The sequence below is a fragment of the Pedobacter sp. PF22-3 genome, from assembly GCF_026239555.1.
In the GTDB taxonomy this organism is placed as follows: Bacteria; Bacteroidota; Bacteroidia; order Sphingobacteriales; family Sphingobacteriaceae; genus Pedobacter.
This window is the reverse complement of sequence record NZ_JAPIVP010000006.1, coordinates 57,672-115,342: the sequence shown is the minus strand read 5'-3', so window position 1 is coordinate 115,342 and position 57,671 is coordinate 57,672. Positions and strand designations below refer to the sequence as shown.

Annotated in this window: 50 protein-coding genes (1 of these 50 only partly in view); 19 read left to right on the top strand and 31 right to left on the bottom strand. The window is 37.6% G+C overall.

Features of this window, described 5'->3' with window-relative positions; all coding sequences use genetic code 11:
• Positions 1-21: 21 nt before the first annotated feature.
• The 3 genes from OQX63_RS10085 to OQX63_RS10075 all read left to right on the top strand — a co-directional run bounded on the left by OQX63_RS10085 (position 22) and on the right by OQX63_RS10075 (position 2,114).
• Positions 22-438 (top strand): hypothetical protein, encoded by a 417-nt coding sequence (locus tag OQX63_RS10085; protein WP_265850747.1) that lies wholly within the window; start codon positions 22-24, stop codon positions 436-438.
• A gap of 139 nt (positions 439-577) precedes the next feature.
• Positions 578-1,021, top strand: coding sequence for a hypothetical protein (locus tag OQX63_RS10080; RefSeq protein ID WP_265850746.1), 444 nt, complete (start codon positions 578-580; stop codon positions 1,019-1,021).
• 1 nt (position 1,022) lies between these two features.
• Positions 1,023-2,114 (top strand): hypothetical protein, encoded by a 1,092-nt coding sequence (locus OQX63_RS10075; protein WP_265850745.1) that lies wholly within the window; start codon positions 1,023-1,025, stop codon positions 2,112-2,114.
• A 153-nt stretch (positions 2,115-2,267) separates the two neighbouring features.
• Here OQX63_RS10075 and OQX63_RS10070 read toward each other — a convergent pair whose 3' ends face one another.
• Positions 2,268-3,260 carry an ABC transporter ATP-binding protein gene (locus OQX63_RS10070; protein WP_265850744.1) on the bottom strand — a complete coding sequence of 331 codons (993 nt, stop codon included), beginning with the start codon at positions 3,258-3,260 and terminating at the stop codon, positions 2,268-2,270.
• A gap of 123 nt (positions 3,261-3,383) precedes the next feature.
• Here OQX63_RS10070 and OQX63_RS10065 point away from each other — a divergent pair, with 123 nt between their 5' ends.
• Together OQX63_RS10065 and OQX63_RS10060 are read left to right on the top strand one after the other, a co-directional pair.
• A complete protein-coding gene (locus tag OQX63_RS10065; protein WP_265850743.1) occupies positions 3,384-3,668 on the top strand; it encodes a DUF6364 family protein in 285 nt (94 codons plus the stop codon).
• Complete coding sequence (locus OQX63_RS10060) at positions 3,658-4,074, top strand: PIN domain-containing protein (protein WP_265850742.1); 417 nt, start codon at positions 3,658-3,660, stop codon at positions 4,072-4,074. The genes OQX63_RS10065 and OQX63_RS10060 overlap by 11 nt, the downstream gene beginning before the upstream one ends.
• Positions 4,075-4,130: 56 nt before the next feature.
• On the opposite strand, the gene OQX63_RS10055 is transcribed toward OQX63_RS10060, so the two are convergent.
• The 16 genes from OQX63_RS10055 to hemA all read right to left on the bottom strand — a co-directional run bounded on the left by OQX63_RS10055 (position 4,131) and on the right by hemA (position 20,191).
• Positions 4,131-5,420 carry an alpha/beta fold hydrolase gene (locus OQX63_RS10055; protein WP_265850741.1) on the bottom strand — a complete coding sequence of 430 codons (1,290 nt, stop codon included), beginning with the start codon at positions 5,418-5,420 and terminating at the stop codon, positions 4,131-4,133.
• Positions 5,421-5,516: 96 nt separating this feature from the next.
• Entirely contained in the window at positions 5,517-6,314 is a 798-nt protein-coding gene (locus OQX63_RS10050) for an outer membrane beta-barrel protein (RefSeq protein ID WP_265850740.1), read from the bottom strand.
• Positions 6,315-6,405: 91 nt separating this feature from the next.
• Positions 6,406-7,158 (bottom strand): hypothetical protein, encoded by a 753-nt coding sequence (locus OQX63_RS10045; RefSeq protein ID WP_265850739.1) that lies wholly within the window; start codon positions 7,156-7,158, stop codon positions 6,406-6,408.
• Positions 7,139-7,708, bottom strand: coding sequence for an RNA polymerase sigma factor (locus tag OQX63_RS10040; RefSeq protein WP_265850738.1), 570 nt, complete (start codon positions 7,706-7,708; stop codon positions 7,139-7,141). Before OQX63_RS10040 ends, OQX63_RS10045 begins: the two co-directional genes overlap by 20 nt.
• Positions 7,709-8,054: 346 nt before the next feature.
• A complete protein-coding gene (locus OQX63_RS10035; protein ID WP_265850737.1) occupies positions 8,055-9,212 on the bottom strand; it encodes a hypothetical protein in 1,158 nt (385 codons plus the stop codon).
• A 153-nt stretch (positions 9,213-9,365) separates the two neighbouring features.
• Positions 9,366-9,920: a CopD family protein gene (locus OQX63_RS10030; RefSeq protein ID WP_265850736.1), complete on the bottom strand. Its 555-nt coding sequence runs from the start codon at positions 9,918-9,920 to the stop codon at positions 9,366-9,368.
• On the bottom strand, positions 9,917-10,642 hold the full coding sequence (locus OQX63_RS10025; protein WP_265850735.1) for a hypothetical protein: 726 nt from the start codon (positions 10,640-10,642) through the stop codon (positions 9,917-9,919). Before OQX63_RS10025 ends, OQX63_RS10030 begins: the two co-directional genes overlap by 4 nt.
• A 17-nt stretch (positions 10,643-10,659) precedes the next feature.
• The gene (locus tag OQX63_RS10020; protein ID WP_265850734.1) at positions 10,660-10,893 is read right to left on the bottom strand and encodes a hypothetical protein; all 234 of its coding nucleotides are present in this window, start codon (positions 10,891-10,893) and stop codon (positions 10,660-10,662) included.
• Between the two features lie 45 nt (positions 10,894-10,938).
• The gene (hemE, locus tag OQX63_RS10015) at positions 10,939-11,964 is read right to left on the bottom strand and encodes a uroporphyrinogen decarboxylase (RefSeq protein ID WP_265850733.1); all 1,026 of its coding nucleotides are present in this window, start codon (positions 11,962-11,964) and stop codon (positions 10,939-10,941) included.
• 211 nt (positions 11,965-12,175) lie between these two features.
• The gene (locus tag OQX63_RS10010; protein ID WP_265850732.1) at positions 12,176-12,691 is read right to left on the bottom strand and encodes a hypothetical protein; all 516 of its coding nucleotides are present in this window, start codon (positions 12,689-12,691) and stop codon (positions 12,176-12,178) included.
• The gene (locus tag OQX63_RS10005) at positions 12,691-13,395 is read right to left on the bottom strand and encodes a response regulator transcription factor (RefSeq protein ID WP_025146905.1); all 705 of its coding nucleotides are present in this window, start codon (positions 13,393-13,395) and stop codon (positions 12,691-12,693) included. The genes OQX63_RS10010 and OQX63_RS10005 overlap by 1 nt, the downstream gene beginning before the upstream one ends.
• 8 nt (positions 13,396-13,403) lie before the next feature.
• Entirely contained in the window at positions 13,404-14,270 is an 867-nt protein-coding gene (locus tag OQX63_RS10000) for a sensor histidine kinase (RefSeq protein WP_265850731.1), read from the bottom strand.
• Between the two features lie 123 nt (positions 14,271-14,393).
• Positions 14,394-15,764, bottom strand: coding sequence for a glutamate-1-semialdehyde 2,1-aminomutase (gene hemL / locus OQX63_RS09995; RefSeq protein ID WP_265850730.1), 1,371 nt, complete (start codon positions 15,762-15,764; stop codon positions 14,394-14,396).
• A gap of 167 nt (positions 15,765-15,931) precedes the next feature.
• On the bottom strand, positions 15,932-16,900 hold the full coding sequence (gene hemB / locus OQX63_RS09990; RefSeq protein ID WP_265850729.1) for a porphobilinogen synthase: 969 nt from the start codon (positions 16,898-16,900) through the stop codon (positions 15,932-15,934).
• 196 nt (positions 16,901-17,096) lie between these two features.
• A complete protein-coding gene (gene hemC, locus OQX63_RS09985; RefSeq protein ID WP_265850728.1) occupies positions 17,097-18,677 on the bottom strand; it encodes a hydroxymethylbilane synthase in 1,581 nt (526 codons plus the stop codon).
• A gap of 287 nt (positions 18,678-18,964) precedes the next feature.
• The gene (hemA, locus tag OQX63_RS09980) at positions 18,965-20,191 is read right to left on the bottom strand and encodes a glutamyl-tRNA reductase (RefSeq protein ID WP_265850727.1); all 1,227 of its coding nucleotides are present in this window, start codon (positions 20,189-20,191) and stop codon (positions 18,965-18,967) included.
• A gap of 135 nt (positions 20,192-20,326) precedes the next feature.
• On the opposite strand from hemA, the gene OQX63_RS09975 reads away from it, so the two are divergent.
• Together OQX63_RS09975 and OQX63_RS09970 are read left to right on the top strand one after the other, a co-directional pair.
• A complete protein-coding gene (locus OQX63_RS09975) occupies positions 20,327-20,713 on the top strand; it encodes a DoxX family protein (protein ID WP_265850726.1) in 387 nt (128 codons plus the stop codon).
• 339 nt (positions 20,714-21,052) lie between these two features.
• Positions 21,053-21,877: an alpha/beta hydrolase family protein gene (locus OQX63_RS09970; RefSeq protein WP_265850725.1), complete on the top strand. Its 825-nt coding sequence runs from the start codon at positions 21,053-21,055 to the stop codon at positions 21,875-21,877.
• A 224-nt stretch (positions 21,878-22,101) separates the two neighbouring features.
• Here OQX63_RS09970 and OQX63_RS09965 read toward each other — a convergent pair whose 3' ends face one another.
• From OQX63_RS09965 to OQX63_RS09940, 6 genes are all read right to left on the bottom strand, one after another.
• On the bottom strand, positions 22,102-23,376 hold the full coding sequence (locus OQX63_RS09965) for a mechanosensitive ion channel family protein (protein WP_265850724.1): 1,275 nt from the start codon (positions 23,374-23,376) through the stop codon (positions 22,102-22,104).
• Positions 23,377-23,603: 227 nt separating this feature from the next.
• Positions 23,604-25,583, bottom strand: a complete 1,980-nt coding sequence (ispG, locus tag OQX63_RS09960) for a (E)-4-hydroxy-3-methylbut-2-enyl-diphosphate synthase (protein WP_265850723.1) — start codon at positions 25,581-25,583, stop codon at positions 23,604-23,606.
• Between the two features lie 176 nt (positions 25,584-25,759).
• Positions 25,760-26,371 (bottom strand): RDD family protein, encoded by a 612-nt coding sequence (locus OQX63_RS09955; RefSeq protein ID WP_265850722.1) that lies wholly within the window; start codon positions 26,369-26,371, stop codon positions 25,760-25,762.
• A 110-nt stretch (positions 26,372-26,481) separates the two neighbouring features.
• Positions 26,482-27,465 (bottom strand): LiaF transmembrane domain-containing protein, encoded by a 984-nt coding sequence (locus OQX63_RS09950; RefSeq protein WP_265850721.1) that lies wholly within the window; start codon positions 27,463-27,465, stop codon positions 26,482-26,484.
• Between the two features lie 5 nt (positions 27,466-27,470).
• A complete protein-coding gene (locus tag OQX63_RS09945; RefSeq protein ID WP_265850720.1) occupies positions 27,471-28,166 on the bottom strand; it encodes a PspC domain-containing protein in 696 nt (231 codons plus the stop codon).
• A gap of 19 nt (positions 28,167-28,185) precedes the next feature.
• A complete protein-coding gene (locus tag OQX63_RS09940; RefSeq protein WP_265850719.1) occupies positions 28,186-28,875 on the bottom strand; it encodes an SDR family oxidoreductase in 690 nt (229 codons plus the stop codon).
• Positions 28,876-29,022: 147 nt separating this feature from the next.
• Between OQX63_RS09940 and OQX63_RS09935 the strand changes: the two genes are divergently transcribed.
• From OQX63_RS09935 to msrA, 7 genes are all read left to right on the top strand, one after another.
• Positions 29,023-29,757 (top strand): MlaE family ABC transporter permease, encoded by a 735-nt coding sequence (locus tag OQX63_RS09935; protein WP_010602507.1) that lies wholly within the window; start codon positions 29,023-29,025, stop codon positions 29,755-29,757.
• A complete protein-coding gene (locus OQX63_RS09930) occupies positions 29,757-30,509 on the top strand; it encodes an ABC transporter ATP-binding protein (protein ID WP_265850718.1) in 753 nt (250 codons plus the stop codon). The genes OQX63_RS09935 and OQX63_RS09930 overlap by 1 nt, the downstream gene beginning before the upstream one ends.
• A 20-nt stretch (positions 30,510-30,529) precedes the next feature.
• Positions 30,530-30,772: a DUF2281 domain-containing protein gene (locus OQX63_RS09925; protein ID WP_265850717.1), complete on the top strand. Its 243-nt coding sequence runs from the start codon at positions 30,530-30,532 to the stop codon at positions 30,770-30,772.
• Positions 30,772-31,155, top strand: coding sequence for a type II toxin-antitoxin system VapC family toxin (locus OQX63_RS09920; RefSeq protein WP_265850716.1), 384 nt, complete (start codon positions 30,772-30,774; stop codon positions 31,153-31,155). The genes OQX63_RS09925 and OQX63_RS09920 overlap by 1 nt, the downstream gene beginning before the upstream one ends.
• Positions 31,156-31,158: 3 nt before the next feature.
• Positions 31,159-32,040: a class I SAM-dependent methyltransferase gene (locus OQX63_RS09915; protein ID WP_265850715.1), complete on the top strand. Its 882-nt coding sequence runs from the start codon at positions 31,159-31,161 to the stop codon at positions 32,038-32,040.
• An 87-nt stretch (positions 32,041-32,127) separates the two neighbouring features.
• Positions 32,128-33,177 carry a hypothetical protein gene (locus tag OQX63_RS09910; protein WP_265850714.1) on the top strand — a complete coding sequence of 350 codons (1,050 nt, stop codon included), beginning with the start codon at positions 32,128-32,130 and terminating at the stop codon, positions 33,175-33,177.
• Positions 33,178-33,378: 201 nt separating this feature from the next.
• The gene (msrA, locus tag OQX63_RS09905; protein ID WP_265850713.1) at positions 33,379-33,915 is read left to right on the top strand and encodes a peptide-methionine (S)-S-oxide reductase MsrA; all 537 of its coding nucleotides are present in this window, start codon (positions 33,379-33,381) and stop codon (positions 33,913-33,915) included.
• A gap of 6 nt (positions 33,916-33,921) precedes the next feature.
• Here the strand turns inward: msrA and OQX63_RS09900 are convergent, their stop codons facing one another.
• From OQX63_RS09900 to OQX63_RS09880, 5 genes are all read right to left on the bottom strand, one after another.
• The gene (locus tag OQX63_RS09900; RefSeq protein WP_265850712.1) at positions 33,922-35,010 is read right to left on the bottom strand and encodes an acyl-CoA dehydrogenase family protein; all 1,089 of its coding nucleotides are present in this window, start codon (positions 35,008-35,010) and stop codon (positions 33,922-33,924) included.
• A 21-nt stretch (positions 35,011-35,031) separates the two neighbouring features.
• Positions 35,032-35,691, bottom strand: a complete 660-nt coding sequence (gene pnuC, locus OQX63_RS09895) for a nicotinamide riboside transporter PnuC (protein WP_265850711.1) — start codon at positions 35,689-35,691, stop codon at positions 35,032-35,034.
• Positions 35,692-35,996: 305 nt separating this feature from the next.
• The gene (locus OQX63_RS09890; protein WP_265850710.1) at positions 35,997-36,398 is read right to left on the bottom strand and encodes a hypothetical protein; all 402 of its coding nucleotides are present in this window, start codon (positions 36,396-36,398) and stop codon (positions 35,997-35,999) included.
• Between the two features lie 12 nt (positions 36,399-36,410).
• Positions 36,411-39,311: a DNA gyrase/topoisomerase IV subunit A gene (locus OQX63_RS09885; RefSeq protein ID WP_265850709.1), complete on the bottom strand. Its 2,901-nt coding sequence runs from the start codon at positions 39,309-39,311 to the stop codon at positions 36,411-36,413.
• A gap of 1,217 nt (positions 39,312-40,528) precedes the next feature.
• Positions 40,529-41,017 carry a cytidine deaminase gene (locus OQX63_RS09880; RefSeq protein ID WP_265850708.1) on the bottom strand — a complete coding sequence of 163 codons (489 nt, stop codon included), beginning with the start codon at positions 41,015-41,017 and terminating at the stop codon, positions 40,529-40,531.
• Positions 41,018-41,165: 148 nt separating this feature from the next.
• Between OQX63_RS09880 and OQX63_RS09875 the strand changes: the two genes are divergently transcribed.
• The 3 genes from OQX63_RS09875 to OQX63_RS09865 are packed head-to-tail and all read left to right on the top strand — an operon-like array spanning position 41,166 to position 49,483.
• Positions 41,166-46,154: a translocation/assembly module TamB domain-containing protein gene (locus OQX63_RS09875; protein ID WP_265850707.1), complete on the top strand. Its 4,989-nt coding sequence runs from the start codon at positions 41,166-41,168 to the stop codon at positions 46,152-46,154.
• A complete protein-coding gene (locus tag OQX63_RS09870; protein WP_265850706.1) occupies positions 46,138-48,453 on the top strand; it encodes a BamA/TamA family outer membrane protein in 2,316 nt (771 codons plus the stop codon). Before OQX63_RS09875 ends, OQX63_RS09870 begins: the two co-directional genes overlap by 17 nt.
• Positions 48,454-48,460: 7 nt before the next feature.
• Complete coding sequence (locus OQX63_RS09865) at positions 48,461-49,483, top strand: YihY/virulence factor BrkB family protein (protein WP_265850705.1); 1,023 nt, start codon at positions 48,461-48,463, stop codon at positions 49,481-49,483.
• 320 nt (positions 49,484-49,803) lie between these two features.
• Here OQX63_RS09865 and OQX63_RS09860 read toward each other — a convergent pair whose 3' ends face one another.
• Positions 49,804-51,675 (bottom strand): DNA topoisomerase IV subunit B, encoded by a 1,872-nt coding sequence (locus tag OQX63_RS09860; protein ID WP_265850704.1) that lies wholly within the window; start codon positions 51,673-51,675, stop codon positions 49,804-49,806.
• 422 nt (positions 51,676-52,097) lie between these two features.
• Between OQX63_RS09860 and OQX63_RS09855 the strand changes: the two genes are divergently transcribed.
• Both OQX63_RS09855 and OQX63_RS09850 read left to right on the top strand, forming a co-directional pair.
• Entirely contained in the window at positions 52,098-53,435 is a 1,338-nt protein-coding gene (locus tag OQX63_RS09855) for an APC family permease (protein ID WP_265850703.1), read from the top strand.
• A 274-nt stretch (positions 53,436-53,709) separates the two neighbouring features.
• A complete protein-coding gene (locus tag OQX63_RS09850) occupies positions 53,710-55,044 on the top strand; it encodes an MFS transporter (protein ID WP_265850702.1) in 1,335 nt (444 codons plus the stop codon).
• A gap of 216 nt (positions 55,045-55,260) precedes the next feature.
• Here the strand turns inward: OQX63_RS09850 and OQX63_RS09845 are convergent, their stop codons facing one another.
• A complete protein-coding gene (locus OQX63_RS09845) occupies positions 55,261-56,973 on the bottom strand; it encodes a RagB/SusD family nutrient uptake outer membrane protein (protein ID WP_265850701.1) in 1,713 nt (570 codons plus the stop codon).
• A gap of 14 nt (positions 56,974-56,987) precedes the next feature.
• Positions 56,988-57,671, bottom strand: partial view of a SusC/RagA family TonB-linked outer membrane protein gene (locus OQX63_RS09840; RefSeq protein ID WP_265850700.1) — the 3' portion only. 2,547 nt of this gene lie beyond the right edge of the window; the window shows 684 of its 3,231 coding nt (coding positions 2,548-3,231); its start codon lies beyond the right edge, outside the window; its stop codon occupies positions 56,988-56,990.

Sequence of the window (57,671 nt, the reverse complement as noted above, 5' to 3'; positions counted from 1 at the left end):
ACACAAATAACACTAATCAAAATGAAAAAATTTACCATCTTAATGCTTTGCATTGCCACACTAGGTCTGGCTTCGTGCAAGAAAGAAGTTCTTGTTCCTGATACTGGCCTTCCAAATCAGACAATTGAAACTGTTATTAATGCTAATCAATGGACTTATTCTGAAAACAATACAAGATTATCTACAACAATTAACTTCCCAGAAATAGATGACGCAACTTTTAAGAATGATGGTATATTAGTTTATATCTATCCAGATAATTCTGTTGCTGAATACAAACAATTGCCAATGGTATTTGATGCTCAAGCTTATAGCTACATAGTAAGAAGAGGTTCAATAACTATTGACATTCAAACTTCCGGAGATAATGTACTTACTCCTACAAAACCTACAGCTCCAATAGGATTAAGAGTAGTTATCGTGACTTCTTCGCAATAACAAAAATTTATAATTCATTATTAAAAGCGACTAAGTTAAATCATACTTAGTCGCTTTTTTATTACAAAATATTTAGGTATAAATTGCAAGAAATGCATTATTACTAACAATTTAGTTACATTTGCAAAAAACATCTTATATGAAAAACAAATACTTAACTGTGTGGATAATCCCCATACTACTATTGGGGGCTTCTTGTAAAAAGCAGGAAAAATTGAGCCAAGTAGAGCTTGCCAAAAAAATACAAAAGACGGATCTTGTTGGTAATTGGGTTCCAACCAAAATTGAAACCTTGTTTATTGATAAAAAAAATCAAAAAACATCAAGAGTTGACAGTTCTGATTATGTAAAATTTTATACACCTGCATATAAATTTACATCTGATCAAGTTAATGAAGATCACAAAAGCTGGGATTATAGCGTTGTTATTTCTGATAAATCTTATATATTAGAATATTTAAAATTTGGTGTTTTACAACATTATGAAATTTTAAAATTAAATAGTGACCAATTAATTTTAAAAAGCATAAACAAGGAAGAATCAGGAATAAGGACCGAAGTTATTTATTTTAAAAAGAATTAAAATGAAAAAAATTATAACTTTCATAATATTCCTATCATTAGTAATTTCAAAACTAGCTTATTCACAAGCTACGATTGACTTTAGTACAATTACCTATGATCCTGATTTTTTCAATAATAGTGGCTGCCCCACTTACCATAGGTTTGGTCCTAATCCTATTTCTGTGAATGGGTATAACATAAGGACAGTAGGCAGCACTTCATATACCTGGAACGCGCCAAAAGATTTAAGTTTATACGCTTGGGGAAATACTGAAACAGGGCAGCGTTGTAATGCTATAGTCGCGGTAGATTACCCATTCATAGCGAATAAAACATATATTGTTGAGTTATATGGAATGAATGATCATAATTGGAATAATTGGGTCGTACCTAAAGATCACTATAATGGTGTATTTTGGATAAAATTAGATAGTAGCCCAGAAATTACAACCAATGTAGCAAACAAGTGTAAAGAATCATTAAGTCCAGTAGAAAGAACAGTTGGAAGATATTCAAAATTAGTTGCAGATAGATCCATTGCATTTGAGATGAAAACTTATAGCGTAAAGTTTTCTCCATTAGAAAATAAAAGTTCAGTAAAGATTATTTTTGACTCTTCACCTATTGACCCAAAAGTAATTATCGACAATATTTTCAGATTAAAGACTATAAAAATAACAGAAATACCTTATGAAGAAGAATCTGGCAGATACAACTCAACTTACTTAAATGTACCATTTCCTCCTCGTGGCACTCCTGGTTACGACATACCCATTATCTTGGATAATCCTTCAAATCAACCTGGAAGGCTTGTGGCAAGTGTTACTGCTAATCCAAATCAATGGTCTCAAAATAATAGCAGCACGGGCTATTCAATCAAATTAAGTCAATTAATTCAAAATCTGAAAATCACAGAGCTAGTAAACATTTCATTAATGACTGATAGACCTGTTAGAGGTAATTCGGGATCACCAAACTTGCCATGCACATATCTTGATAACTATTATAGTATTACATATGCAAGCGATGACGCTGTTATTAATTTTACAAATCCAACAAACACAGCACCTAGCGCTGATATAAATTTTAATATCACATATAACAATCCTTAGTAATACTAATAACAGAAAATAGAATTAAAATTGCAAAAAACGACCAATGTTCAGAGCTGAACATTGGTCGTTTTTTTATACCTTAGTCCTGATACCTAAAAGGTATAACTGTATTTATAACTTTTACAATAAAATCAAAAATTATAATTACGATTAAAACTCTAAATACTTAACAATACTTAATTGAACACAGTCGTTTTTTTTATGCTCGCCTCTGTTCAGTTGTAAGGCACGGATATTCACGCCATTTCTTTCTAAAAGCAATTCGTCATAAAAACCTTTGTAGTACACATCTTTTACCTCGAACCGCCTGCTGCTCCAATTGCTATTGATTTCTGCCCATTCCGGATAAAAGACCACATGATCTTTTTGTGTTTTCAAACCTATTTTTTCCGCATCATCGCGGTTTAAAACTACAGCATTGCCCAAAATCTGCGCGGTGTAAATATGCTTTGGCTGCTGGTAAATTTCAGCTGGTTTTCCTGTTTGCAAAAGTTCGCCATTTCGAAGAATCAATAACTGATCGGCTAAAAATAAACCATCGGCAGGGTCGTGCGATACCAGTATCACCGTTACTCCGGTTTCGGCAGCAATGCGCTTAATATCGGCACGCAGCTGGTTTTTAAGTAAAGCATCAACCTGGCTAAAAGGCTCATCCAAAAGTAAAACCTGCGTATCCGAAACCATGGCTTTAGCAATAGCCACACGCTGCTGCTCACCCCCGCTCAGTTCTATGATTTTCTTATGCTGGAGCGGTGAAATCCGTAAATGTTCCATCATGGCCAAAGTTTTTTCAGCTTTGGTTTTCAGATCGGTATTGGATAATTGTGAGGCAATATTATCATAAACTTTCGCATAAATATTCAGCGAAAAATCCTGTGTGACCATTTTCATCTGCTTATGGCCTGGAATCAGTTGTTCATCGGGTCCTTTAACCCTTTGGTTTTCGAAAAAGATTTCACCCGAATCGGTTTTTAACAAACCATAGATGGATTTTAACAAAGTTGATTTTCCACTTCCGCTTTCACCAATAATGGCAACCACATCACCGCTGTTGATGTCGAAACTTATATTTTTAATTCCACCGGCCTGTTCTGCCTGATATTGCTTGGTTAAGTTTTTAACACTAATTATGGTATTGCTCACGTGGTAAAGATACTGAATAAGCTTAAAGTAGAAAGACTAAAGCTTAAAGCATAACACACGTGTATTTTTTTAAAACTTTGCACGTATAACATTATTTATTTAACTTTAGATAAATAAAAGATTATGAATGCAAAATTAACCCTGACAATAGATGAATCTGTTATAAAACGGGCAAAAATATATGCACAGAATCAAGGTAAGAGCTTGTCATCAGTAATAGAAAATTTACTAAAATCAGTGACTCAAAAAGAAGAAACTGTAAGTAAGGATATCGAGCTTTCTCCGCTGATAAAATCTTTAATGCTTCGCCCTAAAGTAGACTTACCTGAAGATTACGACTATAAAAAAGAACTGGAAAAAATCAGAGATGAGAAGTATCAAAAGTATTTAAATAATAATGAAAAATAACATATTCATTGATTCAGATATTTTACTCGATTTTTTCCTAAAAAGAGAACCTCATCTTGATCATTCAGCCAAAATTCTAAATTTATGCGCAAATAGGGTAATTAATGGTTTTGTTACAGGCTTAATTATAGCAAACATATACTATTTGTTGAGAAAACACTTTCAACATAAAGACATTTTGGCCGACTTCAAGATTCTATTTACGTTTTTAGATATTTTAATTATTGACAAAAATGTTATTATGGAATCCATCGATTCAGAATTTTCTGATTTTGAAGATGCACTCCAAAATTTCTCTGCGGAAAACAATGGTTTAATTAACACTATAGTTACCCGGAATATTAAGGATTATAAAAAGAGTAAATTGAGTGTTTTAACTCCTGAAATGTTTCTTAAAACATTATAACAAAAAAAATCCTGTCTCGACTAAACGAAACAGGATCTGTTTTATTTGTGTGTGTATTATTTGCCCTGATCGAAAAATGTAAAAACAGTTTGATTAAATAACTGTGGAATTTTTTCGGTTGCTTCATGATCTGCACCTTTAAATATAACCAATTTGCTATTGGGGATTTTTTCTGCAATTAACCTGGTATGTTTCTCCTTAACTACATCGAATTGGCCTGCCATTACCAAGGTTGGCGATAGTATTTTGTTTAATGCATTTGGATCAATATTTGGCTCCGTTAACAAAAGCATTTTCAACCGATAATCCATATTATTTTTTGGCACACCTTTTTTCTCCATGTCCTTTACCTGCATGCGGATGATTTTATTTGTTTCAGCAGTAACAGAAGTTTCATTATTGTAAAGTACGGTCCCCATAATTGCCAGCTTACCTACTTTATCAGGGTGTTGCATGGCCAGGATTAAAGCAATGTTTCCACCATCACTCCAGCCCAATATATTTACATTTTTCACCTTGATTTGAGATAAGAAAACATTTACATCTTCGGCCATTAATTCGTAGCTGAGCTTCGTACTATCTGAACTGGATTTTCCTTGTCCCCGGCTATCCAATCCGATTACCATATACTTTTTACTCAAAGAATCGAACTGATTATGAAAACTGCCCATAGAAGAATTATTTCCATGAAGCAATAAAACCGGTTCACCCTTACCATATATTTCATAATAAAGTTTTACCCCATTAACATCCATAAATTTTCCTGTGGCTGCATTGTTTCCCAGTGTTGAGACAATCTGCAAAGCTGAATTATCTATAAATAATGACTGTTTACCCGAGAAAACTTTATCTTTTGATACTGACAACTTGGTTTGCTGACTTACATTGTAGAATTGCCAGTTTATTAGTGAATCATTTTCAAAACCTGAATTTTTCAATGGAACTTCGATCTTTTCCTTTCCCTCCTTTACAAAAAGCTTAATCTCATCTAAATAATAGCTACCACTACCCGCAACCGCAATGCTCACAGCCAAATACTTTGCATTTTTATCAATTTTTCCGCTGAGTTCATAAGGGCTCCAGTCATCTTTTTTATAATAATCGCCTGCATTGTCATTATATAAAGGTGCTTTCAGTTGTTTTCCGTTATTATCCAAAAACACAGTTCCTAATACAGCCCAAGAGCTGCTGGTTATTTTATCTTGATAGAAAATTTTCCCTTCCAGCGTATAACTTTTGCCATGAAGCTTTTCAACATTTATTGCCTGATATATTGCAAACTCCTGTCCGTAGGATTCCAGATAAAGCAGGCTAAAGAAGATGATAAGTGAATGGAAATACTTCATTAGGTATAAGTGCTCAGAACCGACTTATACCTGCCTTGTGGAAAGGCGGGTATAAATCGAGTTTGTTTTCGAATGTAAATAATTTAGTTAAGTTGATTAATTCAACCCAAAAGTAACCCCGAAACTCATGTTTTTTAAGCCAGCTTGCTGTGGAGTGGTAAACATATCGTTGAAATAGTATTTAGTAAATAAACCTAAACCTCCGTAACCAAACCGGATTGTACCTCCGTAACGAACCGATTGAAAGTGGTAGCTATCATATTGTTTCTCTTTACCGCGTTCTTCGCTAATCTGTTTAATTTTTCCGTTTAACAAAAAGCTAACCTCCGGACCTAACACGAGATAAAACCTTTTGCCATTTTTGTTTTCTGTTGTGCGGAATTCAAAGTTCAATGGAATGTGTACATAACTGCTCGAGAAACGGTTTTTAGAAAAATGTACCGGTGATTGATCGGTATAAACAAACTCATTTGAGTTTTTAGCAATGGTAATGTCTTTCCTTAAGCGGATCAAAGTCCAGTCAAATCCTCCAGCTACATAAACCTTAAAGTTAGAATTAAAACGGTATCCAAATTGTAACACATCAAAAGAGAATGTACTGGTTTTGCCACCTTTATAATCTAAGAAATCGTTATTTGGAGATAAATTGAAACTGCCATTATCAATCAATCTGGAGAAACCTAAATCTACCCTGGTAAAGGTAATGCCGCCTACAAAACGGCCCTTTTTTGGTTGTTTATTTACGCTATCTTTATCGTCCCTGGTTATTTTTACAATACCATAATCTAAATCTCTTCTATTCCTTTTTGTAGAATCTTGTTGTGCAAAAGCACCTGGAGCCATAACACCGGCAAGTCCGCTTACCAAAAGTGTTGTAAATATTAGACGTTTCATATTTGTGTGTTTTATATTATTAAATGTTGTAAGTTTTAATATTTAAATGTTGATACTACTAACTAAAAACTGCCAACTGTTAACTGGACTATTATTTCTTCCTTTTTCCAAATTTAAAAGGTCCGATATTGATCGATGACAGGGAAGAATCGTCATCATCAGTACGGAACTGAATCAGTTTATCTTTTCTTTTGTCCATTTTGTTAACAATGAGGTTTACCACATCGCCCACATTACGGATGCCTTTATTAATCTGTTCATTATCGTTAACAGGCTCTTCTGTTTTAATCGGTGTTGCAACAGTTGCGGTTACAATGTCCTCTTTTGGTTGCAAAATCGCCTCTTCAATTTTCGTTCTGATATCTTTTTTAGGTTCCTCCACTTTCGCTACAACGGTTTCCTGTTTTAACATTTCAGGTGCCTTAATAATGCTATGCTTTTCCTTTAATGCAATAGGCTTCGTTTCATTTTTAACCTTTGTTTTGGCAATAACGCTAACCGCCTTGGGTTTAACTGGTAAAACTGGTTCTATATTTTCAACTGCTGTAGCTGTTGTATCTTTAACAATTGGTTCCTTTACCTCAGATTTATTTTTTTCTATCGTATTATTTGCCAATTGCTTACCCTCTTTGGTTGTATTTTGTTGTTGATAAAGCAAAATCCCAATGGTGGCAATCAATAAAACCGCTGCAGCAGATAACCAATATATTGGTATGATTCTTTTTTTCTTCGGTGTGATTTCGTTTTCTATATTACGCCACAAATCTCTCGAAGGCATTACTTCCGCATCAGCAAAAGCATCTTTAAATAACTGATCAAAATCCTTATCCCGTATAGGTTGCATAACCAAATCCCTCCATTTTTATAATTTCTTCTTTTAATATTGCTCTTGCTCTCGATAATTGCGATTTGCTCGCCCCTTCTGAGATGCCTAATGTCTCGCCAATTTCCTTATGAGAGTAACCCTCAATTACGTACATGTTAAAAACCATCCGGTAACCATCTGCTAATTTTTGTATCACTTTCATCAGGTCTTGCATGCCCAAGGTACCAAAGTCAAATCCGGTTGATGGTTGCTCGTAAGCTTCATCTATTTCCACTACATTTAAGCTCCGTAAGTTTTTACGGTAACTTTCAATAGCGGTATTTACCATAACCCTCCTAATCCATCCTTCAAAAGAACCCTCACCCCGGTATTCCTTAATTTTCTGAAAAACTTTAATGTAGCCCATCTGTAATACATCTTCAGCCTCCATCCTATCTTTGGCGTATCGCATACAAACGGCCAACATCTTCGATGCTGTTTGCTTGTAAAGCAGCTCTTGCATCTTCCGGTCGCCAGCTTTGCAGCCTTCCATCAAATCGTTTATCGTATAGCTTCGCGTCAATTTCATTGTGTGTTTGTATATAGAAGATGGCAGATTACAAACAATGGTTGCATGGAGAGAGAAAAAATGTTAAATAAAGTTAAAATTAGCGTTATTCTAATTGATTATCAACAAGATACAGTTTAAATAAATTTCAAGAAAGATATAGATTTTTTATTTGAAAATGAACATGCAGTATTTTATCGGGAGCAGCAGTCCCGCTATCCGCTTCAAAACCTCGGTTCGTTCCTCACCTTCGTATTTTCGCTGCTATCGGGTTTATAAACAATGGATAGTGCTTAAAACAATAAACCCCGTAGGTTTATATATCTACGGGGCTTGAATTGGTATGAGTTTAACTACCCTAAACCTTTTACCTTTCAGCTTTCTTCACCTTAAACAATTTAAAATCCTGTTTATAGGTTATGAAAAATGAATGGTTAAACTGAAGCTGTTTATCGGTATGATCTAAATCAATATGTGGTTCGAAACGCACATCAAGGTATAAATGCGGAATCAATTCTTTTTGATAAGCATAACGCAACGAAACAATATTCCGCGAACTCTGTCTTAACCCGGGGCTATATAAATTATCGGAAACTGACTCATACAGCGGCATACCTTTAATCGAAATGAAGTTATTGCCTTTCCAGTAAGAGGCTACCAAACTGCCCCATTTACTTTCTACACCTGCATTTAACCATAAACCAAAACCACCCTGGTAAGCCCTTCTTTTATCAGGAGAAAAATCTTTGTAAACAGCGATATAGTTATCAGTGTATACCTGTTTAATATTGCTATTAATGTCTTTATGCAACTTTATACCCGTTGCACCATTAAACATGGTTGTAATCGGGATTTCTTTTAGCACATCTATCTGCCCGCCTTGATGGAAAGCCAAAAACTGTGCGGGAACGCTCAATTTCCAGTCATCATTTTTGATTAAAAAACTCTCCGTAGATAATCCACCGATGATTTCTTCTTTGGTCGGATCGCCTTTGTAAATCATTTTTTGCCAGGCAATCCATGCATCTAAAGTAAATTTTTTACGCTCTACCAATAATTGTGTTCCATATTCAATCGGCGTAGTTAAAATCCTTTCGAAATCGTATAAAGGCTCGATATACTTATGCTGGATATTCCCTTCTAAACTACCAAAAATTAACGTGAGGTTACGCTTATGGTACTTTACACTAAACAATGGTTTGGCATCAGAAATTCCGTTCCGCCCAAAATCTTTTCTGATAAAAGCACCTGCGGTAATGGCCAGGTTTGGATGTGCATAATACACCAATTGAGGCTGTAACTGCGTTCCATATAAAGTGTAACCATCATGAAAATCGTTGGTATACTCGTAATTACGAACGTAGTTTAAGTTGTAGAAGTTAAAATGAACCTCGTTAGTTAAACTGCTATCAGGACGGATCCTGTTTTCGAAGGCAGATTGATTAAACTGTGCCGAGGCAAAATAAGAACTAAATAGAAAAGTTATCAGTAGTAGGGACTTTTTCAGGTCCGAGGTTGTAAACATGGGCTTGGATTTTATCGCCCAAATTTAGAATAGTTTTTGATTAAATTATCAAGTACTGGGTATCTAGTATCGAGAGCAGCATACAAGTTGACGAAAAGCAAACAATGAAGCCTCTTTGATTTTCGCTTTAGTCTTTGGACTTTCAGCTTTAACCTATTTTCTTAAACGATAGTTTTTATAGAGTTTAACGGCAATCATTATCGCCATCGCAACGCCCATAATGCCTATTAAACCATAAATCCAGTTAATGGCACTTTTAAGGATCACCACAAATACAATGGCAATCATAAAAATAGTGGCCAGCTCACGCCATAATCTTAACTGAAAGCTAGTTAGCTTGTATTGATTATTTTTAAGCTGTTTAACAATATTTTGGCAGATGAAATGATAGATGAGTAAGCCAACCACAAAGCCAAGCTTAACCCACATCCAATCAGCTTGAAGTAAGCCTGAATTTAAAGTCAGCATGGAGGCACCCGCCAAAACCGAAATAATCATGGCCGGGGTAGCAATGATTTTCCATAAAGTAGCTTCCATTTTAACAAACTGTTTTTGGAGGATACTTTTTTCAGGTTCCGGTTTGTCGTTTGCTTCCGTATGGTAGATAAAAAGACTTAAAATATAGAATAATCCAGCCATCCAGCTGATCACAAATACAATATGCACAGCAAGGAAATAATGGTAATATGGCAGTAGGGTTTCTATCATTTTTTGATCTTATCCAAAATATACTTATCAATCCAGTTTGGAATATTGCTAAGTTGCAAATCTAAGGTACCATCACAAATTTCACCAACATAATCCTGCGTTTCAGAATTATCCCAAAGATATGTTTGATAAACCTTTTTAATCATCTCGATTAATAAATCCATTGTTAAAAAGTAGCGATTCTCAATTTTATCCTGGTTAACCAAATGTCCTCCTTTTAAAACCCTGTCCTTTACTCGCTCAACATTCATTTTCGGGGTTTCTGTACCTATAAAATAAAGATAAACCTTATAATTATTTTGATGAGCAAAATCAATAAGATCTAATTTTGAAGGATGAGAAAATACGGTTTCAAAACTAAAGGATTTTTTGCTTTTGATTAAAGAGTATCGTATAAAATCAGCGATAATGGCAAAATGATAAGAATTGTAGATTACTGGTTCTAATGTGCTTCTAACAATTACATTTTCTTTTACTACCAGATTCCAACTGGCAGCATTAAAACCAGCTTTTACAAAAAGTCCACTTTGAAAGCAAAATGATTCAAAATCAGTATTAGTAATGTTAATTTCGAAATCAGATAAGTTTATAAAGTTTTTCCTTTTAAAATCCTCTTCCAGCAAATCTGCATTGATAAATATTCTTGTTGAGAAATAACTTGATTTAATAGAATCAAATAAAGTTGTTTTACCTGAGCCGTTTGGTCCTGCAAAAATTCTCAATTTAGACTTCTGAGGCATTAAAAAAGCTTAATTCTTTTTTCAGAAACTTTTCTTCTTTTAAAATTACCTTCAGCTATTTTAACTGTTTCTCCGTTATTAAATGTCCTGTAGATCCCGTCGGCTTTTACTTCGGTTCTACCCAAATTTAAAGCATCAACAACTCTTAATACATCTTCCATTTTCTTATTAACCGCCTTAATTAATTGCTTAATTGGCAATTCATCCTCGTCTTCTAATAATTTAACAGTCATAATATTTGAGTTATAAAGCTAATATACGAAAATCAAATGATTTGATTAATACCTAAACTCCTTTACTACCTCAATTGCATACTTCACATGATCAAAAGGAATATCGGGCATAATACCATGACCCAAGTTAAAGATAAAGCCTTCTGTACCGCGCATGCGCTCAAATAATTTATGGATCTGAGCTTTAATTACTGCTTTATCGGCATATAAAATATGTGGATCTAAATTTCCCTGAACTGCAATACCAGCTGGCAAAGCATTCTTAATGTTCAATAAATCAGCATTCCAATCAACCGAAATCACATCCGGTTTAGCTTCGGCCATCATTGGGGCAAAAACCGAACTTCCTTTACAGAAAGAAATTACCGGAATATCTTTTCTATTTAAGTTGGCAATGATTTCCTGGATGTAACGGTGCGAAAACTCCTGGTAATCGTTCCATGATAAGGCCAGGGCCCAGCTATCGAAAATTTGAACAGCGTTAACACCAGCAGCAATCTGAAGGTTCAGGTAATCAGCTGTTACTTTCGCAATTTTAGCCAAAAGTTTGTGTGCCAATTCTGGTTGGTTGTGTATAAAGAGCTTGGTTAATTTAAAGTCTTTAGAAGAACCTCCCTCAATTAAATAACTCATTACCGTAAATGGTGCCCCAGCAAAGCCGATTAGAGGAATATTCCCATCTAAACGTTGCTGTATCACTTTAATCGCATCGGCAACATATTGCAATTTGTCTAAACAATCTACATTTAAATTCTCAATGTCCTGGGCAGTACGCACAGGGTTTGCAAATTTAGGGCCAACGCCTTGAGTGAAACTTAAATCGCCACCCATAGCCTCTCCGGTTACCAAAATATCACAGAATAAAATTGCGGCATCAATATCCAATAAATCAACAGGTAACATCGTTACATCGGCTGCAATTTCGGGTGTTTTACACATCTCTAAAAAAGAGTATTTGTTTTTAATTTCCCAATATTGTGGCATAAAACGACCTGCCTGACGCATCATCCATACTGGTGGGCGTTCGGTTTGTTTTGAAAATGCTGCGTCTAAAAATAAATTATTCTTCATGATTTGTATTTGGTATTCCTTAGTCAACGTCACCCTGATTCGATAGCTATCGGATTTAATTCAGGATCTTAATCGCTAAAAGATGCTGAAAAAAGTTCAGCACGACGAACCGACTATAATTTTAATTGCTCAAAGGTATAAATAAAAAAAAAACGAAGTACCTTTTTATTCCTAAACTGGTGCTTCGTTATTCAAAATGACAATATTCGTATTATAACCTGCTTATTTCCTTTTCAATTTTAACAATAATATCTTTCGAACGTTGGGTTTCTGCAAGTTCTTTGGCCTTCTTGGTATAGACTTCTGCTCTTTCTCTATCTTTTTTTCGCAAAGCGAGATTAGCCAGATGGATCAGTACATACGCTTTTTCATTCTTACCTCCTACTGGAAAACGGCTGGCCAGCTGAAAATGATATTCGGCCTTATCATAGTTTTCCTCTTTCAATGCCATATTGCCCTGCATAAATTCGTAATAACCCCTGCGGCTTTTGGCCAAACGCTCTGGCTGTGTTACCTCGGCCAGCAAGGCTTTGGCTTTGCCAAAGTCGTTATTTTTGAAATGTTTCGAAGCCATCAAAACCGAACCATGTTTAAAATGGCTCCAGATCACAAAGGCCATTAATAGCGCCGAAAGTGCTGCTAACTGGTATTGATTGTAAAAAACACAAACTAAGCCAGCAAGCACAAAAACTGCCATTAAAGCATATCTGCCCTTATTATTGTACATTAATGACTATCTGTAAATTTGTAGCCTACACCACGGATAGAGTGGAAATAAACCGGATTTTTCTGATCTGGCTCGAAATACTTACGGAACGTTAAAATAAAATTATCAATTGTTCTGGTTGATGGGTAAACATCATAATTCCAAACCGTTTCTAAAATCTGTTCTCTTGAAACTGCATCGTTTTTACGTTCGATTAATAGTTTCAACAACATGGTTTCTTTTTTAGTCAACGGTGTAATGGTGCCATCATCGTGTTTTAATTCGAAGGAGTTAAAATAAATGGTTTTATCACCTATTTTGTAAGAGTTCAATTCTTTTAAATCATCAGATTTTAAACTGCGTTTAACCAGAATACCCACACGAAGAATTAATTCTTCTAAGTTGAATGGTTTAACCAAATAATCATCAGCGCCTTTTTTCAATCCTAAAACACGGTCTTCAGAAGTGTTTTTAGCGGTTAAAAACATAATTGGAACTTCTGCATTTTCTAAACGTATGGTTTCGCAAACCTGAAAACCATCCATCTCAGGCAACATGACATCTAAGATGATTAGATTAAAGCGTTCTTCCTTAAAAATTTTAAGAGCGGTTTTGCCATCTTTAACGGCATGAACTTTATAACCCTCAAGTTCGAGGTTTAATTTGATAGCATCTAACAAGTGATCCTCGTCTTCTACCAATAGAATTCTTAATTTTTGTGACATAATTGAGATTAACTAAATGTTACTTCAAAAATACTTCCCTGAGGCAAATTGTCTTTTACTGTAATATCTGCATCATGGTATTGTAAAACCTCTTTCACAATAAACAAGCCTAAACCTGTTCCTTTCGCTTTTCTGACATTCTCGTTACCAACACGGTAAAACTTATCAAATATCAACATTTTTTCGGCATCTGAAATACCTGGTCCTTTATCAATTACGCTAAGTTGAATATGTCCATCCACTTTGTTTAAATGCACATTTATCTCATCACACGGACTCGAATATTTAACCGCATTTTCGATTAAGTTAGTTACTACAGACGATAAGGCAAATTTGTCACCCATAACCTGCAAATTTGGCTGAATGTGGGCATTGATCAACTGTTCATTGCCACAGGAATGAACCTGAAGTCTATCAGTAATCTTGTATACCAGTTCTGAAAAATTGAACTCCTCTTTAGGAAAGGTATATGAACGGTTTTCGATCTTGGTGGCCAATAACATATTTTCGACCAGGTCATCCAAACGTTCAATATCTTTTAATGAATTATTTAACAGCGAAATTTGGCGGGCTTTATCCAAATCTCTTTTAACAATGGTTTGGATAGAAAGTTTAATGGCCGCTAAAGGAGATTTTAACTCATGCGTGATCGACATTAAAAAGTTTTGTTGCTGTTCCCGCAGTTTATCTTCACGCTTTAAGGATTGATGGAGAAAGTAGCCACCGATACAAAGTAAGAATAAAAACACCGAACCTTCGCCCATAATCATCGTCATGCGGCTGGGTTGCAAACGCACCACCAGGGTACCCCACGAAATGAGCTGAACCAGTGCATAAAGCAGTAAAGCGTAAAATATGATAATGGACTTCTTCATTTCCTTTGGGTTGATAACATAAGTTTTTAATTAGCAAGTTGTCGTATAAGGCACTTCGACTCCGCTCAGTGTGACAATTGGTTGGTGAATAGATCCATTGTCATGCTGAGCGGAGTCGAAGCATTACTTCTTAAACACCAAATCTAATGCTTCAAAAATAGCTCTCTTTGCTTTCTCTAACTCGATCTTCGTATGAGCTGAAGATACAAAACCAACTTCATATCCCGATGGGCCTAAATAAATTCCTCTATTTAATAATTCACGGTGCATTACCTTAAATTTCTCCATGCTGCCGGCATCAATATCATCAGCCGATTGAATTTTATCCTTATCGGTAAAAGCAAACCAAAAGATAGAACCAATGGTAAATACTTTAAACTTGTAATTACGTGCAGTTGCAAAACGCTGAATGCTGGCTACAAATTCTTGTGCTTTATTATTTAAATCTTTATAAAAGCCAGATTTGCTCAGTTCGGTTAAGGTAGCAATTCCTGCCGCCATGGCTACAGGATTACCCGATAAAGTTCCGGCCTGGTAAACGCCTCCATCAGGAGAAATGTGCGCCATAATTTCAGCACGGGCACCATACATACCAACGGGTAATCCACCGCCAATAATTTTGCCATAAGTAACAATATCTGGTGCAATGCCGTAGTGTGCGGCAGCACCTTCAAAACCAACCCTGAATCCGGTAATTACCTCATCAAAAATTAGAAGTGAACCATTATCGGTACAGATTTTACGCAAGAAATGAATGTATTCTTCATCCTGCATAATTAAACCATTGTTCGCTGGAATACCCTCTATAATTACCGCAGCTATCTGATCTTTAAATTGTGTAAATGCCTGTTCTATAGCCACCTTATCATTCAATGGAACCACAATGGTTTCTTCTGCAAAAGATTTAGGCACACCTGCTGAAGAAGTTTCGCCAAAGGTAACCAGTCCCGAACCTGCTTTAACCAAAAGCGAATCGCTATGCCCATGGTAGCAACCTTCGAACTTTAAAATCTTATCACGACCAGTAAAGCCACGCGCCAAACGTATGGCCGACATTACCGCTTCGGTACCAGAACTCGTAAAACGGATTTTCTCCACAAAACGATTATTCTTGATAATAAGCTCTGCCAATTCATTTTCCAAGGCTGTTGGTGCGCCAAAGCTCATTCCGTTTTGCATCACTTCGGTAACTTTCTCACGGATTTTAGGATTATTATGTCCCAAAATTAGTGGTCCCCAGCTACCGCAGAAATCGATAAACTGATTGCCATCAGCATCCCAGATATAACAACCGTCACCTTTTTCGATAAAAAGCGGTGTACCGTAAACGGATTTAAAAGCCCTTACAGGTGAATTTACGCCACCGGGGAAATACGTTTTTGATTTTTCATACAATTCAGCAGATTTTACCCTCGAAATATCAGGTTTACTGCCTGTATTTACCGGGATATCGGCTTCATTGCCTGAAAACATTTTCTTTAATGAATCTAACATTTTATTAAGGTTGAAGGCTGAAAGGTGGAAGGTAAAAGGCTTTGGGCGTATAACCCATAACCAATAAACCATCAATCTTTTACCTCATTATATTTTGTAGGATTTAGAACGAATTGTTAAGGATCTAGATTGTGGGTATATACCCTCAACCATTAAGTCTTCCGCCTCTAAAGCCAGTTGTTATTTAAAATATCTTTAATATGGTAAGTGGTAATAATACTGGCACCTGCTCTGGCAAAGGCATGCATGGTTTCCATTACTACTTTTTGTTCGTCTATCCAACCGCGCTCGGCTGCTGCTTTTACCATCGAATATTCACCAGATACATTGTAAACTGCAATCGGTAAATTGGTATCTTGTTTTAAACGTTGAATGATGTCGAGATAGGCCAAGCCCGGTTTTACCATTAAAACGTCGGCGCCCTCCTGCTCGTCTAAAGCCGCTTCGCGTAAAGCTTCCAATGGGTTTCTGAAATCCATCTGATAAGCTTTTCGATCACCTTTGCTTGGTGCACAGTCTGCAGCCTCTCTAAAAGGACCATAATAGGCTGAAGCAAATTTTGTGGCATGGCTCATAATGGCTGCATTTACAAAACCATTTTCATCTAATAGGTTACGCATGGCTTCAATGCGCCCATCCATCATATCCGATGGCGCAAACATATCGGCACCAGCTTCAGCGTGGGTTAAAGCCATTTTAGCAATCACTTCAACTGTTTTATCATTTTGAACGTAATCGTTTTCTAAAATACCGCAATGACCGTGGGTGGTGTAAGAACATACACACACATCGGTAATTACATATAAATCATCCCCAAATTCTTTTTTTAATTCACGTACCGCCGTTGGCACTAAAGAATGATCGTGGTAAGCCGATTTGGCATCCGCAGATTTCTCATCACCAACGCCAAAAAGCATTATTTTATTGAGTCCCTTTTTCATTCCGGCTTCCACATCCTTTACCAAAGTATCAACTGAATAATGGTTTACACCTGGCATGGCATCGATAGCATGGGTAAAGTGATTACCCGGCACTACGAAATAAGGGTACACAAACATATCTTTCGATAACCGGGTTTCGGCTACCATCTCTCTCACTAACGGATTTTTCCGTAATCTTCGCGGACGATTTAACATTTTTTTTGTATCAAGTATTTAGTATCAAGATTTGAAGTATCGAGATTTTAGTATCGAGTATCAAAACCTGAATATCTTTTAATTTTTTCCTTCGGGTTTATTTAGTATCAAGATTATAGTATCGGGTATCAAGACTAAATTATCTTAAACCTTAAACTCTAACCCTTCCGCCCTCAACCCTAAACCTTTCTACCCTCTACCTCATTTCAATCCCGAAAACCGCTTCTGCCAACCCAATTTCATCAGGAGAATAAGGCAAAGCATACTTCACGCCCATTTCATCAAATTTCTTACCGGTTGAGTTTCCTATGGCAATTACCTGCTGGCCCGGTTCCAATAAATTATCTGCGAAATACGCATCAACATTGGATGGACTGGTAAAAATGAGTACATCGGCATAACTTTGATCTATATCTTCTTCTATTACCGTCTCATAAATTGGTAAATCGATTACTTTAGCATCAGCCGGTAATGATTTTTGAATAGATTGCAAGGAATCCTGCGCTCTCGGAAACAATATTTGCTGACCACCAACCAATTTTGCAAAATCTTCTGCAACTTCCGTAATATCTCCACTCTCACCAACAAAATCGGCTATATGTCCAAATTTACGAAGGGCATCTTCCGAACCTCTACCAACCACACCAAATTTGGTTTTCTTTGGCAATACTGGTTTTAAGTTGAAAAAATATTCGACACTATTACGGCTGCTGAAGAAAACCCAATCCACATGCTTCAAAATAAACTGATCTAAAACAGTTACGATCGGGAATGTACGGATTAGTGAACGTCCTTCTATTTCGATGTTATTATTTTCTAATGCCCTACGGAAATAACTGTGTTCACCTATTTCGCGCGAGATAAAAACCTTTGCCGGTTTTTTTCTTTCTACATTAAACTTGGCTACAATTTTCTCTGCCAGTCCTTCAGTACTTTCTGCACGTAAAAACAAACGTTCAGGAAAATGATCGGCGGTTTCAGCCTTTGAAGTCCAAATTTCGAATTTTCCATTTTCTTTTTTGCAATAACAGCCTAAAGGCATGTGGCAACCACCTTCAAAAAGATTTAAAACCTTACGTTCTACAGTCACGGTTTCGGCTGTAGCCGGATCGTGCAATTTTTGTAGTGCATCAAAAAGTTCTGTATCATTTTCCCTGATTTGAATAGCTAAAGCACCTTGTGCAGGAGCAGGGATAAATTCAGTAGTTTCCAATTCTTCTACATGTAAATCGGTCACATCAAGGTTTAAACGTTTAACACCAGCTTTAGCAATCAAAATGGCATCATAATCTTCATCACGGAGCTTTTGGATCCGGGTAGGTACGTTTCCACGCAAATCTTCAATCTCTAAGTCGGGACGCAAGCCCAGTAATTGAGCTTTGCGACGGTTAGAGGAAGTGCCTACCATTGCACCCTTTTTTAATGAAAGCTTCTGTGTAACATCTACACAGTCTTTTAAAATCAAAAGATATTCACTGGCTTCCTCTCGAGGAGGTAAAGCAGCGATGGTTAATCCTTCTGGATGCGTAGTAGGTAAATCTTTAAGGCAATGTACAGCCAGATCAATTGTTCCACCTAAAAGTTCTTCTTCCAATTCTTTGGTAAAAAAGCCTTTGCCTTCCAGTTTATCTAATCTTAAATTCAGGATTTTATCGCCCTGAGTTTTAATGATTTTGATTTCTGCATCAATTCCGATGGCTGCCAATTCATCTTTGATATGATTTGCTTGCCATAAAGCCAGGTCGCTACCGCGTGTTCCAATGGTTAATTTCTTCACTATTAAGATTAAATGAGCTACAAATTTAATTTAAATAGTGGTTTATACCATGAATTGTTTAAAAATGAGACAGTGAGGTTACAGAAAGGAGAATTTAAAGGATTTCTGTGACATTAGGTATTATCTATTGTCATTCTATCCGTGGTGTAAGATGTTACCATCTTACACTTGCTAAATTTTGCAAACAAAAAAGTCAGGTGGCAACACCTGACTTCAAAAGTCAATACTATTGATTCCCGGAATGGAAGATCTTTCATTCAAGGATGACAGAAAAAAACACGGTTAAATTAAGGTTGGTTAACCAGAATTTCTTTTGCCATTACCATAGGTACGCTGATGTATTTTTTCTCCATGTAATTCATTACACGTTCTAAAACTTCACGCGAAGCTTCATCCATCTGACTAATTTCCTCAGCAAAAACGCCGTTTATGGCTGTATTTTTGATTTCTTTAATCTTTCTTGGCACTTCCTGCATCGCCAGTTCGATACGGCGTTGTTTTAAAACAGAAAAAAATTCGGTAATGTTATTGCTGATAATTTCTTCGGCATGCACCAGTTCGTTATAACGTTCCTGGATGTTTTTTCGCGCCACCTCTTTCAGTGATTCTACCTCAATATAGTGAACAGGATTATTATGGATCACAGCAGGCATCACATCATTCGGAATGGCCAAATCCACAATCACTTTTTTGCCCTGATCGCCATTTAACAGTTTAGCGTATAGCGCTTCATTAATAATGGCCTCAGTAGAACCTGTACAGGTAATGATTACATCAAATCCTTCATTAAAATCTTCAAGTGCGGCTAAGGGATAAGCTTTACCACCCAGCTCTGCTGCCAAAGATTCGGCTTTAGAGAACGTACGGTTGAAAATGGAGAAATTGGAGTATTTATGTTTATTGAGATATTTTGCAATGTTCTGATTGGTTTCGCCAGCACCTATGATTAAGATACGCGAGTTGCCACACATATTCAGTTCTTTTAGCTTACGGTAAGCCAATGAAACAACAGAAACCGGATTTTTAGAGATGTTTGTGTGCGTATAAACTTCTTTTGCCGTTTTAACCACACGATCCATAATCATACGCATGTAATCGCCGGTAAATCCAGCATCGCGGCAGTTTTCATAAGCTTTACGGATTTGGGCAAGGATTTCCTTTTCGCCAACCACCAAACTCTCTAAAGAACATGATGTTCTCAACAAATGGTTAAAGGCTTCTTCGTTTTCGTATACGGTAACATTATCCAGAAAACGCTCCATAAATTCAGGAGGCAACCCCATGTCTAAAACAGTAAGAAATCTGGTTACGAATTCTTTGTCGGTTTTCTCTTTGGTCAAGAAAACAAATTCTACACGGTTACAGGTTCCGACATAAAAAATTTCGCTAACGGGAAGCTCTGCTTGAACATTCTTCAACCTGCTATCTAAACTCTGGTCACAAATAACTAATTTCCCTAAAGATTTCAGGTCGATGTGGTGATGCGTAAAAGCTATTACTTTTAAATATTCCAAGTGCTTCCGTTATTAACTATTATCGGGATACAAAAGTAACATGGTGAAGGCATGTGACTGTCATTAACCTGTAATTTACATCAATTTAGAACGGTTTTAAATAGCAATCTTCTCAGATCAAACCATATATCAATCATGAAAAACGGATCAATTTATAATTTTTTTCTTTGGTTTTATGCCCTTTTCTACGTTCTGGCCGGATGTAACCACTTTTTATCCACTGCAGTATATTACGAAATTCTGCCAAAATGGTTGCCTGTACCTGGCTTTTTAATTTACTTATCTGGATTATTGGAAATCGTTTTCGGGTTTTTATTGCTGTTTAAAAAGACAAGAAAGCTTGCGTCGGCGCTAATCATACTCATGCTGATCGCTTTTATCCCTGCCCATATTTATATGATTGAGAAGGCACCGTTCATGTTGGGCGAAATGCTGGTTACGCCGCTGATTGCCTGGATGAGATTACCATTTCAGTTGTTGTTTATGGGTTGGGCATGGTATTATTATAAGAAAACAACCTGAAGATGTCTTTTTTGAAAAGCAAAACCTGTATTTCATTTTAGTGTTAGTCCCGCTATTCGTTACAATCTTTTTGTGAATGCCAGTCTGAGTTTGTTGAAGACCTGCATCAAAAAGTATTTTCACGCCTATCGGGTTTAGAGAACATGTCCTCTGGTTCTATGAACGGTTTTTTTTTAGCAGCGTCATTTTGACCGCAGTAGAGAAATCTAAATAATTTACAATTACTGTAAAGCCAGATTTCTCCATTTCGTTGCATTACAGTCGAAAGGACGATCTCTCTTAAAAGCACACAACAAAATTAGATTTTGTAGGTTTATATTTTACATCAATTCTTTAACTATGATTACACAAAGCAATTTTAGCCTTAGCGGTGCGGACGGAAAATTAATTATTGGCGACATCACTTTTGACAAAAAAAATCCTAATACCCCCATCGTACTTTTTGTACATGGTTTTAAAGGTTTTAAAGATTGGGGTGCCCATAACTTAGTAGCCAGGTATTTTGCCAGCAATGGTTACCGTTACGTTAAGTTTAATTTATCGCATAGCGGCGTACCTGTTGATGACCCAAAAGATGTTACCGATATGGAAGCTTTTGCCGGCAATACCGTATCTAAAGAACTCTTAGATGTAAATGCAGTATTGGATTTTATGGAGAAAGCTTATGGTGCAAACACTAAAGTAAATTTAATTGGCCATAGCCGTGGCGGTGGATTATCCATTATAGAAGCAGCAAACGATTTAAGGATCAACAAACTGGTTACCTGGAGTGCTATTGCCGATTTTAATAGTCTTTGGAAAAAGGAACAAGAGGCAGAATGGAAAAAAACCGGAAGGATTTTTGTTACCAATGCCCGTACAAAAGAACAGATGCCATTAAATGTAACGCTATTGGAAGATCTGGAAGAAAATGCGGCAACATTAAATATTATAGATGCAGCAAAACGCATAAATATCCCCTGGTTGATTATCCACGGCGATGATGATATAAATGTCCCTTTCGAAACCGCGCAAACCTTGGCAGAGGCCAATCCAAATAGCAGGTTGGTTAAAATTGAAGGTGCCAACCATGTGTATGGAGCAACACAGCCTTACACCAGCGAAACTTTACCACCACTATTATTTAAAGTTTGCGAAAAGGTTTTGACTTTCTTAGGAGAATAGGCTATTGTCATTCTGAGGAAATGGTCGTCATCTCGACCGGAGCAAGGCGAAGTGGAGAGATCTTTATAGCAGATTATTGAATCAAATTTAGAAGATTTCTCCATTACGCTACCGATGAAAAATCGGTGAGCTTCAGTCGAAATGACGATAATATTCATTTAAATTCTACTGTCAATAATGTTGATTTTTATAAAATAAATTATTCTTCAGAATGACATCAAATGCTAATCATCCCCCCTCTTTACAAAATTACGCATATCGCTACCACTAGGGCTTTGGAAAATTTCGAGATCGAAGTAGGGTACCGCAGCCAACAAGTGGTCAAAAATATCGGCAGCCACTTCTTCAAAACGTTTTAAACCTTTCTCTTTGGAAAATACGTAAATCTCAATAGGCAATCCGTGTTCTGTAGCCTGTAATTGGCGTACCATAAAGGTGAGTTCCTTATTAATATGAGGATTGCTTTCCAGATATTTTTCTGCATACACCCTAAAAGTCCCGATATTGGTCATATGGCGGCCATTAACCAGATTATTGGGATTTACGGTATTTTCGGCATTATAATGTTCAATAAATGCCTGAGTTTCTCTGAGGTAATCTTTAAGAAAATCGATGCTTTGCAACTTACCAATCAGTTCTTCATCGCAGAATTTAATACTCGAAATTTTAATGTTAATGTGGCGCTTAATCCTACGTCCCTCACTTTCTTCCATTGCCCGCCAGTTTTTAAACGATTCACTAACAATGGCATAACTCGGCACGATGGTAACGGTTTTATCCCAGTTACGCACCTTAATGGTGGTTAAGTTGATTTCGGTTACTTCGCCATCAGCACCGTATTTTTCTACGGTAATCCAATCGCCTACCCTAACCAGATCAATGGCACTCATTTGTACCGATGCCACAAAACCTAAAATCGGATCTCTAAAAACCAGAATGAAAACTGCTGTAACTGCACCAAAACCACCGAAAACATAAACTGGCGATTCACCCAGAATAATCGAAAGGATAAGCACGAAACCAACAATATAAAATACAATTTTGGCTACCTGCTTGTAACTTCTAACAGGTTTATCGGCATATTTCTTAGATGATTCCATAATGGAGACCACCGCATTCAAAAATGCATTTACAGCAAACATCACAGCTAAAACCATATAGATTTTAGCAAAAATCAAAGCATAGAAATGCCAGTTTTTAAAGTAGATAAAAAGGTACGGAACAGCATTATAGATAATGTAAGCACCAAAAATTAGTGCGAAAGCCCTAAAAACACGAAATTCGAATAACGCCTTTTGCCAGTCGGACTTAGTTTTGGCACTTTTTACCACACCAATAAATACCTGACGGGTAACAAAAATGGTGACAAAAAGGAATAAAACAACTGCAACAAGCCCAATAAAAAAATAAGAATAAATGAATTCGTTACCCGCAAGGCCTTTACCAGCCAACCAGTTTCTAAGTTCGTTAAAAAGGCATTGAAACTCCGGGATTTTCATCAAGGCAATTTAGGATTTATTGGTTAGAAAATTAAATGATGTTCGATTCTTTATCATTCTGAATGCAATGAGGAATCTGCTCCGAGAATATTAGTGCTGTTAAAACTATGCTAACATTGATAATGGCGCAGTAGCTTGTAATCGGTGCCACCAGGATATAGATTCTTCGCTGCGCTCAGAATGACAGTATAGTGGTCTGTGGGGACACAGACCAGGGGATAATTTGATTAAACCTTTTCTACCCAATTCCCATCATCTTTAATGATATCGATCAACTCATCCAAAGCATACGCAGTAGTTACATTTTTCTTTACCACTTCTTTACCACGGTATAGGGTAATTTTATCAGGACCAGTACCTACATAACCGTAGTCGGCATCGGCCATTTCACCCGGGCCATTAACAATGCATCCCATGATCCCAATTTTGATACCTTTTAAATGATCAGTCCGCGAACGGATCAGCTGTGTAGTTTCCTGCAAATCGAAAAGCGTTCGCCCGCAGCTTGGGCACGAAATATATTCCGTTTTACTGATACGGGTACGTGTGGCCTGTAAAATGCCAAAACTGGTCGAATTGATCAATGAAAGGTTTTGTCCTTCCGCATCAATCCAAACACCATCGCCAAAACCATCGGTAAGTAAGGCACCCAGATCGGTAGCTGCATAAAGCATTAAATGATCAGCATCCGCATCGTGGTAAGTTCTCTTTATAATCACAGGGACCTGTATATTTCTTTCCTGCAATGCCACAAAAAATGCTCTTTGCTCGGCCATCCCATGTATAGCAGAAGTTTTTAAAATCAGGACAACATTAGGTTCAAAGGTTGGAATGTTGGAATGTTGGAATGTTCCCGCATCTACCTCTAAAAAATTTAAAAGTTCATCCTTAAGGGTATTACTGCCAAATTCTTCAAACGTAAATAAAGGGTGACAGTTATTTTTGTCTTTCAGCTTTAACCAAGTGGTATAATTGTAGACCTGCTTTAAATTCCCAGGGAATGAAAAAGATGGCAAATTATCGCCTAAAAAGGCTAAATCACATGCCTGGTCGGCTAGATTATATTTATCTAAACCTGCACTATAGTTATAACCAACCGAACTTAAAAAGTAAGGGTCTTTTAAATTTTCCTTCGAAACATCTATCATCACTACCGGATGGTTATGCCCGCCAATATGTTGTACCGGAGTAGTAACGCGGCGGTTGTATTCGTAAGGAGAGTAAGTTGGGCGTGGAGCGTGGGGCGTGGGGCGTAGAGTAATTGACTCCGGACTTCCGATTTCCGACTTCGGGCTCCTTAAAGCATAGCGGTCTGCCAAAGCTTTAGCAACTGGCGCTTCAAATTCAGGATCTTCGGTTAGAGAAACACGAATGGTATCACCCAATCCATCTTCCAATAAAGTGCCAATGCCAACTGCTGATTTAATGCGCCCATCTTCACCATCGCCTGCTTCGGTAACACCTAAATGCAAAGGATAATTCATACCCTCTTTAGCCATGGTTTCTACCAGCAAACGGTAAGCCTGTACCATTACCTGGGTATTGCTGGCTTTCATCGAGATCACCAGGTTATAGTAATTCTGGTCTTCGCACATGCGGATAAACTCCATTGCAGATTCGACCATACCACGCGGTGTATCTCCATAATGGCTCATAATCCTGTCAGAAAGCGATCCGTGGTTAGTGCCGATGCGCATGGCAGTACCATACTCTTTACAGATTTTTACCAGGGGAATAAACTTTTTGTAAATCCGGCTTAACTCTGCATTGTAGGCATCTTGCGTATATTCTATATTCTCAAATTTCTTTTTATCTGCGTAATTACCTGGATTAACACGTACTTTTTCTACAATCCGCGCAGCCATTTCTGCAGCATTTGGTGTAAAATGAATGTCGGCAATCAATGGAACATTGTAACCACGGAAACGTAGTTCTTTTTTAATATTAGCCAGATTTTCGGCTTCCTTAATGCTTGGAGCAGTAATACGGACATATTCGCAACCAGATTCTACCATGCGGATGGTCTGCTCTACTGTACCCAGTGTGTCCATTGTATCGGTAGTGGTCATGGATTGAATCCTAATTGGATTGTGCCCACCCAACGCAATATCTCCAATATTCACCTCGCGGGTTAAATATCTAGAATAAGCGGTTAAACTGTTGCAATATCCGCCAGCCAGATCATGTTTTGCCAATATATTTTCCATCTGTTTGCAAAGATAAGGATTGTTGGAATTTTTGATGTTGTAATGTTGTAATTAAATCAGTTGGCTTATCAAGAGTTTAATAAACGGGATGGAAGCGGCATACTCCAATTTTACATCGGAGATATAGCGAACAGCCCGCATAATGAAAATAGCAGTATTATCCTTGCTTTTCTAACTTATATTAACCTGTCTTTTATTACTAAAGTATTAGCCGCAATATCATGCCAGCACTGATGTTTCTTATTCAGGAAACTATATAGATAACCAAAGAAAACCGGGATTACAGATAAGATTTTAGAAAAATTCCTCGCTGAGGAAACACCAAGAGAAACCCGGCTACCTTCTAAGTCGGTTACTTTAATATTGAGGAGTTTTTTACCAATAGTTGACTGGCTTTTAGTTGCTTCGGCGATGCTGCCATAAACCAGTTTAACTAAAAATATTATTGGAAAAGGAACTAAAAAAGCCTTAATCCGTTGGTCTTTCCCTTCTATAAAAATATAACTAGTTAAAATAATAATGGTATAGAAACCGAAAATAATAAAATGATCAATCACTGAAGCCAATAATCTTTGATCAAAAGCGGCAAAATATTGAGGTGCGGTTTTTTGATAGGTAAAACCTAAAAGCTCACGCAGTTCGGGCATTGCGTGAGCTTCTTTATAATCGTCCATTCCGGGTTTACGTATAAAAGTATTCGCACTGATGTTTAAATCTTTCAGTTCGTTTAAATTATACGGCCCTTTAGGCTTACCATTTATTACAACTGTATATTGATCAGGATTCATCGGATTAGATCAGGATTATGAGACTTTAGGATTGTAAGATCAGCATTTTATAAAGATTTCGTTAATGAAGTCTTAGCCTTACGCCTTCTACCTTCTAACCTTCAACCTCCCTAGTATCTGCTTACTTCAAAGTTACTCAATCCACCATCTAAATTGATAAAGATTTTTTTGGTTGAGGTTTTATAGTTTGAAGTCTCGTAAACACCATCACTCAATTTTTCAAAACCATCAAAATCTTTAGCCGATAAGCCAGTTTTGGTTTTAATCCGGCAACCTGAATTGGTGGGTACCGCAATTTTGACATCGGCTACGCCAGATTTCACGATTACATCGGTTATTGGCAATAAATCTCCGAATTTAATATCCAAAGCTGCAGCTCCCCCATCAAAGCGGAAAGTACGCACTTTGTAATCGGTAAAATCGAAATTTGCTTCGCCAGCACCCAGTTTCATCAATATATCCCAACTGGCTTCTTTATTCAATTTAAAGTTAACATCGTTACCGCCATCCCCAAAATTCCATTTGTTCTTTTTATCGTCCATCTGGAAAGTAAGTACGGTTGCACTATCGGTAAGGAATTTCTTTAAAGAAAAGTTACCATGTTTCTTCCTTACGTCAGCATTGATCAACTGATCGGTCTCTCCATCGAGATTAAATGAAATGCCACCTCCAGAAATATTTAATACTGTTTTTTTCGTATTATCTGCCGCCACAAATGGCTCAGACAAACTTAAGTGATTATATGATGTGTCGTTATCGTTATCATCATCGTCGTTATCATCATTATTGTGTTCGATATTAATGTCGACATCTTTTTTGAATTGACGCCCCCACCAACTGCCGCGTTCAGGAACCTGTTGACCTTTATAAAAAAGGAAAGAAAGGGCTATCACTAAAACACCAATAGAGATGATACTGCCTGTTTGCGAATTATTTTTATTAAACAGGATATTTAAACCTGCAATAATTAAAAACACTGGCCAAAAGCTCCAAACATTGCGCCAGTAAAAAGTGATTACACCAAAATTTTCGAGTAGAAGTACACCGCCAATAAAAAGCAGGATAATACCCCAAATTAATCTATCTAATTTCATTTTATTTATACTTGAGGGTGAGCAGATGTTGAATGATCATCTTTGTTAACTGACGTTGTAGGTTCACTTTCTACAATTGTTTCAGAAAAATCAGCTGTTTTTTGTTGTTCAGCTTCCTGTTGGTGCTGAAAAGCCGCCCAATCATTTTTTCTTTTTGATTTAGCGATAATACTTATACCTAAAGCAATAAATATTAACGGCCACATGTATCTGAATAAATTACGGATATTAAACCAATCAGGTATAAAATCCATTTCGCGCATCAGGAAAAAACATCCGATTACCAACAATAGCAATCCGCCGATGGTGCGGCCAGTATCGTTAGATTTGTTGAATTTACTAAAATCGGGCTGTGTTTCGAAAGGCGTTTTCTGTGTGCCATCTACAGGTTGTGTCCAATTCTGATTTCCCTGATTAGCAGGTCCGGCAAAAGGATCGGCAGTTCCAAACGGCTGTGCATTTGGATTTTTATTACCAAAGTAATTGTTAAATTTAGAGAACCTTGCTGCCGGATCGTTGTTCACAGGAACAATAATCCACATGATAATATAGGCAATTAAGCCACCTCCTGCCATAAATATGGCGGATAACGCAAACAATAACCTAATTATGGTAACCTCCACCTGCATGTAATCTGCAAGTCCCGAAGCTACACCAGCAATCATCTTATCGTGTTCGTTTCTAAAAAGCTTCTTTTCCATAACGTTGTTCATTTTGTGTTTAAAAATCAAGCGGAGTAATTAAAACCTCGTCTACATTTACCCCTTTACTTAAGTTTAAAATGGTAAATAAAGTTTCCGCAATATCTTCAGGTTGTACAAATTTTTCATCCGGAATTGTTGTGCCTTCCCAGGATGAGGTTTTAGTGGAGCCTGGCAAAAATGCTGTAACTTTAACATTGTGAGGTGCTAACTCTTGCCGCAATACATGATTAAGACTCAACATCGCTGCTTTTGTTACACTATAACTGCCTCCATTTTTTACGGGTGCTTTACTGGCCACCGAACAGATGTTGAATATATGGCCCCGTTTGGCTGAGCGCATTTTTTTTCCAAAGAATTTACTCAAATAATAGGTGGAATTTGTATTTAAGTGCTGCTGTTTTTCGAAGGTTTCGTCATCTTCATCGAGAATACTGCCAGGCAAAAAGGTCCCTACGTTGTTAATTAAAACATCTACATGATCAAAATTTATAGCAGTCGAATTTAAAAAAGCATACACTTCTTCTTTAACCGAAAAATCTGCCACGTGGATAAAAACAACATTCCCATGAGGGGTTAATTCCTCCCGAAGCATATTGAGGTCATCTGCGCCCCTTGCTACTAAAACTAAATCGTACCCATTCTTGGCAAATTTAGTCGCAATAGCTTTTCCGATCCCCTTAGTTGCACCTGTTATTACAGCTTTCATTATTTATGGTTTAATTTTTGTTAACAAAAAACCATAATTATATTCAAAACCACGAATATTTTTGTAATTAGCAAAGCGCTCCAACTTTTTTATCGTTTCTTTGTAGTAGTATAGAATGATCATTTAAATTAAGCAAATACATACGGAATGAATTTTACCAATTTCGGCAGATACATCCTGCTACTCAAGTCTGTATTCAGAAAGCCGGAAAAACTGAAAATTTACCTGAAAGAAATCGCCAAACAAATGGATTATGTTGGTGTGGGCTCTTTAGGTTTAATTGCTATTATTTCTACTTTTATCGGTGCAGTAATGACTTTACAAATTGCTTTCCAGTTGGTTAGTGATTTTATTCCAAAAACAATTATCGGTTCAGTAAACCGCGATTCGAGTATATTGGAATTAAGCCCAACTATTAGTGCGATTGTACTGGCTGGAAAAATCGGCTCGGCCATTTCATCTGAAATCGGCTCTATGCGGGTTACCGAACAGATTGACGCACTGGAAATTATGGGTATCAATGCACCAGGATATTTAATTCTCCCTAAAATTATTTCAGGCATAACCATGGTACCCATGTTGGTTATCATTTCGATGTTTTTGAGTATTTCAGGTGGATATATTGGCGGCTCTATTTCTGGAGCTGTTACGCCTGCAGAATATATTCAGGGTATTACAACTGACTTTAACCCTTATACTATTACTGTTGCTTTGGTAAAAGCATTTGTATTTGGTTTCATTATTACTTCAGTTCCGGCTTACGAAGGCTTTTATGTTCGTGGAGGTGCTTTAGAAGTTTCGCAGGCCAGTACAAGAGCAGTTGTAATTAGCTGTATCTCAATCCTTGTTTGCGATTATTTGGTTACTCAACTTTTATTGTAATGATCGAAATTAAAGATATTTATAAATCATTCTCCGGAAATGATGTATTGCAAGGTATTTCCGGAAAGTTTGAAGAAGGTGTAACCAATTTAATTATTGGTGGCTCGGGATCAGGAAAAACAACTTTACTGAAATGTATGGTAGGTTTGCATCAGCCAGATTCTGGCTCGGTACTGTATGACGGACGCGATTTTACACCGATGACCTATGAGCAGCGTATTGAGGTGCGTAAAGAAATAGGTATGTTATTTCAGGGCTCTGCCCTGTTTGACAGTATGACGGTTGAAGAAAACATCATGTTTCCTTTAAATATGTTTACTGATCAAAGCCGAAAAGAAAAACTTGAGCGGGTTGATTTTTGTTTAGAAAGGGTAAACCTGGCGGGTAAAAACAAATTATTCCCGGCTGAGTTATCTGGGGGTATGAAAAAACGTGTAGGTATTGCACGCGCCATTTCGATGAACCCAAAATACCTTTTCTGTGATGAGCCTAACTCGGGCTTGGATCCAAAAACTTCTATCGTAATTGATGAACTGATCAAGGAAATTACTGAAGAATATAAAACCACCACCATTGTGGTAACGCATGACATGAACTCAGTGATGGGTATTGGCGATTATATTCTGTTTCTGCATGAAGGAAAGAAATTTTGGGAAGGCAGCAACAAGGAAATTGCCCATACTGACATCCAGGAATTAAATGACTTCGTATTTGCCAGCCGCTTCATGAAAGCTGCAAAAGATAAGTTTTAAGAAAAATCGTATATTTGTATATGACTACGGTTACAAAAAATATCATTCATAAATTGGAAACCTTACCAGAAAGCATGGTAAATGAGGTAGAAGATTTTATTGATTTTTTAAAAGTCAAACATTCGAAGAGCTTTCCTAAATCGGAAAGCGAAAAAACAAATATTGTCGAAGAACCAAAAAGCTTGTATGGTGCGGCAAAAGGCTTATTTATCATTCCTAAAGATTTTAATGATCCAATAGACGATTTAAAAGATTATATGTAATGCGTCTTTTACTTGATACGCATATTTTCATTTCATTAATTAATGAAGATCACAATCTTGATCAGTCAACAATAAACAGCATTATTGATTCTGAAAATGAAAAATTTATAAGCATTGCCAGTTTATGGGAAATCATTATAAAGCTTAACATAGGAAAACTGATTGTTACCAGAAACCTGGAAGAGATGTATGAGGTAATAAATAATTTCTGTATATCAGTATTGAATATCCAAAAACAACATCTTGACAGGTATTTGGCTTTGCCTTTGATCCATAGAGACCCATTTGACAGATTGATTATTGCACAGGCATTAGCAGACAATCTCACTTTGATAACTGACGATCAATACATTATAAATTATCCCAATTTAAAGTTATTTTAATACATGATACAATTACTTGCCCCCACCCACTGGAAAGATTATGAACTGATTGATTGCGGGGATTTTGAAAAATTAGAACGTTTTGGAAATGTAACCCTTATTCGTCCTGAACCTCAGGCGGTATGGAAAAAAACATACTCAGAACAAGATTGGAAAAAAACTGCCAATATCACTTTCAGGGGCCGTTCGGCTACTTCAGGCGAATGGGTTAAAAAAAATCAGTCTATTCCAGACCGTTGGCATGTAGAATATAAAAATAATGAAGCATCCATTAAACTCCGTTTAGGTTTAACTTCTTTTAAACACGTAGGTGTATTTCCTGAACAGGCAGTTAACTGGGATTTTATCTCGTCTTCTATTAAAAAATTTAAAACGCCACAGCCTAAAGTTTTAAATCTTTTCGCTTATACAGGTGCGGCATCACTAATTGCAAATGCGGCAGGTGCAGAAACTACGCACGTAGATTCGATTAAACAGGTGGTAACCTGGGCAAATGAGAATCAGGAACTTTCGGGATTGAAAGATACGCGTTGGATGGTTGAGGATGCCCTAAAATTTGTAAAGAAAGAATTAAAAAGAGGTAAAAAATATAATGGTATTATCCTGGATCCACCAGCTTACGGCCACGGCCCTAATGGAGAAAAATGGAAACTGGAAGATCATATCCAGGAAATGATGCAGGATGTAGTACAGTTATTAGATGACAAAGAACATTTCCTTATCCTAAATACCTACTCACTTGGTTTTTCTTCGGTAATTGTTGAGAATTTAATCCGTACTTCTTTCCCTGCGGTTAAAAATCTCGAAACAGGAGAACTTTATTTACAGGCCACCTCGGGCATTAAATTGCCATTAGGTGTTTTTGGTAAATTCTGTAATGTGTAAATGTTGATTACTTTATTTTAAACTACCAGATTTCCGCCCTACTTTCATCGGTCCGGAAAAAGACTAAATTTTAATTATCGAATATCTATGAAATTCCCTCCATTAGCAGGCACCGTAATACTTGGTTTTGCCGCAATCAGCTTATTTGCCAACTGCAATTCAGACAGTAAAGGCGGAAGCGGCATTGGCAAAATCTTCTCATCCGATACCACTAAAAAGAAAACCGACTCAACCGTAAATGTAATGAAACCGGTTGATCCAAAGCTTTACGATTCATTGATGAAAAAACTGGCAAACGGAGATACAACCGGAAAATGGCCAGTAAAAAAACAACCTTATCCTTTAGCAGGTGCCATTTTACCATTTAAACGTATAGTTGTTTATTATGGAAACCTGCATTCAAAAAAGATGGGTGCACTTGGCGAGTATGCACCTAAAGAAATGTGGCAACGCCTGAATGCTGAAGTTAAGCATTGGGAAAAAGCTGACCCATCTACCCCGGTACAACCAGGATTGCACTATATTGCCGCTGTAGCCAGTGGAACCCCTGGAAAAGATGGAAAATATATCAACAGGATGGGCAACAAACAGATCGATTCTGTTTTGAAAATTGCCAAAATGCAACCTAATACCATCGTGTTTTTAGATTTACAAGTAGCTTTAAGTACCATAAAAGCAGAGTTACCGCACATCGAAAAATATCTTGAACTGCCTTATGTACATTTAGGTATCGACCCGGAATTTTCGATGAAAGATGGTTCATTGCCTGGTAAAAAAATCGGCACTTATGATGCTGCCGACGTAAATTATGTAACGCAATACCTGGCCGATATTGTTAAAAAGCATAATTTACCTCCAAAAGTATTTGTATTGCACCGCTTTACAAAAAAGATGGTAACCAATTCGGCTAATATTAAACTACGTCCTGAAGTACAGGTGGTAATGCATATGGATGGATGGGGCGAACCTGAATTAAAAAAAGGCACCTATCGCCACTTTATACAAAGCGAACCTGTACAATTTACAGGCTTTAAGCTATTCTATAAAAACGACCTAAAAAAAGATCCTAAGCGGCTAATGACTCCTGAAGAGCTATTGAAGCTTACTCCAAAACCGATATATATTCAATATCAATAAATAAGAGGCCTGTAATTGCGATTACAGGCTTTTTTTTGCTCCTCTTGCTAAAAAAATCATTTAATATATTACAGATTTTGTATAATACACGCCCTACTTAAAACATACAGGAATAATTAATCTTTAAGTATAACGAATATCAAAAAAATGTCTTTTTTTTGATTGATCTAAAAATTGGAACAGATTTTATATATGTAGGATATGCAAATAGCAACATTTGGCGGAGGGTGTTTTTGGTGTACCGAAGCTGTTTTTCAGGCATTGAATGGCGTAATCCAGGTTACATCAGGCTATATGGGCGGAGATCTAAAACATCCTACCTATATGGAAATATGTAATGGTGATACCGGCCATGCAGAAGTGGTTCAAATATCATTTGATGAAAACGTGATCTCGTTCGCTGACCTTTTATTGGTATTCTTTAAAACCCATAATCCAACAACCTTAAACAGACAAGGTAATGATGTTGGTACACAGTACCGCTCTGTAGTTTTTTATGAAAATGAAGATCAGAAAGAGCAGACACAGAAAATGATAGCGGATTTAACGCAACAGCATATTTTCGACAAGCCAATCACTACAGAAGTTTCTCCGGCAACTGAATTTTATGAGGCAGAAGATTATCATCAAAACTATTTTGGAAACAACCATTCAAAACCATATTGCGCTTTTGTAATACAACCTAAACTGAATAAATTTGTCGCAGATTTTAAAGATAAAGTTAAATCAGACCTTTAGAATAAATTAGCTTTCGAAAGTGAGTAAGGCGTGCTGGCTGGCCGTATAAATATCCCTCCAAACCCTATTCATTTCAGATTCTTTTTTTGCAGCCTCTAAACCACAGTATGGAAATAAGGTAGCGGCCAATTTCCAACAGGCATGCGCTAATTTACGGCTGTTTGAGCTTACCTTGGTTAATTTGTCATCTGTAATTTCACCATTACTGATTAACTGATTCCATGATTCATCAAAAGCATGGTAGAATTTGGTTCGAAGAGTTAACAATTCATCTTTACAGCGCTTAAGTTCATTATTAAAAAACAAAATCTGCGCTTCGCTATATCTTCCTAATCCAGATCGGGCATAAAAAGATTGTTCAACCAGTTTAATAAAATGATTGGTCATGCCTAAACTATTAACGGTTAATGTGGTTTCTGCGAGTTGTAAAAAGGGATAATCAAAACCGTAATCTGCTACTTCAATTTGCTGGTTAATTTTAAAGGCACGATTTTCATCAATGTTTAAGTCGCAAACTTCAAAAGCATGGCTTCCTGTAGCTATTAAACCAAAGTAAGACCAGCCCGGTAAAATATTTACTTCCTCTTTTTTAAGAATGAATGATATAATTTCCGGCACTCCATTTTCATCCAAAATATCATCACCATTTTCGTTTTTAAGGGTACAGTTAGCAGTAAATATAGTAGCATGTAACGCACCGCTGGCATAACTCCATTTCCCATTGAGCAGATAACCTTGCTGTGTTTTAACAGCCACTCCACCAACAGCCCCACTTCCGGCAAAACAAACTTCACGATCAGCAAAGATTTCTGTGGCCAATGCAGGGTTTAAAAAACCAGCAAACCAGCCTGCGCCGGCACAAAGTGTAATGGTCCAGCCTAAACTTCCATCTGCTTCTGCTAATTCCTCTTCCAACCTTAAAATTTCCGGAAGTTTTTTACCTTGCCCTCCATAAACCTCGGGCACAAAAAGTTTAAACCAATTTTCCTGATAGGCCAATTCCAAAATTTCTGGATGAAGTTTACCCATTTCTTCAGAAAATGCGGCATAAGCTTTTACTTTTTCCTGCCATGCAGGGGTTAATATTTTACTCATGATCTTATGTGTAGCATGTAATTAAGCCAACTTAAGTTTGCTTTTATTAATGATTTTCTTCCAGTCAAAAAATCCAAATATTGCTACGATGAATAGAAACGTAGTTAAACAGGCCATCAGTGGAAGCTTTTTATGAAACAGCAACGGAATGGCCACAAGATTAGATATATTCAGGAATACCCAGTTTTCTATTTTGCGTTTGGCTAACAGCCACATACCTGCCCATGCAAATGCAGAAACAAAGGCATCTGCGATTGGAACATCCGATTTGGTAAAGAAAATATCTATTTTAGCAATTACAAAATGCTCAGGCAAATTTATTAGAGCTGTATAGAAAATTCCGAATCCTATTACGGAAATTAAAACAGCTATAACTAATTCTTTTCTTGTTGACCATTGAACTTCCTTATGGCAATGATTTTCCTGATTTTTCCAAATTAGCCAACCATATACACTCATTACCAAATAATAAATATTCAATACAATTTCTGCATATAAATTTGCTCTATATAGTAAGGTCATTACCAATAAAATAGAAATGATCCCGGTTGGATAGAGCCAGATATTATTTTTCTTCGCTAATAAAACTTCAGATACACCGAAACCAACGGCCAGCCATTCGATTAATGAGGTGTGTAAAATCTGCTCCTGAAAAAGCTTAAACCAATCTTGAAAATTCATGTACAATAACTTGCCTTTCAGCCGGTGAAAAAATAATTAAACACCGTTTTCAGGGCGAAACAGTTTTGTGCATTTTAACCTCTTCCTACGTCGGCATTACCCGCATCAGGTTCATTTAAGGTTGAGGGCGGAGGGTTTTAAGGTCGAGGGGAAACCCACTGCCTTCTACCTATCTACCTTTTTACCTTAAAATGGGTATGATCTCAGCGAATTGGAAGCAACAGAAATTGCAACACCAACAAGCACCCCTTTGAGCAAAGCAAATATAGGTTTAAAAATGAAAATGTATAGCTGTTTGTCTGATATTACTGCTTTAATTTACCAATTGGTGGAGGATTAGCAGAGCCACCGATTCTTTTAAAAGTTAAATAATCGAATTGACCTTCCTTATTTATGCTGCATAGAAAATCAGCATTAACATCTTCATCTTTACAAGTAAAGAAATAGTAAAAATTCCTGTCTTGCATAAATTTAAATTCCGCCTGCTTAAAACTACCAATCATTTTATGAATTTTGCTTAAGTAATTAATCGTTTCAGCTTTAGTTATTTTCTGCTGAAATTCAACAGAAAACCTATCATAAATATTATTGTATCTTTCAGAATTAAAATCTGATAGAAATTTTTGCACAGTTTTTTCTGCTACCTTATCTTGAGCAAACGTAACTATCGAAAAAGTCACAGATAAAACAAATAAATAAACCTTCATATATCTACGCTTTTAAAACAGCCCCAACTGACCTTTATCATCAATATCGATATCATCTGGATTAGTGATTTCAAAATCTACCTTTTTAACGGATTTTTCGCCTGTCTCAGGCTTATCCTCGGCCTTTACATCTTCTTTTTTAACTTTTTCGGGTACTGATTTTGGTTTTTCTATTGCTGTTTCTTTTATTGCAGCAGGCTTTTCTTTTGTCTCTGGTTTATCAACCTTAACCGAAGGTACTTCAGCTCGTTCGAACTTTGGTTTTGGCGGAGTTACAACAGGCTCATTAATTACTGTTGATTCAGTTACCAAATTATCGGTTTCTGGTTCTTCATTCGCAACTTCTTCTTCAGATGTTGACTCTTCATCGCCGCTTTCTTCTTCCGTAGTCGTTTCTTCTGCTTCTTCAACAAGTATTTCCGGCTCTTCTAATACTACTTTCTGAACATCATGAGGCGATAATCTATTGCCGTTCGCTTTCAATCCTTTAACATCAATCAGTTCTGCCAGAGTCAGATCCAATGTTTCAGGAATTTGTGTTTTGCCTTTTAACACATCGACGATAATTTTCGCTGCCGGATTTGAAGTTAGGTACAGTAATTTCGATTTCTGCTCTTCACTAATAAAAATGGTCTTCTTGCCATTAGCCTGCAGTTCGAACACAAAACGTTTGATAAAATAGTTTTGCGCTTTCCCTTCAAAATGTACTGCGGCAAAAATCTGTTCGGGATCAAACTTCTGGATCAAGATTAAGCCATCATCAAAGTGATTACTTAGTTCGAAAGAACTCAATTCGTAATATCCATCCTTATGCACCTGTAGAATACGATCGTCTCCATCAAATTCGCCCAGGTATTTGCCACGACCATCCACATTCAGACGCTTTAATAAATCATCGTACCAGATTTTTAGTCCTGATAAGGTAGAAACGCCTTTACTCTTCAGAATAATTTTTTTAACCGGGTATTTGGATACGATATTACCCTGCGAACCACGTCCTTTAATGGCCACCTCGGCAAAATCAAGATCGAACTGCAGCTTACGCAGTTTAGAATGCGGCTTTAGGGCTATATTTATTACTTCTGCCTCTCCATTCGGATTAGCGGTAAAGTATAAAACCTTCGATCCTTTTGATCCCTTAGTTAAATCGTATTCCTTATCGCGCGTTACCCCTACTACAGCGAACCTTTTAATGTATGAAGTACCGCTTGAGCCATCCTTATAAACCATGTTATAAATGGTACGCTCGTCGTTTTTCTTGAATACCTGTACATGGATAATGCCCTTACCCACAAAAGTTTTATCGGCCACCTTGGTAATCATGCATTTTCCATCCTCGCGGAAAACGATTATTTCATCAATGTCTGAACAATCGGCAACAAATTCATCCTTACGTAAACCTGAGCCCACAAAACCATCGTCACGGTTTACATATAATTTTACGTTGGCCAAGGCAACTTTAGATGCTTCTACCCGATCGAACAAACGGATTTCAGTTTTACGTTCCCGACCTTTTCCGTATTTATCTTTTAGTTTCTGGTACCAGGCAATGGCGTAATCGGTAAGATGTTTTAAGTGATTTTTAACAACCTTAATCTCATCCTCCAGGTTTTTCATCTGCTCATCGGCTTTTTTCACATCAAAACGGGTGATGCTACTCATTGGCTTATCAATCAGCTTCTTAAAATCTTCAGGTAATATTTCGCGGTAAAGTGATGGTTTAAACGGATCGAATAAAGTGTGTAAAACCTCAACTACGGTTTCAAAATTGGTTGAGTTTTCATATTCAGGATTTTTGTACATGCCCTCCTGAATAAATATTTTAAGTAACGAACTGAAGAAAATTTTCTCCTGTAATTCGTGCAAACGGATTTCGAGTTCTTTTTTAAGTAAACTCTTGGTGTGTCTGGTATTTTCGATCAGGATATCGTTCACACTTAAAAAAAGTGGCTTGTCCCCCTGGATAATACAGGTGTTCGGCGAGATAGATACTTCACATGCCGTAAAGGCATAAAGCGCATCAATAGTTACATCAGGCGAAATACCAGGTGCCAGGTGCACCACAATTTCTACATTGGCCGCCGTGTTATCTTCAATCTTCTTGATCTTGATTTTACCTTTATCATTGGCCGATAAAATACTATCGATCACCGAGCCTGTTGTGGTACTGAAGGGTACTTCCGTAATAACCAGCGTTTTCTTATCCTTCTCGGTTATTTTTGCACGCACACGGATTTTACCGCCACGCTGACCTTCATTATAGTTCGAAAAATCGGCCATACCACCCGTAAAGAAATCGGGCAGGATATTTGGGCGTACATCGCGCAATGCTTCTATCGATGCATCAAGCAATTCGATAAAATTGTGTGGCATTACCTTGGTGGCCAAACCTACCGCAATACCTTCTGCGCCTTGTGCAAGCAACAAAGGAAATTTAACCGGTAAAGTAATCGGTTCATTGTTCCGCCCATCATAACTTAACTGCCATTCGGTAGTATCAGGATTAAATACCACTTCATTGGCAAATTTTGATAAACGCGCTTCAATATACCTTGGTGCTGCAGCGCTATCGCCGGTAACAGGATCGCCCCAGTTACCCTGCATATCGATCAGTAAATCCTTTTGCCCAATCTGCACCATCGCATCGCCAATGGAGGCATCACCATGCGGATGGTATTTCATCGTGTTACCGATTACGTTAGCTGCTTTATTGAAACGCCCATCATCCATCTCTTTCAGAGAGTGCATAATGCGCCGCTGAACCGGCTTTAAACCGTCATTAATGTGCGGAACTGCCCTATCGAGAATTACATAAGACGCATAATCGAGAAACCAGTTTTCGTATAAACCGTTGATTGGGGTTATGGTATGTTTGTGCTCTTCGTTTACGTTTTGATCTAATTCTTCACTCATTTATTTACAGAAATTGGCAGCCGTAAATATAATAAAAATGATGGCACGGCGCGAAGAGAGGTTATTCACATTTTGTAATGGGTATACACACTATAGGCTAGTGCCCCAGAAGCTGAAAATTAAATTTGTTTTGGTTGATCTGGATAGCAGGTTGCTGTAGGCTTTATTAAGCGTTACATCCGGCTTTACGATACGATCTTTTTTTATCCTACAGTCATGCTCCCGCGCTCAAAAAAGAATCCCCTCTACAATCCGGTTTAGAAAGATGGTTTTTTGGTACTATTTAGGGCCACATGGTACACAGAATCAATCCCCATTTAAAAATTGCTCGAAAGTAGCAATTGTACATAAGCTATTGAGCTTATATGACCTTAAGTGGTAAAGAGGAAAAAAAGATCTTTCAATGCGTTTAGGATGACAAATCATTCCATCTCTCGGCTGGTGTTTCACCTGCCGAGATCTATTTTTTTTTGGAAAGCAGGGTTCTGTAAGTTTTATTAAGTGTTAATCCGGCTTTCCGATACGATCTTTTTTTATCCTACAGCCATGCCCTGCACAAAAAAGGATCTCCTCTACAATCCGGTTTAGAAAAATGGTTTTGTGGTACTACTTAGGGTTGCAGGGTGCACAGAATCAATCACCATTTAAAAATTTGCTCAAAAGCAACAATTGTACATAAGCTATTGAGCTTATATGACCTTAAGTGGTAAAGAGGAAAAAAAAATCTTTCAATGCGTTTAGGATGACAAATCATTCCATCTCTCGGCTGGTGTTTCACCTGCCGAGATCTAATTTTTTTTTTGGAAAGCAGGGTTCTGTAAGTTTTATTAAGTGTTAATCCGGCTTTCCGATACGATCTTTTTTGCCCTACAGCCATGCCCTGCACAAAAAAGGATCTCCTCTACAATCCGGTTTAGAAAAATGGTTTTGTGGTACTATTTAGGGTTGCAGGGTGCACAGAATCAATTACCATTTAAATTGCTCAAAAGCAACAATTGTACATAAGCTATTGAGCTTATATTACCTTAAATGCCTTACGTGCTAAAAGAGGAAAAAAAACCTTCACTGCGTTCAGAATGACAGATATCAACCGGTGCCTTAACAGCCGAAACCTAAATTTACTCGTGTTGATTTGGAAAGCAGGGTTCGGTAAATACCGCAGAAAAGCATAGCAGATTATATGCGCTGAAAACGGCCAACTTAGAACTGAAAACTGATTATCTTTCCAGCCTATCCTCAACAAAAGCAAATGGTATTAAACTCTTTACACTAGGCACTTTTAGAACTTCGCCGTTTAAACAATAAAAAATGACCTCAATCGGTGCATTTTGTTTACGCTCAAATTCTACCATTACCTGTAAGCAACCTCCGCAAGAAGTTACTGGCTTTAAAATCTCAAAATTATCGGTCTGCGCGGTAATCGCCATACTTTCTATCACAGCGTCAGGATAAAGAGAACCAATACTAAAAAGTGCCACACGCTCTGCACAAAGACCTGATGGATAGGCTAAATTTTCCTGGTTGCTGCCTAAAATGATTTCGCCTGAGGCCAGGCGAATAGCTGTACCCACCCTGAATTTAGAATATGGAGAATAAGAAGTACGTAGTGCCTGTTCTGAACGCTCACAAAGGGCTCTATCGGCCAATGTCAATTCTGAAATGCCGGCATACTGTTCAAAAGTTATATTAAGATTTATTGAATTCATTTTAAAGTGATTATGCAACCGCCAATGTTAAATTTTTATGGCGGGCGAACAATTTAGTTTATTTTTTGTATTATTTAGTAAACCTGCCTTAAAATTAATTTTACTGGCATGCTTTAAGCATTTATCAAAACACCAAACACGCTTAGCTTTGAATAAATACGTACGCAAAAGTCTTAAAATTTTATTGTGGGTAATTGCCTCCATCATCATCCTGGTTATTAGCATAGCCCTGTCCCTAAATATTCCAGCTGTTCAAAATTTTGTTAAAGGGAAAGCCATCAACTATCTTAAAAACAAAACCAAAACGGAAGTCAGTTTGGAAAGTATCAAAATTGCTTTGCCAAAAGATGTGGTTTTAAACAAATTTTACATCGAAGACCGGAAAGGCGATACCTTATTGTATGCCGAAAAACTTGCGGTAGACATTAGTTTATTTAAACTGCTAAAAAACACAGTTGAAATCAATAACATTGAACTTAAGAATGTGCGTGCCAATGTGAAGCGCATCACTCCAGATACAACCTTTAACTTTTCTTTCCTGGTTGACGCTTTTGCAAGCGATCAGAAAAAACCAGAAGAAAAAATAAAAAAAGACACCACTTCTACGCTAAAATTCTCTGTTGATAAAGTTTCTTTCGAAGATATTGGCATTAATTACCGGGATGATGTTGCAGGTAATGATGTGAAATTATATCTAGGCGCTTTTAAAACCAAAATAAAAGATTTCGACCTGGCCAATCAGCATTATGTCATTAAAGAGTTAAGCCTGGTGAATACCTCTTTACGTTATTTACAGCAAAAACCATTGGTCAAATTGGTGCAGCATATTACCAATAGTGTAGATAGTACTGAAAAAAAACAGGGTAAACTGCCATTAATAGAAGTGCAGAATTTCGTTTTCAGCAATGTAAAGGTTAATTATAACGACCAGATTTCGACTACTAAAGCTGTTGCTGATGTAAACGATCTGGGTCTGGTAAACCTGAAAGTAGATTTAACCAATAGTAAATATTCGGTAGATGATGCCCATTTAAATAAATCGAATATTCTTTTTGCATTTAAGCCCGCACCAAGTAACGATTTAAAGAAAGTTAAAGATACTGTAGTTGCCGAAAAATCCCCTTTGGGTTTAATCATTAAGAACATTAGTTTAGCCGATAACGATGTACAGTTCGATAACCTGGGTGCAAAACCTGCACCTAAAGGTATTGACTTTAACCATCTTAAAATAAATCAACTAAACTTAGGTGCAAGCGATGTAAGCTATAGTGCAGCAGGAATAAAAGCAAATGTTAAAAATGGTTCGTTGAAAGAAAAGAGCGGCTTTGTTCTGGATGAACTACGTGGTGATGCGGTATATAATGATAAACAGATCAAGCTGAGCAATTTCATCCTGAAAACACCAAATACCGCCATTGAAAACGCTACTGAGTTAAATTTTACCTCAATGGAGGATTTGACTAAACACCCTGAACGCGTAAAATTGAATATTGCCCTCAAAAACACGACCATTGGTTTAAAAGATGCCGGATATTTTAGCAATGCCATACCAGCAAATTATCGCAACGAAAAAATAAAAATCAATGCTGATGTTAATGGCTATCTGAACGACCTGAATATTCCAAGACTACAGATCAGCGGCTTAAAAAACACACAGATTGATATCAGTGGAAAAGCAAAAGGTCTACCCGATATTAAAAAAACCTTTCTCGATTTAAACATAAAAAAACTTCATCTTACCAAAGGTGACATTTTGGTGGCTGTGCCGAAAAAATCGATTCCACCTTCAATTGAACTGCCTAACCTAATTGATGCGAAAGGTAATTTTAAAGGTTCAATGACCGATTTTAACACCAACCTGAACATTAATACCGATATGGGTGGCGCTGTGGTTGTTGCCAGCATGAATGGCCCTAAGGGGAAAGAAAATTATAAGGCAGATGTCAGTTTGAATAACTTCAACGTAGGCAGGCTGTTAAAAATGCAACCTAAACTCGGCCGCGTTTCAGTTAAGGCCAATGTGGCGGGTACGGGCCTTGATCCTAAAAAAATAAATGCGAAGTTTAATGCCAAAGTATTAAATGCTTATTACAATAAATACACCTACCACAATTTAGTTCTTGCCGGGGATTACAGCAACCAGCGCATCAACATCAAAAGCAGCATGCCCGATAGCAATGCCAACTTTAATTTAAATGCGAAAGTAAATCTTGCAGGTAAATATCCAGCGGTAAAAGCTGACCTGAACTTAAAACAGGTAAACCTTCAGGCTTTAAACTTTAGCCCAACGGTTTTAAGTGCTGCAGGAGTAGTTAAAGTAGACCTGGCTACAGCCGATGCCGATTATTTGAACGGATCGGTTGATGTTACCGGATTACAACTGGTAAAAGATAAACAAAGAATTAATGTTGATACAATTTCGATCCGTGCAAAATCTACCGCAACCGAAAACGAGCTGACACTTAAATCGGAAGTACTTTCAGCAAAAATCGATGGTAAATACCAGCTGACTAAAGTGGGCAGTGCAATCATTAACGAAATCAATAAATATTATGCTTTTGGTACGGTTACAAAGGTTCCCGATCAGCGTTTAAGATTTTTTGTTCAGGTTTATGATTCTAAATTATTAAAGAATTTTGTGCCTGAGCTAACGGTATTTAAACCATCTCAGTTTTACGGATTGATTGATACGCAAAAAGATAGCCTGCAGATTAGAGGTAATTTCCCTCAGGTTGTTTATGGAGATTTTAAAGTAGATACGACGGTTTTAAACATCAATAACGATAACAATAAATTAGACTACAGCTTAACTGTTAAAGCCCTTCAAAGTCCATCCGTTGCGCTTTTCAATACCGAAATAAGTGGCGATGCTGCCAATAACAATTTAGGTGTTAACATTTTCTTACGAGATAGGCAGAAAAAAGACAAATATGTTATTGGCGGTAATTTCCAATCGATCAATAAAGATTTTAAATTCTCTTTAGATCCGCAGAAACTTTTGCTCGATTATCAAAAATGGGTGGTTTCTCAGGATAACTATATCCAGTTCGGTGCATCGGGCATATTGGTTAACCAGTTTCAGATCAGCAATAATGGACAGTCATTATCCATCAACAGCAATCCCACTCAACCCAATGCACCTTTAGCTGTCGCATTCAAAGATTTCCAACTGGAAACCTTAACTAAATTTGCCGAAACTGATACGACTTTAGTTGGTGGCCGTTTAAACGGAACCGCGAATGTTAAAGATTTGGCCAGTACACCAAAATTCGAAGCAAATTTAACCATCGACCAGTTGCGTTACCAGAAAGATCAGCTGGGCACCTTACGTTTAGCAGTTAACAACAATACCGAAAATGCCTTCGAGGTAAATGTAGCCTTAACTGGTGTTCATGAACTAAGGGTAAATGGATTTTATTATACTGCACCGAAAAGCGCTTTAGATCTTACCGTGAATATCGATAAGATCGAAATGAAGAATATTGAGAGTTTATCTGCAGGTCAGCTTAAAAATGGAACAGGTACCCTTACAGGCGCACTCAGTGTTAAAGGTGAATTAACTGCTCCGAAAATATTGGGCGATTTAACTTTCAATAATGCAGGAATCAGGGTGGCATACGTAAATTCATATTTCCGCATGCCTAATGAGAAGATTTCATTTACAAACGAAGGGATCAGTTTTAATAACTTTACCCTGATCGATTCCTTAAATCAGAAAGCGACCATCAATGGAAAAGTTTACACCAGCAATTTCAGAAATTATCGTTTTGGCTTAGATATCAAAATGAATAACTTCAGGGCAATCAATTCTACCGCAGCTGATAATGATCTCATTTATGGAACGGTATTTTTAACCAGCGACATTAAAGTACGCGGCGATTTGAACCAGCCAGATGTGAACATGAATGTTAGGGTTAACAAGGGCACAAAATTCTTCTTTGCCCTGCCAACAAGCGATCCTTCAATCATAGATCAGGAAGGAATTGTGCAGTTTATTGATGCTGATACACCACCATTTAACGGCCAGAAGGCTTTAAAAGTAGACAGTGTAAGTAAAGCCGCCATGAAAGGAATTAACCTGGTTGCAGCCATTACCATCGATCCTGAAGCAGAACTGAATGTGGTGGTAGATCCATCAAATGGCGATGCCCTGAATATCAAAGGTGAGGCAGATCTTAACGCAACGATGGATCAGAGTGGTAAAATCAGTTTAACTGGCCGTTATGAAATTATAGATGGTTCTTACAATTTATCGGTTGGTCCGTTGGGCAAAAAAGCTTTTAAACTGGTTAAAGGAAGTACCATTGTCTGGACGGGTGAGCCTACCTCGGCCAATGTAAATTTAACGGCATTATACGAAGTGAATGCGGCACCTATCGACCTGATCAATGAGCCGGATAATATCCAGGCCAAAACCAAATTGCCCTTCCAGGTTTATTTGATGATGAAAGGTGAACTGTTGAAGCCCATCATTTCTTTCAAACTTGATTTGCCGGAAAATGAGCGCGGGGCACTAAATGGTACGGTTTACACTAAATTAATCAACGTAAACCGCGATGAAAGTGAATTGAATAAACAGGTTTTTGCACTATTGGCATTGAACAGGTTTATCGCCAATAATCCTTTCCAAAGTTTGGCAGGCGGTGGCGGTGGCGTTTCTACCCTGGCGAGATCGAGTGTGAGTAAATTATTGACAGAACAGTTAAACAACCTCGCTTCCGATTTAATTCAAGGTGTAGAACTGAACTTTGGCGTTAATTCATCAGAAGATTATTCTACCGGATCACTTCAACAGAAAACTGATCTCGAAGTTGGTTTATCTAAAAAATTATTAAATGATAGGCTGACTGTTACGGTAGGTAGCTCTTTTGCATTGGAAGGGCCGCAGGCACCAGGCGAAAAATCTACAGATATCGGCGGGAACGTTAATGTTGAATATGCTTTATCGGCAGATGGAAGATATAGATTAAGGGCTTACCGCCGAAACCAAAACGATGTAATTGTACAGGGGCAGATTATCGAAACCGGTTTAGGTTTTACCCTGGTAGTAGATTACAATAAATTCAGAGAGATTTTCCAGAAAAAACGCAACAGAAGAAACATTGAACAAAAACCTAAAAATGAAACAACTAATTAGACCATTTTTATTTGTACTGGCCTGCTTAGTTTGGGCTGCTTGTAGCTCTACCAAATCGTTAAAGCCGGGACAACATTTATATACAGGTGCTGAAGTAAAGATCAATCCTGATTCATCAGGCAAAATTGAAGATGAAAAACAGGTAAAAAGTGATTTGGAAAGCAAAACAAGACCCCGTCCGAATAAATCCATTTTAGGCATAAAATATAAACTTGGCATTTACAACCTGGCAGGCGAACCTAAAAAGCCAAAAGGCTTTAGAAACTGGCTGCGCAAACAGGGTGAACCACCTGTACTGTTGAGTGAGGTAAAACTCAAGTATAACAATGATGTGCTTACCAGCTATTTAATCAGCGAAGGTTATTTACAGGCTACTGTTACCGGTGATACAGTAGTGAAAGATAAAAAAGGTAAAGCCGTTTACACTGCAGAAACTGGTAACCGATATAAAATCAACAAAGTTACCTTCCCGCCCGATACCGGGGTTTTAACCAAAATTATTAATCAGAACAAAAATAAAACCTTAATAAAGGTAGGCGATTATTACGACCTCGACAATTATAAAAATGAGCGCATCAGGATCGATAACGACCTTAAAGAACAGGGGTATTTTTATTTTAGTCCTGATTACCTGATTATGCAGGTCGACAGTACCATTGGTAAAAACCTGGTGAATGTGAATATTAAAGTTAAAGACATTGCACCAGATGCCGGATTGAAACCTTACACCATCAGGGATATCAATATTTACCCAAGTTATAGCCTACGCAGAGATACTATATTAAGAAAGTTAAAACCGCTTGAATATCACGATTTCAACATTTATGATGATCGCAATACCTTTAAACCAAGATTATTTGATCGTTTGGTCTTCTTTCAAAAAGGCGAACGTTACAACCGTAAAGATCATAATCAATCATTAAACAGAATGGTAAATATCGGCGCTTTCAGGGATGTCAGGGCTGAATTCTTACCTGTTGATAGTTTCAAAAATAATGAGTTGGACCTGAACATTTACCTTACGCCATTAAAGAAAAACTCGTTGAGCTTTTCGGTTACCGGTACCAGTAAATCGAACAATTTTGTGGGTTCAGAAGTAAAAGTTACCCAAACGACCAGGAATTTATTCAGGGGTGCAGAGCAATTGGATGTAAGTGTTAGTGGTGGTTTCGAAACACAGGTTAGGGGTACATCGCTAGGCCGAAATTCACTATCATTTACAGCTGAAGGAAAACTAACCTTCCCACGGTTTATCGTACCATTTTACAAGCCTAACAGCACAACAGCTTTTATCCCTAAAACCATTACATCACTTTCTTATCAGATGCTTAACCGTGGATCTGAGTACACCCTAAATGCATTTAAAGGTGAATTTGGATATAATTTTAAAGAGAATCAATATAAAGAGCATAACTTCAACCCGATCTCTATTAGTTATATCGCTACAGGCTTTCCTAGTGATAAAAAAAGAGACAGTTTATTTGATGCAAACCCGCTGTTAAGAAGTACACTCGAAAACCAATTCATTATTGGAAGTAATTACAACTTTACCTATACCAACCAAATGGAAACCAACCGCCGTAATAACGTTTATTTTTATGGCGGCTTGGAAACAGGTGGTAATGTTTGGGGATTGTTTACACCAACCAACGACAAAGGACAAAAAACTTTATTTAATACACCATTAACTCAATTTATACGGGCAGAAGCCGATTTAAGAGATTTCTATAAGATTAACCGTAACCTGATCTGGGCGAACCGGTTAAATTTGGGTTATGGTTACGCTTATGGCAATAGTACATCATTACCATTTGTAAGACAGTTTTTTGCTGGTGGTAGTAACGATATCAGGGCCTTTCCGGCGCGTACCTTAGGTCCGGGTACTTATAAAGTGCCTGATGATGCAATTTTTGCCGATCAGGGTGGTGATATTAAGTTAATGCTTAATTCAGAATTGCGATTTAAGATTGTAAGTGTATTATATGGCGCATTGTTTGTAGATGCTGGAAATATCTGGCTTAGGAAAGAAGATCTTGGAGAGCCTGGCAAACCAGAGACGGCCAGGCTGGGATCAGGCTTTAAATTGAAAAATGCTTTTAATGAATTAGCTGTAGGTACTGGCGCCGGTTTACGTGTAGATGCAACAATCTTTGTAGTTCGTTTGGATGTGGCCTTTCCAGTGCGCAAACCATATCTGCCCGAAGGACAAAGATGGGTATTTGATGATATTGCCTTTGGCAACAAAGATTGGCGTAAACAAAATTTAATTTTTAACATAGGCATAGGCTATCCGTTTTAATTTTCCGATGAAAGTAATCAACAAGATCAAAAATTTCTTTATAGCGCTTTATCACCTTTTTATTGCTGCCGGAAAAGGTTTTGTAGAAGATCGGGTAACTAAATTAAGTGCTTCACTTGCCTATTACACCATTTTTTCGCTTACGCCACTAATTATTATCCTCCTCTCAGCAGCCACTTTATTTTTTGGCGACACAAGAAACCAAAAAACAAGAGTTCAGTTTTATGGGCAGGTTACCGAAATGGTTGGCAAAGACGCTGCTGCACAAATTCAGGGTTTTGTGGAACATGCCAATAAATCGGGCCAATCTACCATTGGTTTAATCATCGGTATAGGTACGCTGATCATCGGATCCACCGCTATTTTTATTGAAATACAAGATAGCATCAACATGATCTGGAAAGTTAAGGCAGTACCTAAAAAAGGTTGGCTAAAAATGCTTTCTAACCGATTATTGTCTTTTTCTTTAATTGTATCAATGGGCTTTTTATTGCTGGTATCGCTGGTGGTAAATAGTATAGTGGTGGGTTTAGGCTCAAAATTGGCGAACCTGGTTTCGCAAAGCGAAATAAAGGAAGTTATTCCTGTTGCAAATGACACCATGGCCTTAATGATTTATATTTTGAACAACGTAATTACGCTTACTGCTGTAACAGCCGTTTTTGCTGTTATTTTTAAAGTCTTGCCTGATGTGATCATCCGATGGAAATCGGCAATAACTGGGGCTTTATTTACTGCTGTTCTTTTCAGTTTGGGTAAATACCTGATTGGGATTTATATCGAAAAAGGCAATCCAGGTTCTGCTTTTGGTGCTGCCAGCTCCATCATCGTTATTTTATTGTGGATTTATTATACCTCAATTATACTCTATTTCGGTGCAGAATTTACTCAGGCCTACGCCGAAAAATATGATAACGGCATTGCCCCTAGTAAATATGCCGTATTTACAAAAATCACCATTGTAGAAAAAAAGGTAGATGTATTGCCTCCTCAGCACCCAGAAAATACGGTAAATGCACCTAAAGAGTAATTACCCATTTGAGATCATCCGTCATCCTGAACTTGTTCAGGATCTTTCCAAAAAACGGTTATCGCTAAGAAATGCTGTTTTTAAAAAGCTCAATAGCTGATTAATAAAAACCTAAAAAATCTCTTCACTTCGCGTTGCTTCGGTCGAGATAACGATTCTTCTATTGGAGTCTGTCAATGTAGTATCTGGTTCTAAGAATCTTTTCTACGAAAGCCCATTAACCAAAGAAGTCAAGTTTTAGAAACTTGACTTCTTTTATATGCGGGATTCAGGCAAAATTCCAAAACATGCCATCCTGAGCGTAGTCGAAGGATATTCCCCTAAGCTACCTCTTCCGTAATCACTTTAGGTTCTTCGGTTACCTCATCCTTCTCTATCCTCAGGTTACGGATAATATGCTGCTGCCTGTCTGGGGTATTTTTCCCCATATAATATTCTAACAAGCTTTTAATTGTCTGATCTTTTAAAATAACGGGATCCAACCTGATGTCTTTCCCAATAAACAAACCAAATTCGTCCGGAGAAATTTCACCCAGTCCTTTAAATCGGGTTATTTCTGGTTTATTGCCCAGTTTTGCAATGGCGTTTTTACGTTCTTCATCACTATAACAATAAATGGTTTCTTTTTTATTCCGAACCCGAAAAAGTGGTGTCTGCAAAATGTAAACATGGCCAGCTTTTACCAGATCAGGGAAAAACTGAAGGAAGAAAGTCATCATCAACAAACGGATGTGCATACCATCTACATCGGCATCTGTTGCAATTACAATATTATTATAATGCAATCCTTCTAAACCATCCTCGATATTTAAAGCGTGCTGTAGCAGGTTAAACTCCTCATTTTCGTAAACCACTTTTTTGGTCAGCTCGTAACAGTTAAGCGGTTTCCCTTTCAAACTAAATACTGCCTGGGTATCTACATCGCGCGATTTGGTGATCGAACCCGATGCCGAATCTCCCTCGGTAATAAACAAGGTTGTTTCATATCGTTTCTCGTGCGTAGTATTAAAATGAACCTTACAATCGCGCAATTTTTTATTATGTAACGAGGCTTTTTTTGCCCTATCGTTCGCCAGTTTTTTAATGCCCGCAATATCCTTACGCTCCCGCTCCGATTGCATAATCCTTTTTAACAGGGCATCGGCAACATCAGGATTTTTGTGCAGATAATCATCCAGTTCTTTTTTAACAAAATCGTTGATGAAAGTAGCTACAGATGGTCCTTCCGGCCCCATATTCTGAGAACCCAGTTTGGTTTTGGTTTGCGATTCGAAAACGGGTTCCTGTACGCGCACAGAAATGGCTGCAATAATGGACGAACGCACATCAGCTGCATCAAACTCTTTTTTGAAAAACTCACGGATAGTTTTCACCACCGCCGCTCTAAATGCCGCCTGGTGGGTTCCACCTTGCGTAGTGTGCTGTCCGTTTACAAATGAGTGGTAATCCTCGCCATATTGCTGCCCGTGGGTCATGGCAATTTCAATATCAGGTCCAATCATGTGAATAATCGGGTACCTGATTTCCTCGGGTTTATTAAATTTAGAAAGCAGGTCGTAAAGGCCTCTTTCCGAAAAATATTTCTGATTATTGAAATTTATCGTTAAACCTGTATTTAAGAAAACATAGTTCCAAACCATGCTTTCCACAAAATCGGGTATATAATGATAATTTCTGAAGATAGTTTCGTCTGGATAAAAAGTAATGGCGGTGCCGTTACGTTGCGTGGTATCAATTACCGGATTTTCGGTTACAATCTCACCTTTAGAAAATTCTACTTTTTTGGTTTTTCCATCGCGATACGATTGAACGGTAAAACTGGTAGACAATGCATTTACTGCTTTTGTACCCACACCATTTAAACCTACCGATTTTTGGAAAGCATTGCTATCATATTTACCACCAGTATTGATTTTGCTTACACAATCGATTACTTTGCCCAATGGAATACCCCGGCCATAATCGCGAACATTTACTTTTTGCTCGGACAGTGTAATTTCGATGGTTTTTCCGGTCCCCATTACAAACTCATCGATGGAGTTATCTACAATTTCCTTTAACAAAACATAAATACCATCATCTTGTGCAGAGCCATCACCAAGTTTACCGATATACATACCCGGACGTAACCTGATGTGCTCTTTCCAATCTAATGAGCGAATACTGTCGTCGTTATAAATTACTTCTGCCATAATGTGTTCATCTGTTCTTCAATGAAAAACCCTGCATTTTTTTGATTTGCAAAGTGATGAAGAATTTGTAGAAATAACCCTGATGATTGAAACAAAAACATTTCCAAATAAGTTCCTCAGAATTATTATACAATAATAGATTTATTCTGTGAGGCAAACAAAAGAAAGTTTCAACATATAAACATGGATGATGGAATATGTAAAATGGATAAGGGTACATAGCTTGATCGTAAATAGTGTGGAAGTTGATAAGCTCATGTTTTTATATGATGATTTGTCAATATCCTATAGGCTATTAGCCTGAGCGATCAAACCATGAACCAAAAGGCCATTAGCTATAAGTTATCTCTCCTCTTCCATCATCCATCTTCCATCTTTACATAATTTCCCTATCTTCATCCCTTTATTTAATACCCTTATTAATGCAACCGAAAAAACAGCTTTCGCTTTTTGATTTATCCATGATTGTGGTGAGTTTAGTTATTGGTATGGGTGTTTTCCGTACACCTGTAAATGTAGCTGCTAAAGCTCAAATTCCTGAATTGTTTTACCTGGCCTGGTTTATCGGTGGTTTTGTGGCTTTTTGCGGGGCATTAACTTATGCCGAAATCGGATCGCGTTTTCCGGTAACCGGTGGCTATTATAAAATCTTCTCGGTGGCCTACCATCCTTCTATTGCTTTTGCCATTAATTGCATTGTGATTATTTCAAGCGCGGCATCGGTAGCGGCCATATCTATTATTGGAGCAGAGTACCTGAGCAAGATCATTTTACCGCCAGCAATACAAACCGAAACATCCAGGATAGCCATAGCCATTACCACCATTCTGGTTTTTTATTTGATTAATCTGTTAGGCTTAAAAGCGAGTGCCAAAACGCAAAATATATTAACGGTAATTAAAATCGGGATGATTTTAACGCTCATTTGCGCAATATTTTTTGGTAAACAAACACAAACCATTATACCCATTTTTAAATCAGCAAAAGGGGCTTTACCAAACTGGTCTGATTATGGAAAAGCTTTAGGCCTTTGCTTAATTGCCGTTTCTTTTTCTTACGCAGGTTATGCACAAACCATCAACTTTGGTGGCGAAGTTAAAGAAGCCAAAAAAGTAATTCCACGTTCTATTATTATCGGTTTAACCATTATTTTGATTCTTTACCTGGCTATCAACTATGTATATGTGAGGGTAATCGGTTTCGAAGAATTAAAATCGGCAGAAAGTATAGCGGCAATATTGGCTTCAAAAATATTTGGTCCGGCAGGATTTAGTGTACTCTCTGTTATCATATTTATCTCGGTAATGGGCTATGTTAATGTAAATCTGTTGAGCAACCCAAGGGCAATGTTTGCCATGGGCGAAGAGGGTGCCCTGCCCAAAATATTCAGCAGGATGAATAAAAAAACAGAAGTAATTACGGTTAGTTTAACCGTTTTCACCTTGATTGCAGTGGTGATTATTTTCTATGCCAAAACCTTCGATAAAATTTTAAACTATACCATTTTCTTAGAAAGCATCAGTATGGCCAGTTCGGCAGCCACAATTTTTATTCTTCGAAAAAGAACAGCACATCTTGATAAAAAAAACATCTATACTGTCCCTTTATATCCTATATTGCCTATCATATTTATTGCTGCTTATACTTTTGTTGCCTTCAGCATTTACGCTGATGATCAAAATGCAGCACTTAATGGTTTATATATTTTTATTGGCTTTCTGGCGATTTATTTTGTGAGTAGGTGGTTTAAGAAAAAATAGTTTTAATTTGAAAAGCAATTGCAGCGCTGGTTGGTTTCGATAGTCCCGCCATACGCTACAATCTTTTTGTTATTGTCATCCTGAGCCTGTAGAAGGTGCTACAAAAAGTATTTTTGCTCCTGTCGGGTTTAAGATAGAAAGGCAGACCTAAGTAAAATAAACCTGATTGGAATGAACATGAAGCGCAGCGAAATAAAATGGAAAGCAGGACTGATCTAACCGATTACACAGCAACTTGCTTTACAAAAAAACATAAAAGAACTTAAAAAAATTAATGAACAAAACACTCTCCTTAAAACAAGAAATTGCTTATGCTGCCGGTATGATCGGTTGGAGTACGATGACCAATATCATCATCGTTATGCTTCCCTATTTCTACCTGCCCCCAAGTAATGCCGGCTTACCACCTTTGGTACCACAACTTGTTTTATTGGGTGCATTTAATATCCTTTCTATAATTGCTGCCTCGGGTAGGTTGGTAGATGCCATTTATGATCCTTTCATCGCCTCAAGAAGTGATGCGAGCACCAATAAAAACGGCCGCAGGATGCCTTTTATGAAATGGGCTATTGTGCCGTCTATGCTTTTCTGCGGACTGGTTTTTTATCCCATCCAAAAAACAGAAAGCTTGCATAATGCCTGGTGGCTCACCATTACCCTTTGTTTATTTTTTATATCGGTTACCACGTATATTATTCCCTATAATGCTTTACTGGCCGAAGTAACCAACACACCGAGGCAAAAAGTTAAACTATCCAGCTACCAGCAGGTAGGCTTCGTTATCGGCATTATTTTATCGGCCTGCACCAACAACTTTGCCGATTTGGTTGAGGCTAATTTTCATGTGGCCAACCGCAGCGAAGCCATTCAGGCGGCAATATGGGGTTTGTGTGTCCTCTCCGGATTGGTGATGTTATTACCGGTTTTTTTCATTAATGAAAAAGAATTTACGGTAGCCAAACCCACGCACGTTCCGTTATGGCCAGCTATAAAAAGCACTTTTAAAAATAGTAATTTTAAATACTACCTTATTTCTGATTTTGCCTTTTATACCGCACTGAGTATTATATCAAGCGGTTTATTATTCTTTTGTACGGTTTTATTGGGTCTGCCGGAATCAGAAGGCGGCAAATTTATGGGTGCCATGGTCATGGCTTCTTTGTTATTTTATCCGCTGGTAAATTTCGGTTCTGCCAGAATTGGGAAAAAACCTTTTGTATTGCTTGCCTTTGGTGTATTGTGCTTAATCTTCGTTACTATTTTCTTTTTAGGTAAATTACCATTTGGTCCATATACACAAATATACATTCTGGTATTATCGGCCTCTTTTCCATTAGCAGCACTTGGTATTTTACCTACTGCAATTTTAGCCGATATTGCCCAAAAAGACACTTTAAAAACAGGCGAAAACCACGAAGGCATGTTCTTCGCGGTGAAATATCTTTTTGTAAAACTTGGTCAAACCCTGGGGATTGCCATTTTCGCTATGCTTACCATTTATGGTAAAGATCCGGGCAATGATTACGGATTAAGGCTAAACGGTGTGGTAGGTTTCGGTCTTTGTTTGATAGCGCTGTTGGTTTTCAGCAGGTTTAAGGAAGAGAAATAGTTTGGCGTTAAGCGTTTTGAGTTGGGAGTCGATGCAATCTAATAACCTAAGCTCCTTAATAAAATTTGCGCTAGAATATCAGATTTTTTGGAAAGCAGTTTATGTGCTGCTTGGGTTACTAGAGCGCACAAAATCAAGGCTTAAAATGCAGTAAAACATCAACGGAGCGATGTTTATGATCATCGCTCCGTTAATGTACTTCATTTATAAATTTTCCTAATATCCAGGATTTTGTTTTAATGTACCTTTACTTCTGTCAATCTGATCCTGAGGTAAAGGAAAATATTCGTCCCTGCTTTCGATGGTTATGCCTTTCAGATAATCAAAATATCCACCTTCAAAGGAGAAATAACTTTCGAGCGTTTGTTTCGCTATGCCCCAACGTACCAGATCGAAAAACCGGTGGCCCTCCATAGCCAACTCAAGCCTACGCTCAAACCGAACTGCATTTCTGGCATAGGTATCATTGGGGAATGATGTATATGGGCTTACTTTATATGCAGCAGCAGGTGCACCATTTATTTGTTGCGGGGTAATTTTTGCGGCTCGGGCCCTTACAGCATTTACAAGTACTAAAGCCCTAGGTAAGTCGCCTTTTTCTACGGCACATTCTGCAGCCATAAGGTAAACGTCACCCAAGCGGATCAGGTTTACATTTAGCCCGGTTACATTTGTAGTACCCGGTGCGGTGCCACTGGCCACCTGCGAAGCTTCTATGGTATTTTTAACGGCAACGAAAGGCCCACCATTTGAAGCATCACGAATCCAGGTATCACCTGCCATAATCCCCCAATCGCGATACGGAACACCCCTTCTGCCAATGGTCGATTCTATGCGCGGATCAAAAGGCAAGGTTTTATCCACTACGTAGTTGTCTTTTGCTGACCCAGTTAAACCAAAATCTGATTGATATGGATTGTTACGATAACTACCATCCAGTAAAGGCAAACCAGCTATATCCACTTTAAAAGAATTAGCCAGATCAATAGAAGGTTGGAAGAAACCACAGCAGTTGATCGGGGTGTTACCATAAGGAAAATTCAGGATATCGCCCACGTTACCGTTATCTCCACCAGTACCGTCGGTACCTACTGAATGCTGAACAGACATAATGGTTTCCGGACCGTCTTCCTTGGTAATATCGAAATTATCTGAATAAGGCATAGTGGTTAAGTCTGCCTTAGCCAAAATTACTGCGTTTAGAAGATCATAAGCCTCCGTATACTTTTTCTGGTATAGGTAAACTTTTCCAAGATAAGCCTGGGCAGCATATTTATCAACCCTTCCCTTTTGATTTTTAGGTTTGGTTGTCGTCAGATTATCTACGGCATATTGAAGATCAGCTATAATATTAGGATAAATATCTTTATCGTTAGGCACAAATGTACCACTGCTGGCCTCGGTAACGTAAGGCACCAATTTAAACACTCTCACTAAAAAGAAGTAATAGTGTGCGCGCAATAATCGGGCTTCACCCTGTATCTCCTTGGCCCTGGCATCGCCAAATTTGGCAGATCCATTTCCCGCCTGTAGATTGGCTAATATTTTAAGGGTATTGTTGCAACGTTGAATCCCTTCGAAACACCTGTCCCAAAGATTCGATAAATTATCGTTTGTGCTGGTTGGCGAATGTTGCTCAATGGCGTTCATAGGGGGCTGATCGCCAACGCTACTACCTTTATGGGCATTATCAGATGCCACCTCACCGAATAACCACTGGCTGGGCGCAGCGCCATAATTACCATAAGTACCATTTACATTACCGTTTAATAGGCTATACGCACCTACCAATAAACCCTCCACTCCATCTTGTGTGGTTAGCTGTGCTTCTGTTAGTTCGCCTTGCGGTTGCAGGGTCAAAAATTCTTTCTTACATGAGAAAGTTGAAAAGATCAGAAAGGAGAGCAGAATATATTTTATATGTTTCATCTTTATTCTTTTAATTAAAATCCAACATTAATACCGATTAAAAACTGACGTGGAGAAGGATAAACACCCTGATCTACTCCTGGTGCAGAAAAAGTATCTGTAATCTGGCTGACCTCAGGATCCATACCTGTATACTTCGTTATTGTAAATAAATTGGTTGCACTTACATAAACCCTCAATTTGCTGATGGGCGAATTTGCACCAAATGCCTTAGTGGTAGGAATTGAATAACCAAGCTGTATATTTTTTAACCTTAAAAAACTTCCATCCTGAATGTAATAACTTGATGAAGCAAATTCCAGATCGGATGCACCTGCATAAGCAGAAGGTATTAAACTGCTTGGGTTCGAAGGACTCCATGCATTTAACAGTCTGGTACTTTTAGCACCATCGAAAGAAGGGAAATCGGTAAAATAGCGTGTGGCCTGAAAAATATCATTGCCCTGAACGCCATAGATAAATGCAGCAATATCAAAGTTTTTATAGGAAGCATTTAAGTTTAAGCCAACAGTAAAATCAGGATTGGGATCTCCGATAATGGTCCGGTCTTTAGGATCAATTACCCCGTCGCCATTAATATCCTGATAGCGCAAACCACCAACCCTGGCACCTGCGTAAGACGGATTGCCCTGAATATCGGCAGTGCTCTGGTAAATTCCAGCTGTTTTATACCCAAAAAACGAACCAAATGGGGCACC

Bases quoted from the DNA above. Each gene is read 5' to 3' on its own strand.
- OQX63_RS09865 (WP_265850705.1), top strand. From the start codon at position 48,461: ATGAAAGTAATCAACAAGATCAAAAATTTCTTTATAGCGCTTTATCAC.
- OQX63_RS09850 (WP_265850702.1), top strand. From the start codon at position 53,710: ATGAACAAAACACTCTCCTTAAAACAAGAAATTGCTTATGCTGCCGGT.
- OQX63_RS10055 (WP_265850741.1), bottom strand. From the start codon at position 5,420: ATGAAGTATTTCCATTCACTTATCATCTTCTTTAGCCTGCTTTATCTG.
- OQX63_RS09915 (WP_265850715.1), top strand. From the start codon at position 31,159: ATGATACAATTACTTGCCCCCACCCACTGGAAAGATTATGAACTGATT.
- OQX63_RS10005 (WP_025146905.1), bottom strand. From the start codon at position 13,395: ATGTCACAAAAATTAAGAATTCTATTGGTAGAAGACGAGGATCACTTG.
- OQX63_RS09900 (WP_265850712.1), bottom strand. From the start codon at position 35,010: ATGAGTAAAATATTAACCCCTGCATGGCAGGAAAAAGTAAAAGCTTAT.
- OQX63_RS09870 (WP_265850706.1), top strand. From the start codon at position 46,138: ATGAAACAACTAATTAGACCATTTTTATTTGTACTGGCCTGCTTAGTT.
- OQX63_RS10030 (WP_265850736.1), bottom strand. From the start codon at position 9,920: ATGATAGAAACCCTACTGCCATATTACCATTATTTCCTTGCTGTGCAT.
- OQX63_RS10010 (WP_265850732.1), bottom strand. From the start codon at position 12,691: ATGTACAATAATAAGGGCAGATATGCTTTAATGGCAGTTTTTGTGCTT.
- OQX63_RS09970 (WP_265850725.1), top strand. From the start codon at position 21,053: ATGATTACACAAAGCAATTTTAGCCTTAGCGGTGCGGACGGAAAATTA.
- OQX63_RS10045 (WP_265850739.1), bottom strand. From the start codon at position 7,158: ATGCAACCTATACGGGATAAGGATTTTGATCAGTTATTTAAAGATGCT.
- OQX63_RS10080 (WP_265850746.1), top strand. From the start codon at position 578: ATGAAAAACAAATACTTAACTGTGTGGATAATCCCCATACTACTATTG.
- OQX63_RS09965 (WP_265850724.1), bottom strand. From the start codon at position 23,376: ATGAAAATCCCGGAGTTTCAATGCCTTTTTAACGAACTTAGAAACTGG.
- hemB (WP_265850729.1), bottom strand. From the start codon at position 16,900: ATGTTAAATCGTCCGCGAAGATTACGGAAAAATCCGTTAGTGAGAGAG.
- OQX63_RS10035 (WP_265850737.1), bottom strand. From the start codon at position 9,212: ATGTTTACAACCTCGGACCTGAAAAAGTCCCTACTACTGATAACTTTT.
- OQX63_RS10075 (WP_265850745.1), top strand. From the start codon at position 1,023: ATGAAAAAAATTATAACTTTCATAATATTCCTATCATTAGTAATTTCA.
- OQX63_RS09920 (WP_265850716.1), top strand. From the start codon at position 30,772: ATGCGTCTTTTACTTGATACGCATATTTTCATTTCATTAATTAATGAA.
- OQX63_RS10020 (WP_265850734.1), bottom strand. From the start codon at position 10,893: ATGACTGTTAAATTATTAGAAGACGAGGATGAATTGCCAATTAAGCAA.
- OQX63_RS09885 (WP_265850709.1), bottom strand. From the start codon at position 39,311: ATGAGTGAAGAATTAGATCAAAACGTAAACGAAGAGCACAAACATACC.
- OQX63_RS09955 (WP_265850722.1), bottom strand. From the start codon at position 26,371: ATGAATCCTGATCAATATACAGTTGTAATAAATGGTAAGCCTAAAGGG.
- OQX63_RS10085 (WP_265850747.1), top strand. From the start codon at position 22: ATGAAAAAATTTACCATCTTAATGCTTTGCATTGCCACACTAGGTCTG.
- hemE (WP_265850733.1), bottom strand. From the start codon at position 11,964: ATGAAGAATAATTTATTTTTAGACGCAGCATTTTCAAAACAAACCGAA.
- pnuC (WP_265850711.1), bottom strand. From the start codon at position 35,691: ATGAATTTTCAAGATTGGTTTAAGCTTTTTCAGGAGCAGATTTTACAC.
- OQX63_RS09880 (WP_265850708.1), bottom strand. From the start codon at position 41,017: ATGAATTCAATAAATCTTAATATAACTTTTGAACAGTATGCCGGCATT.
- hemL (WP_265850730.1), bottom strand. From the start codon at position 15,764: ATGTTAGATTCATTAAAGAAAATGTTTTCAGGCAATGAAGCCGATATC.
- OQX63_RS09910 (WP_265850714.1), top strand. From the start codon at position 32,128: ATGAAATTCCCTCCATTAGCAGGCACCGTAATACTTGGTTTTGCCGCA.
- OQX63_RS09890 (WP_265850710.1), bottom strand. From the start codon at position 36,398: ATGAAGGTTTATTTATTTGTTTTATCTGTGACTTTTTCGATAGTTACG.
- OQX63_RS09945 (WP_265850720.1), bottom strand. From the start codon at position 28,166: ATGGAAAAGAAGCTTTTTAGAAACGAACACGATAAGATGATTGCTGGT.
- OQX63_RS09860 (WP_265850704.1), bottom strand. From the start codon at position 51,675: ATGGCAGAAGTAATTTATAACGACGACAGTATTCGCTCATTAGATTGG.
- OQX63_RS10065 (WP_265850743.1), top strand. From the start codon at position 3,384: ATGAATGCAAAATTAACCCTGACAATAGATGAATCTGTTATAAAACGG.
- OQX63_RS09845 (WP_265850701.1), bottom strand. From the start codon at position 56,973: ATGAAACATATAAAATATATTCTGCTCTCCTTTCTGATCTTTTCAACT.
- OQX63_RS09950 (WP_265850721.1), bottom strand. From the start codon at position 27,465: ATGAAATTAGATAGATTAATTTGGGGTATTATCCTGCTTTTTATTGGC.
- OQX63_RS09925 (WP_265850717.1), top strand. From the start codon at position 30,530: ATGACTACGGTTACAAAAAATATCATTCATAAATTGGAAACCTTACCA.
- OQX63_RS10050 (WP_265850740.1), bottom strand. From the start codon at position 6,314: ATGAAACGTCTAATATTTACAACACTTTTGGTAAGCGGACTTGCCGGT.
- OQX63_RS09930 (WP_265850718.1), top strand. From the start codon at position 29,757: ATGATCGAAATTAAAGATATTTATAAATCATTCTCCGGAAATGATGTA.
- msrA (WP_265850713.1), top strand. From the start codon at position 33,379: ATGCAAATAGCAACATTTGGCGGAGGGTGTTTTTGGTGTACCGAAGCT.
- OQX63_RS09940 (WP_265850719.1), bottom strand. From the start codon at position 28,875: ATGAAAGCTGTAATAACAGGTGCAACTAAGGGGATCGGAAAAGCTATT.
- OQX63_RS09855 (WP_265850703.1), top strand. From the start codon at position 52,098: ATGCAACCGAAAAAACAGCTTTCGCTTTTTGATTTATCCATGATTGTG.
- OQX63_RS10040 (WP_265850738.1), bottom strand. From the start codon at position 7,708: ATGAAATTGACGCGAAGCTATACGATAAACGATTTGATGGAAGGCTGC.
- OQX63_RS09935 (WP_010602507.1), top strand. From the start codon at position 29,023: ATGAATTTTACCAATTTCGGCAGATACATCCTGCTACTCAAGTCTGTA.
- ispG (WP_265850723.1), bottom strand. From the start codon at position 25,583: ATGGAAAATATATTGGCAAAACATGATCTGGCTGGCGGATATTGCAAC.
- OQX63_RS09975 (WP_265850726.1), top strand. From the start codon at position 20,327: ATGAAAAACGGATCAATTTATAATTTTTTTCTTTGGTTTTATGCCCTT.
- OQX63_RS10000 (WP_265850731.1), bottom strand. From the start codon at position 14,270: ATGAAGAAGTCCATTATCATATTTTACGCTTTACTGCTTTATGCACTG.
- OQX63_RS10060 (WP_265850742.1), top strand. From the start codon at position 3,658: ATGAAAAATAACATATTCATTGATTCAGATATTTTACTCGATTTTTTC.